54 protein-coding genes (1 of these 54 running past the window's edge) are annotated in these 55,366 nt (G+C 70.4%); 24 read left to right on the top strand and 30 right to left on the bottom strand.

Going from position 1 to position 55,366, the window contains the following annotated elements; all coding sequences use genetic code 11:
• Positions 1-87 precede the first annotated feature (87 nt).
• The 3 genes from IFR14_RS05660 to IFR14_RS05650 all read right to left on the bottom strand — a co-directional run bounded on the left by IFR14_RS05660 (position 88) and on the right by IFR14_RS05650 (position 2,521).
• Positions 88-702: a hypothetical protein gene (locus tag IFR14_RS05660; protein WP_191940523.1), complete on the bottom strand. Its 615-nt coding sequence runs from the start codon at positions 700-702 to the stop codon at positions 88-90.
• Between the two features lie 209 nt (positions 703-911).
• Positions 912-1,355: a DUF3592 domain-containing protein gene (locus tag IFR14_RS05655; RefSeq protein ID WP_159877764.1), complete on the bottom strand. Its 444-nt coding sequence runs from the start codon at positions 1,353-1,355 to the stop codon at positions 912-914.
• Positions 1,356-1,402: 47 nt separating this feature from the next.
• Entirely contained in the window at positions 1,403-2,521 is a 1,119-nt protein-coding gene (locus IFR14_RS05650) for an AI-2E family transporter (RefSeq protein ID WP_079705105.1), read from the bottom strand.
• 118 nt (positions 2,522-2,639) lie between these two features.
• On the opposite strand from IFR14_RS05650, the gene IFR14_RS05645 reads away from it, so the two are divergent.
• From IFR14_RS05645 to IFR14_RS05630, 4 genes are all read left to right on the top strand, one after another.
• Positions 2,640-3,590 carry a pirin family protein gene (locus IFR14_RS05645; RefSeq protein ID WP_191940522.1) on the top strand — a complete coding sequence of 317 codons (951 nt, stop codon included), beginning with the start codon at positions 2,640-2,642 and terminating at the stop codon, positions 3,588-3,590.
• A gap of 113 nt (positions 3,591-3,703) precedes the next feature.
• The gene (locus tag IFR14_RS05640; protein ID WP_191940521.1) at positions 3,704-4,285 is read left to right on the top strand and encodes an ECF transporter S component; all 582 of its coding nucleotides are present in this window, start codon (positions 3,704-3,706) and stop codon (positions 4,283-4,285) included.
• Positions 4,286-6,034: an ATP-binding cassette domain-containing protein gene (locus IFR14_RS05635; RefSeq protein ID WP_191940520.1), complete on the top strand. Its 1,749-nt coding sequence runs from the start codon at positions 4,286-4,288 to the stop codon at positions 6,032-6,034. It begins immediately after the preceding gene.
• The gene (locus IFR14_RS05630; protein ID WP_191940519.1) at positions 6,031-6,837 is read left to right on the top strand and encodes an energy-coupling factor transporter transmembrane component T; all 807 of its coding nucleotides are present in this window, start codon (positions 6,031-6,033) and stop codon (positions 6,835-6,837) included. The genes IFR14_RS05635 and IFR14_RS05630 overlap by 4 nt, the downstream gene beginning before the upstream one ends.
• A gap of 71 nt (positions 6,838-6,908) precedes the next feature.
• On the opposite strand, the gene IFR14_RS05625 is transcribed toward IFR14_RS05630, so the two are convergent.
• The gene (locus IFR14_RS05625) at positions 6,909-7,094 is read right to left on the bottom strand and encodes a hypothetical protein (RefSeq protein ID WP_064294237.1); all 186 of its coding nucleotides are present in this window, start codon (positions 7,092-7,094) and stop codon (positions 6,909-6,911) included.
• Entirely contained in the window at positions 7,091-7,543 is a 453-nt protein-coding gene (locus IFR14_RS05620; RefSeq protein WP_191940518.1) for a hypothetical protein, read from the bottom strand. Before IFR14_RS05620 ends, IFR14_RS05625 begins: the two co-directional genes overlap by 4 nt.
• Before the next feature lie 107 nt (positions 7,544-7,650).
• Between IFR14_RS05620 and IFR14_RS05615 the strand changes: the two genes are divergently transcribed.
• Positions 7,651-8,742, top strand: coding sequence for an Rv2578c family radical SAM protein (locus IFR14_RS05615; RefSeq protein WP_191940517.1), 1,092 nt, complete (start codon positions 7,651-7,653; stop codon positions 8,740-8,742).
• A gap of 68 nt (positions 8,743-8,810) precedes the next feature.
• Here IFR14_RS05615 and IFR14_RS05610 read toward each other — a convergent pair whose 3' ends face one another.
• Positions 8,811-9,233 carry a GNAT family acetyltransferase gene (locus tag IFR14_RS05610; protein WP_191940516.1) on the bottom strand — a complete coding sequence of 141 codons (423 nt, stop codon included), beginning with the start codon at positions 9,231-9,233 and terminating at the stop codon, positions 8,811-8,813.
• Between the two features lie 99 nt (positions 9,234-9,332).
• Here IFR14_RS05610 and IFR14_RS05605 point away from each other — a divergent pair, with 99 nt between their 5' ends.
• On the top strand, positions 9,333-10,850 hold the full coding sequence (locus IFR14_RS05605; RefSeq protein ID WP_191940515.1) for a carboxylesterase/lipase family protein: 1,518 nt from the start codon (positions 9,333-9,335) through the stop codon (positions 10,848-10,850).
• Between the two features lie 89 nt (positions 10,851-10,939).
• On the opposite strand, the gene IFR14_RS05600 is transcribed toward IFR14_RS05605, so the two are convergent.
• Entirely contained in the window at positions 10,940-13,288 is a 2,349-nt protein-coding gene (locus IFR14_RS05600; RefSeq protein ID WP_191940514.1) for a DEAD/DEAH box helicase, read from the bottom strand.
• A gap of 244 nt (positions 13,289-13,532) precedes the next feature.
• Between IFR14_RS05600 and IFR14_RS05595 the strand changes: the two genes are divergently transcribed.
• On the top strand, positions 13,533-15,395 hold the full coding sequence (locus IFR14_RS05595) for a glycoside hydrolase family 15 protein (protein ID WP_274598616.1): 1,863 nt from the start codon (positions 13,533-13,535) through the stop codon (positions 15,393-15,395).
• Positions 15,396-15,449: 54 nt separating this feature from the next.
• On the opposite strand, the gene IFR14_RS05590 is transcribed toward IFR14_RS05595, so the two are convergent.
• Positions 15,450-15,935: an NUDIX hydrolase gene (locus IFR14_RS05590; RefSeq protein ID WP_071262396.1), complete on the bottom strand. Its 486-nt coding sequence runs from the start codon at positions 15,933-15,935 to the stop codon at positions 15,450-15,452.
• Positions 15,936-16,000: 65 nt separating this feature from the next.
• On the opposite strand from IFR14_RS05590, the gene IFR14_RS05585 reads away from it, so the two are divergent.
• Positions 16,001-16,615: an antibiotic biosynthesis monooxygenase gene (locus IFR14_RS05585; protein WP_191940512.1), complete on the top strand. Its 615-nt coding sequence runs from the start codon at positions 16,001-16,003 to the stop codon at positions 16,613-16,615.
• 26 nt (positions 16,616-16,641) lie between these two features.
• On the opposite strand, the gene IFR14_RS05580 is transcribed toward IFR14_RS05585, so the two are convergent.
• Entirely contained in the window at positions 16,642-17,610 is a 969-nt protein-coding gene (locus tag IFR14_RS05580; protein WP_191940511.1) for an AraC family transcriptional regulator, read from the bottom strand.
• 99 nt (positions 17,611-17,709) lie between these two features.
• Here IFR14_RS05580 and IFR14_RS05575 point away from each other — a divergent pair, with 99 nt between their 5' ends.
• Positions 17,710-18,192: a hypothetical protein gene (locus IFR14_RS05575; RefSeq protein ID WP_064294230.1), complete on the top strand. Its 483-nt coding sequence runs from the start codon at positions 17,710-17,712 to the stop codon at positions 18,190-18,192.
• 50 nt (positions 18,193-18,242) lie between these two features.
• On the opposite strand, the gene IFR14_RS05570 is transcribed toward IFR14_RS05575, so the two are convergent.
• Positions 18,243-18,998 carry an IclR family transcriptional regulator gene (locus IFR14_RS05570; RefSeq protein ID WP_191940510.1) on the bottom strand — a complete coding sequence of 252 codons (756 nt, stop codon included), beginning with the start codon at positions 18,996-18,998 and terminating at the stop codon, positions 18,243-18,245.
• Positions 18,999-19,040: 42 nt separating this feature from the next.
• Here IFR14_RS05570 and hutH point away from each other — a divergent pair, with 42 nt between their 5' ends.
• Positions 19,041-20,729 (top strand): histidine ammonia-lyase, encoded by a 1,689-nt coding sequence (hutH, locus tag IFR14_RS05565; protein WP_249406894.1) that lies wholly within the window; start codon positions 19,041-19,043, stop codon positions 20,727-20,729.
• Between the two features lie 107 nt (positions 20,730-20,836).
• Here the strand turns inward: hutH and IFR14_RS05560 are convergent, their stop codons facing one another.
• Complete coding sequence (locus IFR14_RS05560) at positions 20,837-24,748, bottom strand: efflux RND transporter permease subunit (RefSeq protein WP_191940509.1); 3,912 nt, start codon at positions 24,746-24,748, stop codon at positions 20,837-20,839.
• A gap of 144 nt (positions 24,749-24,892) precedes the next feature.
• On the bottom strand, positions 24,893-26,335 hold the full coding sequence (gene yczR / locus IFR14_RS05555; protein ID WP_079705091.1) for a MocR-like transcription factor YczR: 1,443 nt from the start codon (positions 26,333-26,335) through the stop codon (positions 24,893-24,895).
• Positions 26,336-26,398: 63 nt separating this feature from the next.
• Between yczR and yczE the strand changes: the two genes are divergently transcribed.
• Positions 26,399-27,064 carry a membrane protein YczE gene (gene yczE, locus IFR14_RS05550; protein ID WP_064294226.1) on the top strand — a complete coding sequence of 222 codons (666 nt, stop codon included), beginning with the start codon at positions 26,399-26,401 and terminating at the stop codon, positions 27,062-27,064.
• 82 nt (positions 27,065-27,146) lie between these two features.
• Here yczE and IFR14_RS05545 read toward each other — a convergent pair whose 3' ends face one another.
• A complete protein-coding gene (locus IFR14_RS05545) occupies positions 27,147-28,475 on the bottom strand; it encodes a cation:dicarboxylate symporter family transporter (protein ID WP_191940508.1) in 1,329 nt (442 codons plus the stop codon).
• 199 nt (positions 28,476-28,674) lie between these two features.
• Here IFR14_RS05545 and IFR14_RS05540 point away from each other — a divergent pair, with 199 nt between their 5' ends.
• Complete coding sequence (locus IFR14_RS05540) at positions 28,675-30,333, top strand: ATP-binding protein (RefSeq protein ID WP_191940507.1); 1,659 nt, start codon at positions 28,675-28,677, stop codon at positions 30,331-30,333.
• Positions 30,330-31,037 (top strand): response regulator, encoded by a 708-nt coding sequence (locus tag IFR14_RS05535; RefSeq protein WP_191940506.1) that lies wholly within the window; start codon positions 30,330-30,332, stop codon positions 31,035-31,037. Before IFR14_RS05540 ends, IFR14_RS05535 begins: the two co-directional genes overlap by 4 nt.
• Positions 31,038-31,267: 230 nt before the next feature.
• On the opposite strand, the gene IFR14_RS05530 is transcribed toward IFR14_RS05535, so the two are convergent.
• From IFR14_RS05530 to IFR14_RS05520, 3 genes are read right to left on the bottom strand one after another with little or no spacing between them, the layout of a single operon-like run.
• Positions 31,268-32,920 carry a hypothetical protein gene (locus IFR14_RS05530; protein ID WP_191940505.1) on the bottom strand — a complete coding sequence of 551 codons (1,653 nt, stop codon included), beginning with the start codon at positions 32,918-32,920 and terminating at the stop codon, positions 31,268-31,270.
• Positions 32,917-33,312 (bottom strand): hypothetical protein, encoded by a 396-nt coding sequence (locus tag IFR14_RS05525; RefSeq protein ID WP_191940504.1) that lies wholly within the window; start codon positions 33,310-33,312, stop codon positions 32,917-32,919. The genes IFR14_RS05530 and IFR14_RS05525 overlap by 4 nt, the downstream gene beginning before the upstream one ends.
• Positions 33,309-33,584 carry a hypothetical protein gene (locus IFR14_RS05520; RefSeq protein WP_191940503.1) on the bottom strand — a complete coding sequence of 92 codons (276 nt, stop codon included), beginning with the start codon at positions 33,582-33,584 and terminating at the stop codon, positions 33,309-33,311. Before IFR14_RS05520 ends, IFR14_RS05525 begins: the two co-directional genes overlap by 4 nt.
• Before the next feature lie 205 nt (positions 33,585-33,789).
• Here IFR14_RS05520 and IFR14_RS05515 point away from each other — a divergent pair, with 205 nt between their 5' ends.
• The 3 genes from IFR14_RS05515 (at position 33,790) to IFR14_RS05505 (ending at position 36,061) form a co-directional block, all read left to right on the top strand.
• The gene (locus tag IFR14_RS05515; protein WP_191940502.1) at positions 33,790-34,404 is read left to right on the top strand and encodes a hypothetical protein; all 615 of its coding nucleotides are present in this window, start codon (positions 33,790-33,792) and stop codon (positions 34,402-34,404) included.
• A gap of 170 nt (positions 34,405-34,574) precedes the next feature.
• Positions 34,575-35,432 (top strand): DUF4097 family beta strand repeat-containing protein, encoded by an 858-nt coding sequence (locus tag IFR14_RS05510; protein ID WP_137242313.1) that lies wholly within the window; start codon positions 34,575-34,577, stop codon positions 35,430-35,432.
• A complete protein-coding gene (locus tag IFR14_RS05505) occupies positions 35,429-36,061 on the top strand; it encodes a PadR family transcriptional regulator (RefSeq protein WP_191940501.1) in 633 nt (210 codons plus the stop codon). Before IFR14_RS05510 ends, IFR14_RS05505 begins: the two co-directional genes overlap by 4 nt.
• Positions 36,062-36,120: 59 nt before the next feature.
• On the opposite strand, the gene IFR14_RS05500 is transcribed toward IFR14_RS05505, so the two are convergent.
• Both IFR14_RS05500 and IFR14_RS05495 read right to left on the bottom strand, forming a co-directional pair.
• Positions 36,121-36,630, bottom strand: a complete 510-nt coding sequence (locus tag IFR14_RS05500; protein ID WP_191940500.1) for a septum formation family protein — start codon at positions 36,628-36,630, stop codon at positions 36,121-36,123.
• A gap of 184 nt (positions 36,631-36,814) precedes the next feature.
• Entirely contained in the window at positions 36,815-37,321 is a 507-nt protein-coding gene (locus IFR14_RS05495; protein WP_229940073.1) for a septum formation family protein, read from the bottom strand.
• Positions 37,322-37,582: 261 nt separating this feature from the next.
• Between IFR14_RS05495 and IFR14_RS05490 the strand changes: the two genes are divergently transcribed.
• Complete coding sequence (locus IFR14_RS05490; protein WP_249406893.1) at positions 37,583-39,586, top strand: APC family permease; 2,004 nt, start codon at positions 37,583-37,585, stop codon at positions 39,584-39,586.
• 59 nt (positions 39,587-39,645) lie between these two features.
• Positions 39,646-39,936, top strand: coding sequence for a hypothetical protein (locus tag IFR14_RS05485; RefSeq protein WP_079001460.1), 291 nt, complete (start codon positions 39,646-39,648; stop codon positions 39,934-39,936).
• A gap of 69 nt (positions 39,937-40,005) precedes the next feature.
• Here the strand turns inward: IFR14_RS05485 and crcB are convergent, their stop codons facing one another.
• Genes crcB through IFR14_RS05465 form a run of 4 tightly spaced genes read right to left on the bottom strand, consistent with a single transcriptional unit; the run spans position 40,006 to position 41,927 of the window.
• A complete protein-coding gene (crcB, locus tag IFR14_RS05480; protein ID WP_137242314.1) occupies positions 40,006-40,386 on the bottom strand; it encodes a fluoride efflux transporter CrcB in 381 nt (126 codons plus the stop codon).
• The gene (locus IFR14_RS05475) at positions 40,383-40,817 is read right to left on the bottom strand and encodes a fluoride efflux transporter FluC (protein WP_342365649.1); all 435 of its coding nucleotides are present in this window, start codon (positions 40,815-40,817) and stop codon (positions 40,383-40,385) included. The genes crcB and IFR14_RS05475 overlap by 4 nt, the downstream gene beginning before the upstream one ends.
• Complete coding sequence (locus tag IFR14_RS05470) at positions 40,814-41,338, bottom strand: universal stress protein (protein ID WP_191940498.1); 525 nt, start codon at positions 41,336-41,338, stop codon at positions 40,814-40,816. Before IFR14_RS05470 ends, IFR14_RS05475 begins: the two co-directional genes overlap by 4 nt.
• A 4-nt stretch (positions 41,339-41,342) precedes the next feature.
• The gene (locus tag IFR14_RS05465) at positions 41,343-41,927 is read right to left on the bottom strand and encodes an HhH-GPD-type base excision DNA repair protein (protein WP_064294211.1); all 585 of its coding nucleotides are present in this window, start codon (positions 41,925-41,927) and stop codon (positions 41,343-41,345) included.
• Positions 41,928-42,134: 207 nt separating this feature from the next.
• Here IFR14_RS05465 and IFR14_RS05460 point away from each other — a divergent pair, with 207 nt between their 5' ends.
• A complete protein-coding gene (locus IFR14_RS05460) occupies positions 42,135-42,350 on the top strand; it encodes a DUF3073 domain-containing protein (RefSeq protein ID WP_064294210.1) in 216 nt (71 codons plus the stop codon).
• 134 nt (positions 42,351-42,484) lie between these two features.
• The gene (locus IFR14_RS05455; protein ID WP_137242317.1) at positions 42,485-43,654 is read left to right on the top strand and encodes a 2TM domain-containing protein; all 1,170 of its coding nucleotides are present in this window, start codon (positions 42,485-42,487) and stop codon (positions 43,652-43,654) included.
• A 69-nt stretch (positions 43,655-43,723) separates the two neighbouring features.
• Here IFR14_RS05455 and purF read toward each other — a convergent pair whose 3' ends face one another.
• From purF to IFR14_RS05440, 3 genes are all read right to left on the bottom strand, one after another.
• Complete coding sequence (gene purF, locus IFR14_RS05450; RefSeq protein ID WP_085511828.1) at positions 43,724-45,181, bottom strand: amidophosphoribosyltransferase; 1,458 nt, start codon at positions 45,179-45,181, stop codon at positions 43,724-43,726.
• A 70-nt stretch (positions 45,182-45,251) separates the two neighbouring features.
• A complete protein-coding gene (purM, locus tag IFR14_RS05445) occupies positions 45,252-46,364 on the bottom strand; it encodes a phosphoribosylformylglycinamidine cyclo-ligase (RefSeq protein WP_191940497.1) in 1,113 nt (370 codons plus the stop codon).
• Positions 46,361-46,846: a DUF2273 domain-containing protein gene (locus IFR14_RS05440; RefSeq protein WP_191940496.1), complete on the bottom strand. Its 486-nt coding sequence runs from the start codon at positions 46,844-46,846 to the stop codon at positions 46,361-46,363. The genes purM and IFR14_RS05440 overlap by 4 nt, the downstream gene beginning before the upstream one ends.
• 84 nt (positions 46,847-46,930) lie before the next feature.
• Between IFR14_RS05440 and zapE the strand changes: the two genes are divergently transcribed.
• Complete coding sequence (gene zapE / locus IFR14_RS05435; RefSeq protein ID WP_191940495.1) at positions 46,931-48,076, top strand: AFG1/ZapE family ATPase; 1,146 nt, start codon at positions 46,931-46,933, stop codon at positions 48,074-48,076.
• A gap of 6 nt (positions 48,077-48,082) precedes the next feature.
• Here the strand turns inward: zapE and IFR14_RS05430 are convergent, their stop codons facing one another.
• From IFR14_RS05430 to IFR14_RS05420, 3 genes are all read right to left on the bottom strand, one after another.
• Positions 48,083-49,087, bottom strand: a complete 1,005-nt coding sequence (locus tag IFR14_RS05430; RefSeq protein ID WP_191940494.1) for an NAD-dependent epimerase/dehydratase family protein — start codon at positions 49,085-49,087, stop codon at positions 48,083-48,085.
• 90 nt (positions 49,088-49,177) lie between these two features.
• On the bottom strand, positions 49,178-50,221 hold the full coding sequence (locus IFR14_RS05425) for a glycosyltransferase family 2 protein (RefSeq protein ID WP_274499387.1): 1,044 nt from the start codon (positions 50,219-50,221) through the stop codon (positions 49,178-49,180).
• Positions 50,222-50,282: 61 nt separating this feature from the next.
• Positions 50,283-50,648, bottom strand: coding sequence for a sterol carrier family protein (locus IFR14_RS05420; protein ID WP_064294203.1), 366 nt, complete (start codon positions 50,646-50,648; stop codon positions 50,283-50,285).
• Between the two features lie 38 nt (positions 50,649-50,686).
• Between IFR14_RS05420 and purD the strand changes: the two genes are divergently transcribed.
• The 3 genes from purD to IFR14_RS05405 are packed head-to-tail and all read left to right on the top strand — an operon-like array spanning position 50,687 to position 53,343.
• Positions 50,687-51,952, top strand: coding sequence for a phosphoribosylamine--glycine ligase (gene purD / locus IFR14_RS05415; protein ID WP_191940493.1), 1,266 nt, complete (start codon positions 50,687-50,689; stop codon positions 51,950-51,952).
• 11 nt (positions 51,953-51,963) lie between these two features.
• Positions 51,964-52,842 carry an alpha/beta fold hydrolase gene (locus tag IFR14_RS05410; protein ID WP_124768662.1) on the top strand — a complete coding sequence of 293 codons (879 nt, stop codon included), beginning with the start codon at positions 51,964-51,966 and terminating at the stop codon, positions 52,840-52,842.
• A gap of 3 nt (positions 52,843-52,845) precedes the next feature.
• Positions 52,846-53,343, top strand: a complete 498-nt coding sequence (locus IFR14_RS05405; protein WP_191940492.1) for a 2'-5' RNA ligase family protein — start codon at positions 52,846-52,848, stop codon at positions 53,341-53,343.
• A 30-nt stretch (positions 53,344-53,373) separates the two neighbouring features.
• Here IFR14_RS05405 and IFR14_RS05400 read toward each other — a convergent pair whose 3' ends face one another.
• Together IFR14_RS05400 and IFR14_RS05395 are read right to left on the bottom strand one after the other, a co-directional pair.
• Positions 53,374-54,954, bottom strand: coding sequence for an MFS transporter (locus tag IFR14_RS05400; RefSeq protein ID WP_191940491.1), 1,581 nt, complete (start codon positions 54,952-54,954; stop codon positions 53,374-53,376).
• A 90-nt stretch (positions 54,955-55,044) separates the two neighbouring features.
• On the bottom strand, positions 55,045-55,366 hold the 3' portion of the coding sequence (locus tag IFR14_RS05395; RefSeq protein ID WP_191940490.1) for a PadR family transcriptional regulator. 320 nt of this gene lie beyond the right edge of the window; 322 of the gene's 642 nt are visible here — the last part of the coding sequence; the start codon falls outside the window, past its right edge — the gene reads right to left on this strand; the stop codon is at positions 55,045-55,047.

Here is a 55,366-nt window from a genome sequence, read left to right as displayed (position 1 = left end):
GCCGGATGGCGCGCCGAAGGGTGCTGCTGCGTCGGGGCCGACCCGGCCACGCACGGCACCCGTCCCGGTCGGAGGGTGGTGCGTCGGTCAGGCGGCGGCGAGAGCCGGCGGACCGCGGTGTCGCAGGTGGAGCAGGACCACCCCGAGGTTGCGCGGACGGCGGTTGACCCGGACCCAGCGCACCCGACGGGGCGCGGGGACGAGGTGCGTCGGTGCCGCACGGCGGGCGAGGATCCGGACGGTCAGCGCGGCGAGCGCTGCGAGCGTCGCGCGTTCCGCGAACAGGATGGCTGCGATGGTCGCGACCGCCGCGACGAGGTGCGCCGCCCACATCGTGGTGTCGCCGTGGGTGTGCGCCGCGGTGACGCCGCCGGTCGCGAGTTCGACGACCCCGTGCCGGTGCCAGTCGGCGGGGCCGGTCGCACCGCCGGATGCGACCGTGGCGCTGACGGTGCTCGGGACGAGGGCGAAGAGCGCGTGGTAGCCGAGCTGACTCACGAGCACGGAGGCGACGACCCCGAGTGCGGTGATGCGGCGGCCGGCGAGGAGGACGCAGACCAGGACGGCGAAGGTGCCACCGACCAGGAGCACGAACGCGGACGGCGCGGCGGCCCCGCCGATCGTGTGCGAGAGGGCGGCGGCGAAGGTGGCGAACGCGGCTGCGGCGGTGCCGCGGGCGACACGGGCCCACCGTTCCGTCATGCGATGCCTCCGGGAGAGCGAGCGGACCAGGTGTCGACGCTCGTGCACACAGCCTACCCGAGCGTCGCCCTTCGACAGGCTCAGGGACCGGGGAGGGGGTGGCCAGGACGATCGGAGCCCGGACCAGGGGGTCACTCGGGGGCATTTCGACAGGCTCGATGACCGGGAGGATGGCCCTTCGACAGGCTCAGGGACCGAGGAGCGGGTGGTCAGGCCCCGGTGTCGGCGACGAACAGCAGCACGATCGAGGCGATGGAGCAGACGACGCCGATGCCGAAGGTCACGCCGAAGAGCAGGCGGAGTGCCCTCGTGTGATCGGCCGTCCGGCGGAAGCGTGCGCGCGACGGTTCCCGGCGGGCGTAGAAGACGTTCGGCTCCTCGGGGTCGCGCAGGGCGTCGAACTCCGCATCCGTGACGGGTCGTGAGTACAGCTCGGCCGCCTCGGTCATCCAGCGGACCTCGCGCCCCGGACCTCGATCGACGTCCCCGCCGCCCGCGTCCTCCGGCAGGTCCACGATGACCCCGTGCGTCTCCACCCAGCTGCCGTCCGCCGCTCGCGCGATGAGCATGACGAGCAGCACGACGACGGCGCTGCCGAAGCCGATCCAGGTGAAGACCTCGAAGACGAGGCCGAGGAGATCGTGGGGGTCCACGATCACATGCTATCCGGCGGGCGGACCCACGACCCTGACGGGCTCCCTCAGACGGACTCGGGTCGCTTCTGCCGCATGGGCTCGGCCGGCTGGTCCGGACCGTTCCAGACGCCGATGATGCCCCAGGCGACCGCCGCGATCGGGACGGCGAGGACCGCGCCGACGATGCCGCCGAGGATGGTGCCGGCAGTCAGGGCGAGGAGGACGACGAGGGCGTGCAGCTTGAGCGAGCGTGCCATGACGACGGGCTGGAGGAAGTTGCCCTCGAGCTGGTTCACGAGCACGACGATGCCGACGACGATGAGGGCGGCGACCGGACCGTTGGCGACGAGCGCGACGAGGGCCGCGAGGATGCCGGCGGCGGTCGCACCGACGATCGGGATGAAGGCGGTCAGGAACACGATGACGCTGAGCGGCAAGGCGAGCGGGACCCCGATGATCGCGAGGCCGATGCCGATGCCGATCGCGTCGACGGCCGCGATCGTCGCGGTGCCGCGCACGTACCCGCCGAGGGTGTCCACCGTCTTGCCGCCGATGCGCTTGGCACGGTCGTACGCGGTTCCGGTGAAGGGGCGGAGCAGGAACTCCCAGAGCCGCGGCCCGTCCTTGAGGAAGAAGAACAGGACGACGACCATGAGCACCAGGCCGGTGAGGAAGCTCGCCGTCGCGGAGACACCGGCGAGCGCCCCGCTGCCGAACTGGCTCGAGGTGAGGAAGTCGACCGCGGTCTGCTTGGCGTCCTCGATCTGCTTCTCGTCGATGTCGAACGGCAGGGTGCCGAGCCAGTCCTGCAGCTGCCCGAAGCCCTTCGAGGCGGAGTCGACGAGGTCGTCCCACTGGCTGCGGACGGCCCAGACGATGAGCCATCCGATGCCGCCGAGGACGACGAGGATCGAGACGAGGGCGATCCAGGTGGCGAGGATCGACGGGAGCCCCTTCGACCGCATCCACCGCATGAGCGGGTAGATCGCCGAGGCGAGGATGAGTGCGATGACGACGGGGATCATCACGAGGGAGAGCTGGGTCAGCGCGAAGACGATCAGCGCGGCGACCGCGACGATGGCCAGCGTCTGGATGCTCCGGGTCGCGAACGTGCCGATGCGGTCGTGCCAGAGTCCCCGGGCGAGCGGCTCCGGTGCGTCCTCATGCTTGTCGAACAGGCCCATGGGATCCCCAATCTCGGCAGCGGCGGAGCCGGACGGGCCCCGCGCCCAGTCAACCACGTCGGTGCGGGCCGAGGTCAGGCCGAGCGGGAGTAGCGTTGTCCGTGATAAGGAGGCGCTCATGACGAGACTCGACGCCGACCCGGTCCCCAGCGTCTGCCACGCACCTGACGGATCCGGGACGAGACTCCTCGAGGCCCGCGAGGTCCCCCTCGGCGGCGTCCGCGGCTTGAGCGTCCATCGCACCCTCCCGCAGCGCGAGCTGCCGATGATCGGCGCCTGGTGCTTCCTCGACCGCTTCGACGAGGACCGGTCGCTGATGCGCGTCCTGCCGCATCCGCACACCGGCTTGCAGACCGTGACCTGGCCGCTGGTCGGCGACATCCGCCACCGCGACAGCGTGGGCAGCGACGTGGTCGTCCGCCCGGGCGAGCTCAACCTCATGACGAGCGGTCGAGGCGTGTCGCACTCCGAGTTCTCGGTGGGCGAGGAGGCGGCCGCGATGCACGGCCTCCAGCTGTGGGTGGCGCTCCCGGAGACCGCCGCCTCGGTGCCGGCGGCGTTCGAGCAGCACACGGACCTGCCCGTCCACCGCGCTCCAGGCTTGGAGGCGACCGTCCTCGTCGGCACGCTGGGCGGCGTGACGTCGACCGCGACCGTCCACTCGCCCCTGCTCGGTGCCGATGTGACGCTCGAAGCCGACACCGTCGTCGAGGTGCCGGTGGATCCGTCCTTCGAGCACGGCGTCCTCGTGCTCGACGGGGCGCTCGAGGTCGGCGGCGTCGAACTCGGCTCCGGCCCGTTGCTCTACCTGGCGCCCGGGTGCGATCGACTCGAGCTCCGGAGCGCGACCGGTGCCCGCTTCGTACTCCTCGGAGGGACGCCGTTCCCGGAGGAGCTGGTCATGTGGTGGAACTTCGTCGGTCGCAGCCACGAGGACATCGAGTCCGCCCGGGAGGACTGGGAGGCGGGGTCGCCGCGCTTCGGGTCGGTCGCCGGCCACGGCACGGACCGCATCCCGGCGCCGCCCTTGCCGAACGTCCGTCTGACCCCGCGCCGACGCTCGATCTGATCGCCCGGACGAGGCGCTCGGGACCCCGTTCCGAGCGGTGTCCGTCGGCGTCTCGACGGGCTGATAAAGGATAGGCTGTCCTCAGGAGATCGGCTGCTCGTGAAGGTGGGCTCATGCAACGTCTGAGTACGCGACTGCTGCTGACCTGCGCCGCGATCGGCGTCGGGGGCGGCCTCGTCTTCGTCGTCTCCGGGTACGTCGGCGGCACGATCTCCGCGACCGCCCCCGTGCTCTACGGCCTCATCATCGGCGTCTACTTCCTGCCGGGCGTCGTCTCACAGGCGCTCCTCCGACGTGGTGGCGTGGCCCTCATGACCGGGCTCACCGCCGGGCTCGTCTCCGCGGCGTTCAGCCCGCAGTGGTTCTTCCGCTACTTCGGCACCGGACTCGCGATCGGGCTCCTGCAGGAGGTCCCCTTCGCCGTGTCGCGCTACCGCGTCTGGAAGGCCTGGGTGTTCTACCTGGCAGCCGGCATCGCGGGACTCGTCTTCGGCGGCTCCGTGCTCGTCGTCCTCGGGATCGAGCACTTCGCGCCCCTCGCCCAGACGGTTTACATCGCGCTCTTCGTCCTCAGCCCGATCGCCTTCACCGCGCTCGGAAGAGCGGTCGCAGCGGCGCTCGCGAGAGCCGGTGTGGGGCGGTCCATCGCGAAACCCCTGCAGCGCGACCGCGGCTCGGCCGGCACGCGGGCCTGAGTGGACCCCGTACCGCCGACGCAGCCCGCCACCGTCGTCCGGCGGGTGCGCATCCGTCACGACGAGCGCGAAGAGTGGACCCCGGACGACGTGTCGTTGCAGGTCACACCCGGTGAGGTGGTCCTCCTGCTCGGGCCGAGCGGCTCGGGGAAGTCGACGCTCGCCCTGGCCCTCAACGGCCTCGTCCCCCACGCCGTCCCGGCCGAGTTCGAGGGTGCTGTGATCACCGGCGGGCTCGACACGGCCACCTCCACGGTCGCGCAGTTGAGCGAGCACGTGGCGATGGTGTTCCAGGACCCCGACGCGCAGATCGTCACCGGAACGGTCCTCGACGAGGTGTGCTTCGGCCCGGAGAACCTCCTGCTCCCGGTCGAGGAGGTGCTGTCCCGCGCCGAACGCGCGCTCCGGCAGGTCGGGCTCTGGGAGCGCCGGGCCGAGAACCCCGACCGACTCTCAGGCGGAGGCCGACAGCGACTCGCGATCGCCTGCGCCCTGGCCATGGGGAGCGACCTCCTCGTCCTCGACGAGCCGACGGCGAACCTCGATCCGGCCGGGATCGAGGAGGTCTACGCAGCCCTCCGCTCACTCGTCTCCGGACCCGAGGGCACCGGGAAGCGGCACGCGATCCTGCTCGTCGAGCACAACCTCGACGCCGCCATCGACCTCGTCGACCGGGTCGTCGTGCTCGATCGCGACGGGCGGCTCGCCTTCGACGGCCCGACCCGCGACGTCCTGCTCGGCCACCTCGACGAGCTGCTCGCGATGGGCGTCTGGCTCCCGGTCGCGACGCTCGCGGCCCTGCGACTGCGGTCGGCCGGTGTCGCGTTGCCGGACCTCCCTCTGACACCTGCCGAGCTGACCGCCGCACTCGACGCGACCGCACTGCCGACGCTGCCGACAGCACCCGCCGCCCCGGCCACCGCCGAGTCGTCGGTGGCGGTCCGCGTCGACCGGCTCAGCGTCGAACGCGGTCGCGGCCGCCGGCGCACCCCGATCCTCCACGAGGTGAGCCTCGAGGTCGAGACAGGCGACTTCCTCGCGGTGATCGGGACGAACGGTGCCGGCAAGACGACCCTGCTCCAGGCGATCGCCGGGGTGGTCCGGCCTCCCCGCGGGCGCGTCGACGTCGGCGGAATCGACCCGGGGCGCAGCGACGTCCGGACGATCGCGGCGCACATCGGCTTCGTCTTCCAGAACCCCGAGCATCAGTTCATCACGCACACCGTCCACGACGAACTCGCGCACGGTCTGCGGATCCGGGGCGTCGACGACACCGAGATCGAGCGGCGCGTCGACGACCTGCTGCGGCGGTTCGGCCTGGCATCCGCCCGCGACGTGCATCCGTTCCTCCTCTCCGGCGGCCAGAAGCGCCGACTGTCCGTCGGGAGCGCCCTCATCGCCGGAGCTCCGGTGCTCGCGCTCGACGAACCGACCTTCGGTCAGGACCGGGCGCGGGCGAACGAGCTCCTGGACCTCCTCGCCGGACTCAACGCGCAGGGCACCACAGTCCTCGTCGTGACCCACGACCTCCAACTCGTCGCCGATCACGCGAGTCACGTCGCGGTGATGGCCGGCGGTCGCCTACTCGCCCACGACACGACCGCCGCGGTCCTCGGCGACGACGAGCTCCTGCACCGCGCGGGGCTCCGGCCACCACCGCTCGCCCAGGCGATGCGCTCGCTGGCGAACCACCCCGACTGGCGGCATCTGTCGAGACTCGACGACCTGCCCGGGGCGGCCGCCCGATGAGCGCCTCGACGATCGACCCGTACGCCTCGGGCACGGCACCGGCCGGTCGATTCCTGTACCGGTTGAACCCGCTCGCGAAGCTCGGTGCTCCGCTCCCGGTGATGATCCTGCTCGCGTTCACGAGAGATCCAGTGACGCCGGCGCTCTTCATCGCCCTCGCGGTCGTGGTCATCCTCGTCGGGGCCAGCCTCACGCGGACGGTCGCCCTCCTGCTCTTCGTGGCACTGCCGCTCATCGTCGCGATCATGTCGTTCAGCTTCGGCCTGTGGACCGACCCGAGCCGCGTCGACCAGTCCGTCCTGCTGTTCCAGGTCGGCGACTACCGATTCTTCCTCGGCGCGCTGCTCGTCGGCCTCGCAACGGCACTGCGACTCGCGGCCCTCCTCGTCCTCGCCTGCATCGGCGGCCTCACCTCGACCGGTCCGGAGTTCGTCCGCGCGATGATCCAGCAGCTGCACGTGCCCTACAGGATCGGGTACACGGCGCTCGCCGCCTACCGGTTCGTGCCGCGGTTCGGGCACGAACTGGAGGTGATCCGTTCCGCCCACCGGGTCCGCGGCATGGCCGAGGGTCGCGGACCGATCGCCGCCGTCCGCCGCGCCGGCGGCACCGTCGTGCCGCTGCTGGCCGGCGCCATCCGTCACGCGGAGCGGGTCGCGCTCGCCATGGACTCCCGCGCGTTCGGCGCCCATCCGCAGCGCACGGAGCGGACCCGCATCCCCTTCCGGACCCGCGACTGGTGCTTCATGGTCGCCTTCTGGCTCGTGAGCGCCGCCCTCCTGTGGCGGAGCCTCGCCGCCTGAGCCCATCGGACCGCTTGATGACGTCGCGCGACGGTGTGTGGCCCCAAACGCTGGGACCACACACCGAGAACCTACTTGGCTGAGTCTCCCGGCTTGGAAGGCAGACTGGCCGCGATGATCATGACGGCCATACTGAACGCGATCGCCAATTGACCGGATTGCAGGCCGAGGGGGTCGAGCAGGCCACCCACCACGACGTACGCAGCAAACAGCGCAGACACGAATGCGAGGAAGAAGCGCAGCTGACCGTTGGTCAAGAGGCCAATCCATAGAAGGTCGCTTCGAACGACGCCATAAAAACCGGCCCCATGATCACGCCGAGGGCGGCAACCGCCGTGGCCCTCGTCTGCCACTTCACTCCTTGGTACTGCGTGAGGGTTACGCCGGCGTAGTACACCCGTGCACCGGCGGTTCGACCTGCTTGATCGGCGGCCATTCCGGTCGCTAGGACGGCGCCCACGATCGCCAGTACAAGGGGCGCACCATGGGTTTCGATCGTGTCCGTGGAGAGATCGCTCGGCTCGGCTGCAGCGGCGGTCGAAACCGGACCTCCAGACGAAGACTCGCGTTCAGAGGCCGACGCTGGCCCCGTTTGCGCGAGAACGACGGACGCTGCTGTCAGCCCGACCAAGATGATCTTGAAAGCAGCTCGAGAGCGCACGGGTCGACGGTCGGTCTCGGACTGGATGGATGGATGAACAGCCATTGTTCACACCTCTCTCTATGTGTCTGGAATACTAAAACTTCAGACTCTGACAGTCAATGACGGATGCCAAATGACCGCCTCAATCGAATGTATGTTCTAATGGAGGCATGCGGTGGAGCGGACAGGAACTCGGGGTTGAGACGACGTCGGCGCTGCCGGGCCTCGCGAAGCTGAACAACCTCGTGCGCAGCGTCCAGACGCCCGAGTTCGCCGGGATCACCTTCCACGAGGTGCTCGCGAAGTCCGCACTCAACCGCGTGCCCGGCCAGTCCGTGATGCCGTTCGGATGGACCATCAACCCTTATCGGGGATGCTCGCATGCCTGCGTGTATTGCTTCGCCCGACCGACGCATTCGTACTTGGACCTCGATGCCGGGAAGGACTTCGACTCGCAGCTCATCGTCAAGGTGAACGTCGCCGAGGTCCTCGAGAAGGAGCTCGCGAAAGCGAGCTGGGGCAGGCACCCGGTGGCACTCGGCACGAACACCGACCCGTACCAGCGCGCCGAGGGCAAGTACCGGCTCATGCCGGGGATCATCAACGCCCTCGCCGACTCGGGGACCCCGTTCTCGATCCTGACGAAGGGCACGCTGCTCCGGCGCGACCTGCCGCTGCTCGCCGAGGTCGCTCAGCGGGTGCCGGTCGATCTCGCCATGTCGATCGCGATCTTCGACGACGAGCTGCAGCAGTCGATCGAGCCCGGCACCCCGACGGCGGCGGCCAGACTCGCGACCGTCCGCGCCGCTGCCGACCTCGGCTTCGATGTCGGGGTCTTCATGATGCCGATCCTCCCCTACCTGACCGACACCGTCGACCACCTCGACCTCGCACTGTCGCGCATCCGCGAGGCGGGCGCGAGCACCGTCCTCTTCTCGACCCTGTACGTGAAGGCCGGCGTGAAACCCTGGTTCATGCAGTGGCTGTCGCGGGAGCACCCCGAGCTCGTCGACCGCTACACCTCGATGTACGCCGACGGCGCCTACGCCCCGAAGGAGTACCGGAAGTGGCTGGCCGCGCGCATCCGCCCGATGATCCGCGAGCACGGGCTCGAGCGCGGCACCGAGGACCCCGCCACCGGGGGTGTCCGCTCGTCGGCGCTCGGCATGCTGCGCGACGGGTATGGCGAGCGGGCCGAACTGCGCAAACGCGTCCCCGAGTTCGTCACGACCGGCCTGCAGGTCCAGCCGACCCTGTTCTGACCCGTCCGTTCGCCCATTCTTGGGCGAACGAGACCTCCCTCGCCCAAGAATGGGCGAACGAACCGCGGTCAGGCGTCGGGGATGAGCCGCTTGCTGAGCAGCGCGACCTCGTCGGTGCCGTACCCGAGCGCCTCGTAGAACCCGATCACCCGGTCGTTGCCCGTCCGGACCATGAGGTTGATCTTCGGGCACCCGAGTCCGATGAGCAGGCGCTCGGCCTCGGCCATGAGCTCCCGACCGAGTCCACCGCCCTGCTGGGCCGGTGACACGGCCAGGTAGTGCACCCATCCGCGGTGGCCGTCGTACCCCACCATCGCCGTGCCGATGAGGGCGCCATCGGCATCCACCGCGACGAGGAACAGCTCGGGCTGCGTCGTCGACTTGCGCTCGATGTCCTTCGCCGGGTCGTTCCATGGTCGAGTGAGACCGACGATGCTCCACAGGGCGATGACGGCGTCGGTGTCGGCTGGGGTGAACGGACGGATCTGCATCGCTCCAGTCTTCCGCACCGGTCTCTCGTCCGATGCACAGGCTCGCGCGCGAACGCCGTCGATACAGTTGGTCACCCGAGCATCGACGAACGGACCCGAATGAGCATCGACCCTGGGCTGGAACCGGCCGACGACGAGACCCTGCCGAGCGGCGGGCCCTCGCCGGTCACCATCGAGACCGGCAGCGGCCCCGTCACCGGACTCCGCGCGGGCGGGGTCTCCCGGTTCCTCGGCATTCCGTACGCGGCGGCGCCGTTCGGCGACGACCGGTTCCGGCTCCCCCAGCCCGTCGAACCGTGGGACGAGCCACGCGACGCGACCCGGCCTGGAGCCACCGCACCGCAGGCCCCGTACGCCGGGGCGGTCGGCGAGCTCCTCTCCACCGTCACGGTGCCGGGGAACGAGATCCTCAACGTCAACGTCTGGGCACCGGCCGAGCCGTCGGCCGGACCGCACCCGGTGATGGTCTGGATCCACGGCGGCTCGTTCGTCCACGGCTCCAACGCGCTCGACGCCTACGACGGCACCGCCTTCGCCCGCGACGGCGTCGTGCTGGTGTCCGTCAACTACCGGCTCGGCTCGGAAGGCTTCTCGGTGCTCGACGACGTCCCACTGAACCTCGGCATCGCCGACCAGCTGGCAGCGTTGACCTGGGTCCAGGACGAGATCGAGCACTTCGGCGGCGACCCCGACAACGTCACCGTGTTCGGCGAGTCGGCCGGCGGCAGTTCCGTCGCCACCCTCCTCGCCCATCCGGACGCGGCCTCGGTCATGGCGCGCGCGATCGTCCAGAGCGGCCCGCTCGAATCGCAGACCGCCGAGCGCGCCGGTCGGATCTCGAAGCTCATGGCGAAGGACCTCGGTGTGCCTGCCACGAGGGCGGGGTTCCGACGCATTCCGCCCGAAGGGCTCGTCGCGTCGCAGGAGCGCGTCATGGCCGGCGGCAACCCGCTGAGCGGCGGGCCCGGGTTCGCCGTCGCCACGGACGCGAAGCTCGTTCCGCAGAGCCCGCTCGATGCGCTCCTCGCCGGCCGATCGGCGGACATCCCCCTCCTCATCGGCAGCACCACGGAGGAGTACCGGCTGTGGTTCGTGCCGACCGGTCTGCTCCCGACCATCAAGCGCGTCCACCTCCTGGCCGCCCGGTTGAAGCTCGGCATCCCGGCGGCGAGCGTCAGGACCTTCCGCCGGAACCGGCCCAAGGCCTCTCCCGGGGAGATCCTCGGCGCGATGGCCACCGACGTCCTGCTCCGGGTGCCGCTGAACCGACTCGCCGACGCGCGGAGCTCGACGGGCGCGGACACCTGGGTCTACGAGTTCGCGTGGCGGAGCCAGGTCGGGGCGGACGGCCACGGCGCCCTCGGTGCTGCCCACGCCCTCGAGATCGGATTCGTGTTCGACCACCCCGGTTCGCCGGAGGGTCTGCGGATGGCCGGACCGGATGCACCCCAGTCGCTGGCCACGGCGATGCACGACGCCTGGGTGGCGTTCGCCACCACCGGCGACCCCGGCTGGCAGCGCTGGGACGCCACGCGGCCCGTGCGGATGTTCGACGGCGTCGACGACGCGGTCGTGCTCGCACCACGTGACGACGAACGGGCCGCGCTCACCCCCTGACCCCCGGCACGTGCCCCGGCGTGCGGGCACGTGCCGCGCNGAACCCCCGCCGAGCGTGAGCTCGGCGGGCGTTCCTGATGCGGTGGGGACTACGCGGTGGCGATGTCCTCGACGAGCTGGTCGCCGGGGGCTGCGTCGTCGAACGCGGCCTCGATCTCAGCGCGGTCGAGCAGTTCGGTCATCCGGCGGCGACGGGCCTTGGGGATGATCGTGACGACGCGACCGATCTTGCCGGCACGACCGGTGCGGCCGGCACGGTGCAGGTACGTCTTGTACTCGTCCGGGGCGTCGGCCTGCACGACGAGCGTGATGTCGTCGACGTGGATGCCGCGGGCGGCGACGTCGGTGGCGACGAGCACGTTGACCCGACCCGAGGTGAGCTTCTCCAGGTTGCGCGTGCGGCGCGCCTGGTTGAGGTCGCCGTGGAGCGAGACGGCGGGGATGCCCGCCATGCCGAGCTGCTCCGCGAGACGCTCGGCGTAGGCCCGGGTGCGAGCGAACACGAGGGTCTTCTCGGTGCGGTTGACGAGCTCCTCGATGAGGCGGTCCTTGCCCTTGTGCTCCACCACCAGCACGCGGTGATCGATCGTGGAGGACGCCTGGTCCTCACCGGCGACCTCGTGCACCGACGGGTTCGGGAGGAACTCGTTGACGAGGGCTGCGACACCCTTGTCGAGGGTGGCGGAGAAGAGGAGCTTCTGGCCATCGGGCGCGGTGCGACGCAGGATGCGCTGCACGGGCTCGAGGAAGCCGAGGTCGCACATGTGGTCGGCCTCGTCGAGGACGGTCACCGTGACCTGCGAGAGGTCGAGGCGACCCTGCTCGATGAGGTCCTCGATGCGACCGGGCGTGCCGACGATGATGTCGACGCCGCGCTGCAGTGCGCCGACCTGGCGACCCTGCGGGACACCGCCGTAGATCTGGGTGGTGAAGAGGCCGACGGCGCGCGCGATGGGCTGCACGGTGCGGTCGATCTGCAGGGCGAGCTCACGCGTCGGGGCGAGGATGAGGGCGCGGGGCTTGCGACCCGGCTTGCGGTTCTTGCCGCCGCCGTTCTCCATGAGCTTCTCGACGAGCGGGGCACCGAAGGCGATGGTCTTGCCGGAGCCGGTGCGGCCACGGCCGAGCACGTCGCGGCCCGCGATGACATCCGGAATGGTCGCCGCCTGGATCGGGAACGGGCTGTCGGCGCCGAGCTCGGCCAGTGCACGGACGATGTTGCCGCCGAGGCCGAGGCTCTCGAAGGTCACACCCTCGACGTCGCCGGCCTGGATCGCGTCGGCCTCGAGGCGCTCGAGCACCACATCGTCCTGGGGCGTGTAGGAGCCGGCATCGCGCTTCGGGTAGTAGTCGCTGCCACGGCCGGCGTCGGACGCGCCGCGGTCGTCGAACGAGCGCTTCGGGCGGTCGTCGAAGGACCGCTTGGGGCGGTCGTCGTACGAACGCGCCGGGCGCTCCTCGAAGGAACGCTTCGGACGGTCGTCGTAGGAACGCGCGGGGCGGTCGGTGCGGTTCGCCTGACGCGGGTCACCCTGACGGGCCGGGCGGTCACCGTAGGAGGGACGCTCGGACCGCTCGCCACGGTTGTACGCGGGACGCTCGGTGCGGTCACCGTACGAGGGACGCTCCGCGCGCTCACCCCGGTTGTAGGCCGGGCGCTCGTTGCGGTCGCCACCACGGTTGTACGCGGGACGGTCGTTCCGGTCGCCGTAGGAGGGACGCTCGGACCGCTCGCCACGGTTGTACGCCGGACGCTCGGTGCGGTCGCCACCACGGTTCGAGGCCGGGCGGTCGTTCCGGTCGCCGTACGAGGGACGCTCGGACCGCTCACCACGGTTGTACGCAGGACGCTCGTTCCGGTCACCGTAGGACGGACGCTCGGACCGCTCGCCACGGTTGTACGCAGGACGCTCGTTCCGGTCACCGTAGGACGGACGCTCGGACCGCTCGCCACGGTTGTAGGACGGGCGCTCGTTCCGGTCGCCACCGCGGTTGTACGCAGGACGCTCGTTCCGGTCACCGTAGGACGGACGCTCAGTCCGCTCGCCACGGTTGTAGGCGGGGCGCTCGTTGCGGTCGCCACCACGGTTGTACGCAGGACGCTCGTTGCGGTCGCCACCACGGTTGTACGCGGGACGCTGGTTCCGGTCGCCACCACGGTTGTACGCAGGACGCTCATTGCGGTCGCCGCGGGGTGCGCGGTCGCCGCGCTCCTCCGACTCGAAGCGGGCGGCGCGCTCGGCACGCTCGTCTGCGTTCCAGCGTGACTTCTGCGGCGCTCCACCGGCGTCGGGACGGTAGCCGCGGTGGCCTTCGCTCTTGCTGCCGGACTTCGCGCCTGGGCGTGAGCCGAAAGGCCGCTTGTTCTCGCCGTACTTGGACTTGGGGTCGAAGTTCTTGGCCGGGCGTTTGCCGGCGGGGGTGTTGTTCTTGGGCATGGAGAAATGCTTTCCGGGTTATAACTCGTTCGCATGAACAACCTGCATGACTCACACAGCGCCATCCGAAACCTCGGCTGCGCTGCGGCATGCTCATACCCGGGCGATCACTGGCCGGGGCCGTCCACATCATGTGTGTGTTCGCGGAGTTCTCTCCGACGAAACCGGCCCACCAGACTGACATAACCCTCCGCGGTACAAACGCGGTGTCTAGAGCCGACTCACCTACGTTACCCGATCCACCCTGAGAAGTCACGGAGCATGGCTCCCAGGCAGGCCCGCGGCGGCGTGGCAGCATGGGTGCATGCCCAGCCCCATCGAGGATTACGCCCTCATCGGTGATTGCCACACCGCCGCGCTCGTGTCGTCGGAAGGCAGCATCGACTGGCTGTGCCTCCCCCGGTTCGACTCGCCCTCGATGTTCGGCGCACTGCTCGGCACCGAGGACCACGGCTGCTGGACGGTCCGGCCCGCCGACGCGCGGGCGACGGCGAGCCGCGCCTACCTCGACGACACCTTCGTCCTCGAGACCGTCTGGACGACCCCCGACGGGCAGGTGCGCGTGACCGACCTCATGCCCCACGGCGACCGCCGGGCGGATGTGGTCCGCCGGGTCGAGGGGCTCAGCGGCACCGTCGCGGTCGACGTCGAGGTGCGCCTCCGCTTCGGGTACGCCGACGCGATCCCGTGGGTGCGGCAGCTCCCGGACGGCTCCGGGATCGTCGCGGTCGCCGGCCCCGACGCCGTCGTGGTCCGCGGTGTGCACCTGACGGCGTCCGATCACGCCCACTCGGCGACCGTCGAGGTCTCCGCGGGCGACACCGTCGACCTCACCCTCACCTGGTACCCCTCGCACCGCGAGGTACCGGACCCGGTCGACGTCGGCCCGCGCATCGACCACACGATCGCCTGGTGGCGCGACTGGGCGTCCCGCTGCGATCCCGCCGACGAGTACGAGGAGGCGGTCGTGCGGTCGCTACTCGTCCTCCGTGCCCTCACGCATGAGGACACCGGGGGCATCGTCGCCGCCGCGACCACGAGCCTGCCGGAGTCGTTCGGGGGCGTCCGCAACTGGGACTACCGCTACGTCTGGCTGCGCGACGCCTCGCTGACCCTCGAAGCCCTCATGCAGCACGGCTTCACCGAGGAGGCGCACGACTGGCGCAGGTGGCTCCTCCGGGCGATCGCCGGTGATCCGAACGACCTGCAGATCATGTACGGCCTCGCCGGCGAACGCCACCTCGTGGAGGAGGAGCTCGACAGCCTCCCCGGCTACCTCGGCGCCGCCCCCGTGCGCGTCGGCAACGGCGCCTACACGCAGTACCAGGGCGACGTCTTCGGGTCCGTGATGATCGCCCTCGACGAGGCGCGCTCGGTCGGTCTCCCGGACGACGACTTCTCGTGGAGTCTCCAGCGCGCGCTGCTCGGCGTCCTCGAGGAGCACTGGAACCGTCCCGACCGCGGCATCTGGGAGGTTCGGGGCGACGAGCAGCACTTCACCCACTCGCGCGCCATGATCTGGGCGGCGCTCGACCGCGGTGTCCGCGCGGTCCGCGAGCACGGCCTGGACGGGCCCGTCGAACGCTGGGAGGCCCTCCGCGAGACCCTCCGCGAGACGATCGAGCGCGAGAACGTCGACCATGCACGCGGGTGCTACGTCCAGCACGCCGGGACGACCGAGGTCGACGCGTCGCTGCTCGTCCTCGCGCAGATCGGCTACGTGGCGCCCGACGACCCGCGCATGCTCGCGACGGTGGCCGCCATCGAGGAGGACCTCCTCCAGGACGGTCTGCTCCTGCGCTACCGCACCACGAGCGGGGTCGACGGTCTGCCGGGCGACGAGCACCCGTTCCTCGCGTGCTCGTTCTGGCTCGTGCAGCAGTACGCGGCCTCGGGCCGACTCGACGACGCCCGCGAGCTGATGGACCGGCTGCTGTCCTTCCGCAACGACCTGGGCCTGCTGTCCGAGGAGTACGACGTGCAGCAGGCGCGGCAGGTCGGCAACACCCCGCAGGCGCTCTCGCACCTCACCCTCGTCCGAGCCGCCGACGCCATCGCCGCAGCCACCGCCACCCCCTCCAGCCCGCGAACTGTCACCAAACGCTAGTCACAGGCCCCGGAACGAGCCTCACGTGACAGTTCGCGGGCAGGTGGAGGGACGTCAGCGGGTGAAGCGGGCCTCGCGCTCGTCGGAGGCGGCGAGCGCGATGCGCGTACGGAAGTTCTGCGAGACCTGCTCGGGCAGGGCGTCGAGCGGGAACCACCGCGCCTCGGAGTTCTCGCCGTCCGCCGGATAGGGCTCGCCCGACTCGTAGCGGCATCGGAACACGAGGTCGATGTACTGCGTGATGTCGCCGTTGTCGTAGACGTTCTGCGGGAGCACCTGCACCTGGGCGAGACGCTCGGCGACCGCGACCACGGCAGCCTCCTCGAGGACCTCGCGCTCCGCCGCCACCGCGGGCTCCTCACCCGGGTCGATGATGCCCGTGACCGGCGTCCACGCCCCGTTGTCCTGGCGCCGGACGAGCAGGACCTCGGCCTCGGGTGTCCCGAGACCGCGCAGGACCACCGCGGTCACCCCCGTCAACCAGAGGGGCGCGTGCCCGATCCGCTCGCGGAGGGCCAGTACGAAGTCAGGAGTCGCCATGCCTCGACTCTACGGGGGCGGCACCGGGACACGAGATCGAAACACGAGTGCGGTCTACTGGGCGTATGGAACACGATCCCATCACCGTCTCGATCGAGCGACGCGTCAACCCGGCGTCGATCTCCGAGGCCACCATCTGGGTCCAGGCGGGCATCAACCTGGCGAACCGGTACCCCGGCTTCCTCGGCTCCGGCTGGGTGCGCGCGGGTGCCGAGAGCGACGTCTGGTACATGCTGTACCGCTTCGCGGACGAACAGACGCTGACCGACTGGGAGGAGTCGAAGGAACGCGCCTGGTGGCTGTCGAGCGGCCGCGAGTTCATGGAGCAGTCCCGCGTCGAGCGGCGCAGCGGGATCGAAGGGTGGTTCGACGCACCGGACGGCATCCTCCGCGTCGAGGAGGCCGAGCTCTCCGGCGACCCGGATCCGATCCCGCCCGCGCCGCCGCGCTGGAAGCAGGCGGTGAGCATCTGGTTGGGCTTCTTCCCGCTCAACCTCGTCTTCACCCTCCTCGTCACGGCGCTCGTGCCCGGTTGGGAGCCGCTCGGTGTGTTCCTCCATGTGCTCATCTCGACGCTCGTCCTGACGCCGATCATGACCTACTGGCTCCTGCCGCTCGTCACGAGGCTGCTGCGGCCCTGGTTGACGGCTCCGCGACGAAGCGGGCGCACCGCAGGCTGATCCGGCGGCCTGACGACGCTGCGACGTCAGGCGTCCTCCGCCTTCGTCTGCTCCCGGAACTGGCTCGGGCTGAGACCGGTGTGCGCGACGACCGCTCGACGGAGGTGCGCCTGCGAGTGGTAGCCGCATCGGGTCGCGACCTCGGCGATCGACAGGCCCCGGTGATCGGGGTCCGAGAGGAGGGCGAGCGCGAGCTGCACCCGCCGCTCGGCGATCTCGCCCGCGGCGCTCGTGCCCGAGCCCTCGAACACCCGTTGCAGAGACCTCGTCGACATGTTGAAGCGACGCGCCAGCGTCTCCGGTCGCAACTCCCGCTCGGCGAAGGACGCGGCGATGTGCTCGATGATCCGGAGCCGGAGTGGAACGCGTCCGGCTTCACCCTCGGCCCGGAACAGGTCGTTCTCCGCGTAGAGGGTCGCGAGCATCGTGTCGATCACCCGGCAGAGCCTGAGCTGCGCGGCGCCGCCGATCGGTTCGAACGCGGAGATGACCTCCACGAGGAATGCGGCGCTCCCCCGCAGCAGCGGCGACGGCGCCAGCGGGCCGAGGGCACTCGTCGGGGTGATGCCGAGGCGGCGGAGCGCACGCATCGGAACGAACACGTACAGATAGGTCGCGTGGTCGTGGATCGTCGTCCGGTACGTCTCGGCACCCTCCGTGAGCGTCCCGGTCCCGGGGAGCAGGTCGAGTTGCTGTCGGCCGTGGACCAGGCTGGCGGCGCCCTCGATGAGCATCACGATCGTCGCGACCGGCTCATCGAGCCCGTAGGCGTCGGCGACAAGGTCGAACGTCCCGGGGCCGACGGTGTTGCGATGGACGACGTACTCGCCGAGCATGACCGAGTCGACGGTCATCGAGAACCGATCGGGGTCCACGTCCACGAATCGGAGCGCGCCCGACACCTCGTGCATCCCGGTCGCACCCTCGAACCGTCGTGTGGTGACGCGGCCGCGCGCAGGGAAGCGACCGGAGAGGCCATCACCAGGTGCGGGCATCATCGGACCCTTCGAAGAGATCCTCCACCCTCGCACAGGGTTCCGCCCGAATCGAGGGGTTGCCAGCCGCATCGCACAGTGGTCGGCGATACTGGACTGATGATCTCCGCTGACCTCGCCCGAGCGCTCCGCACCGCCGGCCTGCGCTGGACTCCCGAACCCGGCGACCGCTTCACCATCGACGGCGGTGAGCTCGCCGGCGACGTGTTCACGGTGAGCGAGATGACCGTCGAGGTGCACGAGCACCCGGGTGGCCGCAGTTTCGGCTTCAACGGCACGACCGAGTGGGCGTTGGACTCCGTCGATCAGGAGGAGACGCTCTGGCTGCCGTCGGAACACCAGCTGCGTGCCCTGCTGCGCGGCTCGTTCCGGTCGCTCGAACGCGCGGTGTCCCCGGCTGCGCCGACCGACGGCGAGCCGACACTCGACGACGAACTCGACGTCCTCCTGTCGTTGGGCGACGCCGAGGCGTACACCGTCGTGGTCGAGCTCGGCGGCGAACTGCGACGGTTCAGCGCCGCGACGGCGCCCGACGCTTACGCGACCGCCCTGCTCGAGCTCATCCTGCGCTCGGTCGCCTGACCACGGTTCCGGAGCCGCCGCACCGCCCGCCCGCCCGCTCCGCCGAGCGCTCAGCGACCCCGGATCCGCCGCGACAGCTCGGCCGCCGCCGGGTGGATCTCGCGGGCCAACCACGCCGGATCGAGCCCGGCATCGGCGTCGTAGGTGACCGCGATCGCCGCCGCCGGCCACCCCGTGTGGTCGCGGACGACCACCCCGACACTCGCGAGACCGAGCGTCACCCCGCCGGCCTCGCGCGCATAGCCGTCCTGGGTCGTCTGGGCCAGGACCTGACGGAGCTCCCGGTACCGCTTCGGCCCGTGGCCGGTGCGGTCGACGAACGCCGCCTGGTCAGGGAACAGGGCGCGTAGCTGGCCGGCCGGGAGCGCGGCGAGGATCGCGCAGCCGCTGGCGGTCAGGTGAGCAGGGAGGCGCACGCCGACATCGGTGACGAGGTGCGGCCGACGCGGGGCGCGCTCATCCACGATGTAGAGCACGTCCCGGCCGTGCAGCACGGCGAGATGCGCGCTCTCACCCACCCGGTCGACCAGCTCGGCGAGCAACGGGCGCCCGAGCATGCTGAGCGGCTCCTGGCGCGCGTATCCACCGGAGAGTTCGAAGGCGGCGACGCCGAGCCCGTAGCGACGGGCTTCGGGCAGGTGGACCACGAAGCCGTGCTCCTGCAGCACGCTGAGGAGGTGGTAGACCGTCGATCTCGGCAGGTCGAGTGCCGAGGCGATCGCCGCGGCCGGAAGCGGGCCGCGGGCGCCGGCGAGATGGCTCAGCACGCGCAGGGTGGCGTCGGCTGCCGGGACCTGACTCACCATTGACCTCGTCTCCGCGGCTCGAACACGGCCGCCTGGTCGTCCATGTCTGTCATCCCAGACACGGACGACTCTACGCGCACCGCCGCGGTGGGCGCCCGGGTGTTCCATCGGAATATGGACATCCAGCCCGGCGCGACCCCGACCACTAGCGACCCGACGACCTCCGGTCGCCCGCATCCCGAGCCCGCCGGCCCGACCTCGGTCTCCCTCGGCGCCGGGCCGCTGTCGATCGACGAGGTCGTCGCCGTCGCCCGGCACGGTGCACGGATCGACCTCGACGGCGCGGCCCTCGACGGTGTCGCCGCATCCCGTCGGATCATCGAGGCGCTCGCCTCCGACCCCGAGCCCCACTACGGGATCTCAACCGGGTTCGGTGCGCTCGCGACCACGTTCATCGAGCCGGCGCGCCGCGCGCAGTTGCAGGCGAGTCTCGTCCGCTCGCACGCCGCCGGCAGCGGCGAGGTCGTCGAGCGGGAGGTCGTGCGTTCTCTCATGACGCTGCGCCTCTCGACGCTCATGACGGGCCGCACCGGGGTGCGGGTGGAGACGGTCCGCGCCTACGCGGCGATGCTGAACGCCGACATCACCCCGGTCGTGCGCGAGTACGGGTCGCTCGGCTGCTCCGGCGACCTCGCGCCCCTCGCACACTGCGCGCTGGCGGTGATGGGCGAGGGCGAGGTGACCGACGTGTCCGGTCGCGTGCGCCCCGCGACGGACGCGCTTGCGGACGCCGGCCTCCAGCCGGTACAGCTCGCCGAGAAGGAGGGGCTCGCGCTCATCAACGGCACCGACGGCATGCTGGGGATGCTCGCGCTCGCCGTGGACGACCTGCGCATGCTCCTGCGCACCGCCGACGTCGCCGCGGCAATGAGCGTCGAGGGTCTGCTCGGCACGGACGCCGTGTTCGCCGCAGACCTGCAGGCCCTGCGCCCGCAGTCGGGTCAGGCCGAGAGCGCCGCGAACCTGCGGTTGCTGCTCGACGGCTCCCCGATCGTCGCGAGCCACCGGGGTCCCGAGTGCACCCGGGTGCAGGACGCCTACTCACTGCGCTGCGCCCCGCAGGTGCACGGTGCCGCCAGGGACACCGTCGACCATGCCGCGATGGTCGCCGAGCGGGAGCTCGCGAGTGCCGTCGACAACCCGGTGCTCACGCCGGACGGGCGGGTCGAGTCGAACGGGAACTTCCACGGTGCCCCGGTCGCCTACGTGCTCGACTTCCTCGCGATCGCCGTCGCCGATGTCGCGTCCATGTCCGAGCGACGTACTGACCGCTTCCTGGATCGGAGCCGGAGCAACGGCCTCCCGCCGTTCCTCGCGCACGAGGTGGGTGTCGACTCGGGCCTCATGATCGCCCAGTACACGGCGGCCGGCATCGTGAGCGACCTGAAACGCCTGGCGCACCCGGCGTCCGTCGACTCGATCCCGTCCTCCGCGATGCAGGAGGACCACGTCTCGATGGGCTGGGCGGCGGCGCGGAAGCTCCGTCGGGCGATCGACGGTCTCAGCCGGGTGCTGGCGATCGAGGTCATGACGGCAGCCCGTGGCCTCGACCTGCGCAACCCGCTCGAGCCGGCCGTCGGCACCGGGGCGGTGCTCCGCCGGGTGCGCGAGCAGGTCACGGGTCCCGGTCCCGACCGGTTCCTCTCCCCCGAGATCGAGGCGGTCACCGCGCTGGTGCAGTCGGGCGAGGTCCTGCGGGCGGTCACCGGCGCGGTCGGCGATCTCCGCTGAGTCGAGCGTCACACGACGAAGCCCTCGGGCGCCGGTGACGGCGTTCCCGAGGGCTTCGTATCGAACGGCTCGAGCCTCAGCTCAGCGACCGAGCGGCAGGTGGTCGATCACGGCCACTGCGCGCGACGACGCTTCGGTCGTTCGGTGCCCGAAGACGGCTCGGTCCCGGGTGCCGTGTCGGCATCGAGCTTCGGCTCAGCGTCAGGCGTCGGCGCAGTGTCGCTCGTCGGGCTGGAGTCAGCAGAGAGCTCGGACTCCGCTGCCGGCTCAGCCTGTCCGACCGGCTCCGTCTCCAGGACCGGCTCGGGCTCGGCGACCGGCTCAGCCTTCGCTTCCGGCTCAGGCTGCACCGCCGGGGCGGCGTGCTCGCCGGAATGCACGACCTCGTCCGCAGGCGCTTCGGAGACCGCGTCGGGAAGGGTGATGGCCTCGGTGTGCGGCAGCTCGTCACCCGTCGCCACATGCGCCCCGTGCACCTCGTGGGCTTCGTGCACCTCGTGCGCGGCCGACCGCGTCATCGGTCGATCCACCGCCGGCTCACTCGGCGCAGCGACCTGCGGCTCGGGTGCCGCATCCGAGTCCGTGGGGGCCGCGTCGGCAGGATCGGCGTCTGCAGCAACCGAATCGATCGGGGCCGCCTCCGCCGGTTCCGCGTCAGCGGGAGCGGCGCCGTCTGGAGCCGCGTCCACCGGAGCCACGTCCGCCGTGGCCGACGGAACGGATGCGTCAGGCGCGCTCGGCGCGGTTGCAGCGCTTCCGCCACCGGCGCCGACGAGGACCGGCTCCTCAGTGGGGACCGTCGCGGCCCGCGGCCCCTCGATCGCGGCGACCGCGCGCGCCGTCGGCTTCGGCTCGGCCGCGGCCCGCCGCTGCTCGCGACGTTCCCGGAACCCCTCGACGAGGTTGTAGAGGGTGGGGAGCACGACGAGCGTCAGGATGGTCGAGGAGACGAGCCCGCCGATGACGACGATCGCGAGCGGCTGCGAGATGAAGCCACCGTGGCCGGTGATGCCAAGCGCCATCGGAGTGAGGGCGAAGATTGTCGCGAGCGCCGTCATGAGGATCGGGCGGAGCCTGCGTGCGGCACCGTGCTCGACGGCCTCGATGACCGTCATGCCGCGTCGCCGGTACTGGTTCACGAGGTCGACCAGCACGATCGCGTTCGTCACGACGATACCGATGAGCATCAGCACGCCGATGAGCGACGGGACGCCGAGCGGCACACCGGTGATGATCTGAAGCCCGATCGCGCCGGTCGCGGCGAACGGCACCGACACGAGCAGCAGGAGCGGCTGCCGCAGCGAACGGAACGTCGCGACCATGATGACGTACACGATGAGGATCGCCGCGAGGAGCGCGAGGCCCAGCTGTCCGAACGCGTCGCTCTGCGATGCCGTGACACCTCCGAGGGTCGCCGTGGTGCCGGCGGGCAGCTTGACGTCGTCGATCGCCGTCTGCACCTCGGCGCTGGCGGTACCGAGGTTGTCGCTGCCCGGCGTCGCGCTGATCGTGGCCGAGCGCAGCCCCTTGACGGTCGAGATCGTCGCGGGTCCGTCGACCTGCGAGACCGTCGCGAGGGCGTCGAGGCGTCGCGGACCGGTGGCGGTCGGGACCTCCGTCGCAGCGAGGGCGTCGACGGTGGTCGGCGGGTCCTGGGCGTCGACGTAGATGGTGAGCGTGGTGTCGTCGATGACGATGGAGCCCACCGTCGTCGGCTGCATGAGCTGCGAGACGTACGCCCCGAGCGCGACCTCGGTGAACCCTGCAGCGGCAGCGGCGTCGCGGTCGACGGCCACCTGGACGTAGGGTCGCGATTCGCTGAGGTTGCTCGTGACCTGGTCGATGCCGTCGAGGCCGGTGACGGCCTGCTGGATGGCGTCGGCGGCCGTCGCGAGATCGCTCTGCCGGGCTGAGGTGATGTCGATCTCGATGTCGCTCGACCCGCCGAAGCCCGCGGACGCGGCGACCTCGATCTCGCCGACGTCGTCGAGCCCGGACAGGTCCTTGCGGACCGTCTTCTGGAGTCCCGTCTGGTCGGCGTCTTCGCTCGTCGTGATCGAGTAGGTGATGGCTCCGCCACCGCCGCCCGAGAACGCGTCGCGCAAGGAGCTTCCGCTCGACCCGATCGAGAGCTGGACGGTGTCGATGCCGTCGATGTCGCGCAGCTTCGTCTCGACCTGCTTCGCCGCCGCGTCCTGAGCGTCGAGGCTCGTGCCGACCGGCAGGGTCTGCGTGACCGTGAGGGTGTTCTGGCCGGAGTCACCGAGGAAGTTGGTCTTCATGAACGGCGTGAGCGCAAAGGTGCCGACGAACACGAGCACCGACAGCAGCAGCGTGGTGACCGAATGCTTGAGAGTCCAGTGGATGATCGGGAGGTACGCCTTCTGGAGCCGTGACGGCTTCTCGAGGTCGTCTTCGTCCTGCACGCTGACCCGGCGCTCGCGGCGGCTCCGGACCGGTCCGGTCGTCGCGTCGGACGGCGCTTCCTCCGCTGCGGCTGCAGCTGCGAGCCGCTGGGCCTTCGGGGCGCGGAGGAACCAGTAGGCGAGCACGGGGACGATGGTGAGCGCGACGAGGAGCGACGCGAGCAGCGCGATCGTGACGGTGAGGGCGAAGGGGCGGAACAGCTCGCCGGTGACGTCGCCGACGAAGGCGATGGGCAGGAACACGGCCACGGTCGTGACGGTCGACGCGGTGATGGCTCCGGCGACCTCCTGGACGGCGCTCAGGATCGATCCGGCGCGCTGCGCGCCCGTGCGGTTGTCGCCGAACGAGAGGTGTCGCTTGATGTTCTCGATCACGACGATGGAGTCGTCGACCACGCGCCCGATGGCGATCGTCAGCGCGCCTAGCGTGAGGATGTTGAGCGAATACTCGGCGACCTGGAGGCCGATGAAGGTGATGAGTACGGACGTCGGGATGGAGATGGCGGTCACGATCGTCGCGCGGACGTCGAGCAGGAAGATGAGGATGATGAGGACCGCGAAGACGAGGCCGAGTAGCCCCTCCGTCGTCAGCGACTCGATCGACTGCTCGATGTAGGGCGCCTGATCGAACACGACGGTGAGCTTGGCGTCGGAGCCGATCGTGCGCTCGAGCTCGGGCAGGAGGTCGCGCACGCCCTGCGAGACCTCGACGGTGTTCGCCGCGGGCAGCTTCGTGACGGCGATGGTGAGCGCCGGCTCGCCGTCGACGCGCGAGATCGACGTGATCGGGTCGTCGCTCAGGGCGACTGTCGCGACGTCGCCGATGGTCAGGACGGAGCCGTCGGCGGCGAAGGCGCCCGTGATCGGCAGGGCGGCGATGTCGGCGACCGAGGTGAGCTTCGTGCCCGTCTGCACGGAGAACGTCTTGTCGCCTTCGGTGATGTCGCCCGCGGGCTGCAGGGAGCCGTTCTGCTGCAGTGTCGTACCGATGACCCGGCTGGTCTGCCCCGCGAGGGCCAGTTTGGCGTCGTCGGGGGTGATCGTGACCCGCTTGCCCACCTCGCCGACGATCGCCGCGTCGCGGACGCCGTCGACGTCCTTGATGTCGGGGACCACGGAGCTCGAGAGCACCTCGGCCAGGGAGTCCTGGTCGGCCGCGCCGGACACGGCGATCTGGATGACCGGGAGGTCGTCGATGCTGCCGCTGACCACCTGCGGGTCGACGGTGTCGGGCAGGGTCGACTTGATGCGGTTGATCGCCTGGGTGATCTTCTGCTCGGCGGTGGCGAGGTCCGTGCCGTAGGTGAAGGTCGCGCTGATGAGGCTCGAGTTCGTGCTCGACGTCGCCGAGGTGGACTCGATACCGGGCACGCCCTGGATCGCGGTCTCGATCGGGGTCGAGACGTCGTCGTTGACGACCTCGGGTGCCGCACCCGGGTAGCTCGTGATGATCGCGAGCTGCGGGAACTGGACCGACGGGATGAGCTCCTGCTTGAGGCCGCCCACCGCCAGGACACCGAACACGGCGGCCACGATGGTGACGAGCGCGATCAACGCGCGGTTCTTCATGCTGAGGACGGAGAGCAGGTGCACGGAGCCGCTTTCGGTTGTTGCGAGAGGTGCGGACGCTGTAATTATGTCACCGCACACCCCTCCGACGGCGGTCTCGCGCGGAGGCTGGACACGGCACGCACGAGCACTGCGTGTGGAGCGGTGTCACGCTCGTCGGCGGCGACCTCAGACGACGTCTTCGAGGTAGTCCAGCGCCGGGACATGTCCGAACATCGCGGAGTGCCACGTCTGCGTCAGCAGCTCGACCGCCTGCTCGGTCTGGGCCCACGGATAGCTGATCGGGATGCGCAGGTAGCGCTCGAACGCACCGTCGATCCCGAACCGCGGCCCGGCGACGATCACGAGCCCGTGACTCCGAGCCGCGAGCGAAAGCTGCGAGGAGGCTGCCTCGCCGAGGTTCACCCAGGTGGCGATCCCGCCGTCGACCCGCGGCACGGTCCACTCGGGGAGGCGGTCGGCCAGCAGGTCGACGAGCCGGTCGCGGGTCTCGCCGAGCGCGACACCGCGCCGGGCGACGATGCCGTCCATCGCCGGCATCAACTGCTGGACGGTCAGCTGGTCGAGGATCGGGGTGCCGAGATCGCCCAGTGAGCGCGCCGAGACGAGCTTCCTGATCGTGCCTCGCTCGGCGCGGATCCACCCGATGCGGAGGCCGCCCCAGATCGTCTTGCCCACCGAACCGATCGTGATGATCGACGCCGGCGCGCCCTGGAGTGCGGCGAACGGGGTGCCGTCGAGGCCCTGATCCGTCGGCCGGTCGATGTCGAGTTCGGCCGTGGTCTCGTCGATCACGAGCACCGTCCCGTGCCGCTCGGCGGCTGCAGCGACCCGTCGGCGGGTCTCGAGCGGCATCGACGCCCCGGTGGGGTTGTGGAAGTCCGGCATGAGGTACGCCATCGCGGGGCTCGTGCGTTCGAACCACTGTTCGAGCTCGCGGACGTCCCAGCCGGTCTCCGAGGAGACGGTCGCCGCGCCGAGCCTGGCTCCGGCCGCGCGGAGCGCCTCATAGGCGTGGGGATAGCTCGGCATCTCGACGAGGACGCGGTCACCTCGACTGAGCAGGGTGCGCGCGATGAGGGCGATCGCGTGCTGAGCCCCGACGGTCACCATGATCTCGTCGGGGTCGGTGGGCAGGCCGCGCGCGGTGTAGCGGTCGGCGATGGCCTGCCGGAGCTCGGGCATGCCGACGAGGTCGTAGTCGAAGTCGTGCATGTACCGCGGCAGCTCGGCGGCGGCAGTGGCCACGGCGTCGATGATCTCGGGGCACGGCGGGACGGCCGCCTTGCTGAAGTCGAGGAACCCGCCCTGTGGCACGGGAGCCAGCGCAGTGGGTGCCGACGGCAGGAGGGTGACGCTGCCAGAACCGCGGATGCTGCGGAGGTAACCGGCCTCGCGCAGTTCGCGGTACGCCGCGGTGACCGTGGTGCGGCTCAGCGCGAGCCGATCGGCCAGTTCCCGCTCGGCCGGCAGACGGGTGCCGACCGGGATGCGTCCGTCGAGGACGAGGAGTCGGATGCGGTCGGCGAGACCGCGGTACGCGGGCGCAGCGGTCTTCCACTGCCCGAGCAGGGCGGCGAGCGATCGGGCACTCAGGGTGATGGAAGCCATTGAACCACGATACCCGGATTGGCCTCTAGCGCCAAAGCCAATCCTGCAATTGGATTGTCCACCATGACCCGTCGTGTGCTCCAACTCCTCATCGGCCTCTTCCTGTACGGCATCGCCATCGCGATGATCGTGCGCGGTGCGGTCGGCGTCGCCCCGTGGGACGTCCTGACCCAGGGGCTCAACCTGCGAACCGGCCTGAGCTTCGGACTCATCACGATCATCGTCGGCGGGCTCGTGCTCCTCGCCTGGATCCCGCTCAAGCAGCGGCCGGGTGTCGGCACCGTCCTGAACGTCCTCCTCGTGGGGCCATCGGCCGACATCGGGCTGGCGTTCATCCCCGCGGACCTCGACCTGTGGGCGCGCATCCTGCTGTTCGCCGGCGGACTGCTCCTCCTCGGCGTCGCATCCGGCCTCTACATCGGCGGCAACTTCGGCCCCGGCCCGCGGGACGGCCTCATGACCGGCATCCACCGCGTCACCGGCTGGCCGATCTGGGTCGGGCGCACGGGCGTGGAGCTCGTCGTCCTCGGCATCGGGTGGCTGCTCGGCGGGAACGTCGGCATCGGAACGGTGGTCTTCGCCGTGCTCATCGGCCCGATCTGCGGCTACACGATCCCGTTGTTCCGGATCGCTCCGCGGACGGAACACTCGACCACCGCCGTGGACGAGGCGGTGCTCGAGGGCGACACCCCGCCGTCGAAGCCGATCGTCGACTCCCCGGCCAACTAAAGCACCGGGCCTCCGGTCCCTGAGCTTGTCGAAGGGCAGGGACCGGATGTCCGGTCCCTGCGTCTGTCGAGGAGCCAGCCGGTCAGGGCTTCGCCGCAGCCACCGCCACCGCGCCCGTGTGGTCGTCGACGCTCATCGTCGCCTCGTCGAACCGCGAGCGACCGGAGAGGACCTCGCCGACCTGCACCCGGTCGACCTCCTTCACCCACGTGCCGATGATGATCGTGGCGACCGCGTTGCCGGTGAAGTTCGTGAGCGCACGCGCCTCCGACATGAAGCGGTCGATGCCGACGATGAGGCCGACCCCGTCGACGAGGTCGGGTCGGTTGGCCTGCAGCCCACCGGCGAGGGTCGCGAGACCGGCACCGGTGACGCCCGCGGCGCCCTTCGACGCGATGATCATGAACACGAGGAGCGAGATCTGCTCACCGAGGTTCATCGGGACGCCCATGACGTCGGCGATGAAGATCGACGCCATGGTGAGGTAGATCGCGGTGCCGTCGAGGTTGAAGGAGTACCCCGTCGGGACGGTGATGCCGACGACCGGCTTGGAGACACCGAGGTGCTCCATCTTCGCGATGAGTCGCGGCAGCGCCGCCTCGGAGGAGGAGGTGCCGACGATGAGGAGGTACTCACGGCCGAGGTACTTCATGAGCTTGAAGATGTTGAAGCCCGTCGCGAGGCGCAGGACGCCACCGAGCACGACGACGATGAACAACGCACAGGTGATGTAGAACGCGATCATGAGCGTGGCGAGCCCGACGAGCGCGCTCGCGCCGGCGGACCCGGTCACGGCGGCGATCGCGCCGAAGGCACCGACGGGCGCGATCCACATGATCATCGCGAGCACCCGGAACACGAGCGCCTGGATGAGCTTGATGCCGCGCAGGATCGGTTCTCCCGTCGCGCCCATCTTCTGCAGCCCGAAGCCGACGAGCAGGGCGACGAAGAGGACCTGCAGGATGTTGCCGCCGGTCAGCGAGGACACGAGCGTCGTGGGGATGATGCCGAGGATGAACTCGGTCGTGCTCTTGGCCTCCCCCTCCACCTGGTAGCTCGTCTCGGCGAGGTTCAAGCCGGCGCCCGGCTGGATGAGGTTGCCGACGACGAGGCCGATCGCGAGGGCGAAGGTCGACATCACGATGAAGTACAGCAGCGCGAGCCCGCCGACCTTGCCGACGGTCGCGGCCTTCGCGATCGACCCGACGCCGATCACGATGGTGCAGAAGATGACCGGGGCGATCATCATCTTGATCAGCGCCACGAAGGCGTCGCCGATGGGCTTGAGTCCCTTCGCGAACTCCGGGGCGGCGAGGCCGACGATGACGCCGGCGAGCACCGCGACGATTACCGCGAGGTAGAGGTAGTGGGTCTTGTCCAGCCGTTTCAGGGAGGAGAGCGTCATTGCCATTCCGGATCCGTTTCGTCGGCCGCGTCAGTGCGGCAGCGGGTGGTCGATCGACCCATGCTGCGACCGCCCCGCCGGATCGAGCGGGTTGTGGTCGTAGTGACCGCTTGTGGTCGTACTGGTCGCGGTCGGCGACGCCTGAGGCCGTCGTCACCCCCGATACTTGAGGGGTCGACGCGACGGAGCAGACGGAGGTGACGCGATGGCCGGTCGGTCCAGGAGCATCGCCTCGCGGCTCTTCCTCGTGCAGCTCGTCGCGGTCGTCGCGATGACCCTCGTCGCCGGCGTCCTGCTCTGGTTCCAGGCCCGCACCGAGACCGAGGACCGCGCGGTCGCGAAGTGCCTCGACGTCGCGAACGGCGTCGCGGACAACCCCTACGTCGTCGCGCAGCTCGGCTCGGATCATCCGTCGGACGCGCTCCAGCCCTACGCCGAGGCACTCATGCGCGACACCGGTGTCGACTTCGTGACGATCATGGCTCCGGATCGCACGCGGTACACGCACCGCGAACGCGACCAGATCGGCAAGCCGTTCATCGGTACGATCGGACCGGCGCTCGAGGGACGGACCTTCACCGAGACGTACACGGGCACGCTCGGCCCCTCCGTCCGCGCCGTCGCACCCATCCGTGACGACGCCGGCGAGGTCGTCGCCCTCGTCGCCGCGGGCGTCACGGTCAGCAACGTGTCCGAGACCTTCGAGACCCGGGTGCCGTGGTTGCTCGGAACGGCCCTGCTCGTGCTCGTCATCGGCGCGATCGGCTCCTGGACGCTCCGTCGCTACCTCGCACGGGTCACCGGGTCGCGCGGCCCGGAGGACCTCGCCAGGATGTTCGACTACTACGAGTCGGTGCTCCACTCGGTGCGGGAGGGGCTCGTCCTCGTGGACCGCCACCGCCGTCTCGTGCTCGTCAACGACCAGGCGGCCGAACTGCTCGGGCTGCCCCTCGGTGAGCGTTCCCCTGGTGCGGTGCCGGTCGACGAGCTGCCGATCGACGCCGGCCTGCGCGAGCTCCTCGCGAGCGGACGCCAGGCCGTGGACGAGATCCACCTGACACGCGACCACGTGCTCGTCGTGAACCAGGAGTCGGCGGTCGGTCCGGGCGAGACGGCAGGCCCGCACCCGCGTGGGTGGGTGATGACGCTGCGCGACCACACCGAGATCGAACACCTGAGCGGCGAGCTGGCCTCGATGCGGACGATGAGCGACGCCCTGCGCTCGCAGACCCACGAGTTCGCGAACCGGCTGCACACGATCGTCTCGCTCATCGAACTCGACCGGCGGGAGGAGGCGCTCGACCTCGCGGCGCAGGGCCTCGGAGCGAGTCAGCGGTTGACCGACCGCGTGCTCGCGGCGGAGCAGGAGCCGGTGATCTCGGCATTGCTGCTCGGCAAGACGGCGCAGGCGGCCGAGCAGGGGGTCGAGCTGCACCTCGAGAGCGACCCCGCGCTCGGACGCGTGCGCGTCGACCCGGCGGTGATCGTCACCATCCTCGGCAACCTCATCGACAACGCGATCGACGCGGCGTCCGGCCAGCGCCCGTGGGTGGAGGTCTACCTCGGACAGGGACTACCGGACGAGCTCGGTACCGAGCGGTCCGCCGACGCCGAGACGACGGAGCTCGTGATCCAGGTGACCGACAGCGGACCGGGCCTGCCCCCGGAGACCCTCGACCTCGCGTTCACGCGCGGCTGGTCGACGAAGGAGCCCGGCCGCTACGGTCGGGGGTTCGGTCTCGCGCTGGTCCAGCAGGCCGTGACGCGGCTCGGCGGCACGATCGAGGTCGTCCGCGAGCCGTCCTCGGCGTTCGTCGTGACGCTGCCGGCCGCAGTCGGCGTCCGGGACGAGGCAGGCACATGAGCGAGCGCATCCGGGTCCTGGTCGTCGAGGACGAACCGATCACCCAGCAGGCCCATGCGTCCTACCTGCGCCGCGTCGAGGGCTTCGAACTCGCCGCCGTGGCGGGCGATGCGGCCACCGCGATGCAGGCGCTGCGGGCAGCTGCGGCCCACCGCTCCCCCGACGACCGGATCGACCTCGTCCTGCTCGACCTCAACCTGCCGGACGCGCACGGCCTCGAGTTGTGCCGACGCATCCGGACGGCGGGTATCGACGTCGACGTCATCGCCATCACCGCGGCCCGTGATCTCCGGATCGTCCGGGCGGCGGTCTCGGCGGGCATCGTCCAGTACCTCATCAAACCGTTCGCGTTCCCCGCGTTCGCCGACAAGCTGGAGGCGTATCGCTCCTTCCGGCACACGATGTCGGCCGAGGGCTCGGTCGCGAGCCAGCACGAGGTGGACCTCACGCTCGCCACGCTGCGAGCGCCGTCCTCCCGCCCGCAGTTGGCGAAGGGCCTCTCGGAGGACACCCTGCGTCTGGTCTCGGACCTCCTCCGGCAGGCGGCCGGACCACTCTCCGCGAGCGAAGCGGCAGCCGCGGGGTCCCTGTCGCGGGTGACGGCCAGGCGCTACCTCGAGTACCTCGCCGAGACGGGCGCCGTCGAGCGGTCGCCGCGCTACGGCACCCCGGGGCGCCCGGAGCTCGAGTACCGCTGGCGCTGAGCGGACGTCGCTCTCCACCGCCCCGGCCCCTGAGCCGCCCCCTGCCTCCAGTCCCCGAGCAACCCCACGCGGTCCCCGAGCCACCCCTCCGGTCCCCGAGCCGCCCCGGGCCTCCGATCCCTGAGCCACCCCACCCGGTCCCCGAGCCACCCCGAAGCCCCTGGTCCCCGAGCCACCCCCTGCTTCCGATCCCCGAGCAACCCCACGCGGTCCCTGAGCTTGTCGAAGGGTCAGCTCGGGTTCACGACGGCGTAGATCTGGTTCCAGTTCGCGAAGCCGGTGACCGGGTCGTCCGAGCCGTTCAGCATGATGTCCTCGTCCACGGAGTTCGTCTCGCCGGTCGACGGATCGTAGATCTCGTAGTCGCCGTCGTGGAAGCCGATGATGAGCACGTAGTGCTGCGGGATGGTGTTGTCGCTCGGGCCGACGAGAAGCGGGACGGGCGTCCCGTCGTTCGCCGCCGCCGCGGCCTCGGTGAGTGCCGCGCCTCGGCCCGAGTCACCACCCAGGGCGTTGGTCCAGTCGATGTGGTAGTCGGTACCGGTGCGGTCGGATTCGGTGACCGCGCCACCGGGCGCCGTGCCCGCGACGTTCGGGTAGTCGATCGGGCCGGGGAACAGGTCGTTCGCACGGTCCTGGACGGCCTGCTGCAGGAACGTCATCCGATCCTCGGTGTCCAGACCGGCCGCGTCGGCGAGGTCGAGTCCCCGGAGGTAGTCGGGCACGTGGCCGTCGAGGAACTCGCCGGTCTGCAGCCAGTAGGCGAGGAACGGGTCCGACTGGGCGGCGAGGGTGATGAGCGTCGTCGATCCGCAGGTCTTGTTGTTGTACTGGTCGAAGGTCTCGCCGTTCACCGTGGCGTCCCCGTTGTCGCCGACGCCGAGGTTCGTGAGCTCGTCGATCATGCGCTGGCGTTCGCCGGGCGGAGCGTTCTTGATCGCGTCGGCGAGGGCGAGCACGGAGGAACTGCCGGCGCCGGTGGCGATCGCACTCATGAGGAGGGCGCTGACGGCAGGGTCGCCGGACTCCTCCATCGCCGCGAGGATGCGTTCGCGTTCGTCGTCGCTCATCGCGTTCCAGTTCTGGACGTAGTTCGCCCATTCCGTCTCGGAGAGGACCGAACTGTCGGGGTCACCGTTCGGGAACTGCGTCCGCGAGACGAGGACGTCCAGCCGCGTCTGGCCCACGGGCACCTCGACGCCGGCGAGCACGGCGTAGCCTTCGGCGTCCGACAGTGCCCGCTGCAGCGCCTCACCGGCCGCCCATGCGTCGTCGTAGGCGTCGTGGCAGACGGACACGCCGTCGAGGATCTGGCCGGCCCCGCGGATGAGGTCCGAGAGCACACCGGCGACCTCTCCGGCTCCGGTGATCGGGTTGGTCATCGCCCATGGGTTCACGGAGATGTTCCCGATGGTCCGCTGACCGTCGCGGATGGTGTCCGCACCCGGATGGTGGGCGGCGCGGGCCGCGGTGATGGCGTCCGCGTAGTCGCGGAGACCGCTGGCACCGGTCCGGAGACCCTCGATCTCGCTGCCGACGAGGGTGTTGACGGACGCCAGGACCTGCGTCGCGCTCGCGCCGGTCACCCCGACGAGTGCGTCGGGCAGGCTCGACGCGGTGACGGTGGAGAGCGTGGTCTGGATCGCCTCCGCGGCGAGCACCGCGTTCTCGTACTGCTCCGCGAGCCCGTCAATGGTGGCCGGGTCACCCGGCGGTGGGGTGTCCGCGAACGTGGAGGATCTGGGGATGAGCCCGACTGCGCGATCGACGAACGAACCGATCGAGGTGATGAAGCTCAACGGGTCGCCGGTCAGCGAGCCGATGAAGGTGGCGAGCACGTCGATCTCGGCTGAGCTCTTGGTGCGGAGGTCGGAGAGGTTCATGGTCGGTCCCCGGTCCCGGCGGCGCGCGTGGTCGTGGCGAGTCCGGAGAGGAGCTGCAGCACGACGGTCTGCAGCCTGGCGACCGCGCGCAATTCGGCGGCGGTCTCCGCACTGTCGGATCCTCGGCGACGCGCGTCGATGAGGGCGTCGAGCAGCACGGCCCCCGCCTGCTCGTCCGTCAGCATGCCGGCGCCGAGGCCGATGACGGCGTCGAGACCGGCCGTGCGGACCACACTCGCGACCTGCTCGGTGACGCCGGCGGGGACGCCGGCTCCTCGGAGTTCCGCGGCCAGGGACGCGACCCGCGCGCCGGTCGCGGCCCGCTCGGCCGCGTCACGACGATCGGACGGGACCGCCGTGGGTGGCGGAGCCTGCGGCGGCGGCGCGGTCATGAGGCGTCCTCGGCGAGCGCCGCGTCCGTGCCGGCCATCGTGTCCGCGACGTTCTGCATCCACCGTGCGAAGTCGTCGAGTGTCTTGCCCGCCTCCGTCATCTCGGTCCGCCACGTCAGTTCGAAGGCGGCGGCGTTCGCAGCCACCTGCTCGTCGAGGAACGACGTGTCGAGGCAGGTCGAGAAGACCCCCGTCGCGCTCGTGGCCGCCCCACCCACCGCTTGGACGACCGCCGCCAGGCCCGCGCCGTCCACCTGCATCGTGCCACTCATGGGTCCCCGCTCTCCGGTGCTGTTCGCGCTGCCCGGTCGATCCCGGTGAGGCGCCTGATCCGATGGTTCCACCTTGTCCCCGCCGGCTCCGGAAGACGATGGGCAGCACTCCCCATCACCCGTCGGGCGTCGGACGTGGCGCACGCCGGGGTGTCGGTTACGGTGAGGGTGACGCGTCCGCTCGGGCGCCGCGGAGGGAACCGTCATGCAGCAGATCCATCGTCGCCTCGCGACCGTGTCGCTGACGATCCTCGTCGCCGCGCTCGCTTGTACGGGATGCGGCCTGTCGGCGACACCCGTCGTGGCCGACGAGACCGACCACGCCCGGCTCACCGCGTTGGCCGATGATCCGCTCTTCACGGACGGCAGCGTCACCGGGCCACGGGTTCCGGACACCTCTGCCAACGTCAGCGTGCAACGCGGGGCGATCACGGTCGAGGACCTCTGGCCGTCGGACGTGACCGCGGAACCAGGAGCGAGCGGACCCGCCTGGCCTGCCGCCACCGCCATGTTGGCCCAGCTGCGCGACGCAGGGTGGCGACCGGTAGCCGTCTCCTGCGAGCTGGATCCGTCGTCGGGGTTGGAGGGCGCGACGGTGTACGCCACGAAGGAGTTCGACGACTTCACCGCTGCGCTCGAGGCCGAGGTGAGGCCTCCATCCTCGAAGCTCGTCGGGTACGTGCCCTTCCATGCGGAGGCCGACGACCCGTGGTCGGCGCACTCGGAGGTACCGGCGGGATCCAGTTGCCTCGACGGCAGTGGGCCGCCGAGCGACGAGGGGTCCGTCCCCGACGACCTGGCCATCGCTCCCTGGTACTGAGCCTCCGCCGCTGCAGACCGACGTGCGCCGCGACGACCGTCCGGCCGCCGATCCCAGGGTCGACTCAGGGTGATCCCGGAGGTTCCGGGGGTTGCCACGCACCGAGACGCGATATATCGTGAATTCCAGTTCAACGCGATATATCGCGATCACTCGGAAGGAACCGCACCATGGCACAGGAGAAGTGGATCATCGCTCCCGGCGAGAGCCGCATCATCGACCTCGAACTCGTGAGACGACTCAAGGTCGGCCTCATCGGCGGCCAGGTCGACATCATCGGACACGACGAACCCGGCGCCCGCATCGAGGTGGGGGCCGTCACCGGCAAGGACCTCAAGATCACCATCGACGGCGACGTCGCCGAGATCGACCACCCGCAGCTGCGCTGGGACAACTTCCTCGAAGTGTTCTCGAACTTCGGCGCCAATCGCGCCACGGCCCAGGTCAGCGTCCTCGTCCCCCGCGACATCGCCCTGACGTTCGGCGTGGTCAGCGCCAGCGGACTGGTCGCAGGCCTCACCGCAGACGCCAAGCTCAACACGGTGTCCGGCGACCTCGTGGCCGACCGGATGACCGGACGGCTCGACCTCAACTCCGTGAGCGGCGAGCTCACGGTCCAGAACCACACGGGTCGCATCCAGGCGCACACGGTCTCGGGCGACGTCACCGTCTCCGGCGACATCACGCGCGCCTCGATCGACGGCGTCTCCTCCGACCTGCTCCTCGACATCCACGGTGCATGCGAACAGCTCGACCTGAACACCGTGAGCGGCGCGATCACGGTCCGTCTCGACGAGGAACTCGCCGCCCGCTACACGGCGAACTCGGTCGGCGGCCGCCTGGCGATCGACGGCGTCGTCCTGAAGGGGCTGCGCGGTGGCGGGTACAACTCGCACACCGGCGCCCTGTCCGGACAGTTCGCCGAGGTGCGCATGAACACCGTCGGCGGCGCGGTGACCGTCCTCCGCCGCCCGGCTGCCGAGCCGGCGGGCGCGGCCACCACCGCAGGGAGCGAGGCAGGCGCATGAGCCCCGTCTTCGCCCACGGCAGCCTGCGACTGTACCTCCTGAGCCTGCTCGACGAGTCGCCGAAGCACGGCTACGAACTCATCCAGGCACTCACCGACCGGAGCGGTGGCACCTACATCCCGAGCGCCGGCACCATCTACCCGCGCCTCGCGAAGCTGGAAGAGGAGGGACTCGTCACGAAGACGAGTGACGGCCGGAAGACCGTCTACGAGATCACCGAGGCGGGCCGGGCGGAGCTCGCAGCACGGGCGGGCGAGCTCGACGGCATCGAGGACCAGCTCACCGATTCCGTCCGTCGTATCGCCGACGAGGTCCGTAGCGGGGTCACGGCGGCCATGAAGAGCCTCCGGGCCGATCTCGCCTCAGCCGCGCGCGAGGCGAAGCAGTCCGCGAAGCCCGGTCCGAGCTGGACGTCGACCGCCGAGGAGAGCGCCGACCAGAAGGTGCAGGGACGCCTGGCGCTCCACGAGACCGGCGTGTCGATCAACGAGTTCCGCCAGGCGGTCCGAGCCGAACTCCGCGAGCACGTCGCCCGTGGAGGCGCGCTCGACGACGACACCGTGTCGGCCCTGCGTGCCGACCTCGTCGCCGTCCGCGACCGCCTGCGGGAGCGGCTCAGCGGCTCCTGACGATCGACGACGACGTGCCCGCCTTCCCGTCTGGAGGCGGGCACGTCGTCGTCGCCGCGTCAGCGGGCGGCGCCGGAGAGCGACCCGGCCGTCGGCGCGGTGTCGAAGATCAGACAGCTGACGAGCCGATCATCCAGCTGGTCCCAGCTCTCCTCGGTCGGCCAGTAGAAGCTGTAGTCGAGTGCCGACTCCTCGAACGGGATACCGACGAAGCGCTCGAACTGCGCCAGGCACCCGGCGTCCGCCTCCGAGGTGACGGCCTCGTCGCCCGGCCATTCGTCGCCCTCCAGCTCGAAGTCGGCGTAGACCTCGAGGTCGTGATCCGCGGAGCACGGCACGGTCGGTACTTCGGTGAGTTCGTCGGCGGTCGACGAGTCGTCCAGGCAGTCGCCGACCGCGATGGTGAACACGTCGGTCGCGCCGCCCTCGAGGATCTCTCCGGACTGCGGGTCGCGCGTCTCCGCCGGCTTGGGGAGGATGCCCTCTATAGCACTGCAGCCGGAGAGGGTCAGTACTGCGGCGACCGCCATGGAGACGGTGATGGCAGGGAGGAAGCGATGGGAGGTCATGGGAGGTCCTTGTCCGGAGGGAACGTGAATGGCGCTCGGCAGCGCTCAGGCCGAAGCAATCCAGTATATGACATATGAGTTGTCATGAATTGTGCGTAGCCCCCGGATTCAGGGCCGAGAAACGGGACCACCCGACCCCACTCTGGAGTCGGGCGGTCCCGTCGGTGCTGCGCGCGCGGTCGACCTACCGTGCCGCGCCGGCCAGCGAGCCCGTGGTCGCCGCGGAGTCGTAGATCACGCAGGTGACGAGCCGGTCGTCCACCCCGTTCCAGCTGGCCTCGGTCGGCGTGTAGTAGTTGAACTCGAGGCTGGAGTCCTCGTAGACGATCCCGACGAACGCCTGGAACTGCGCGTAGCAACCGTCGTCGGCCTGCTGCGTGACGGCTTCCTCGCCGGGCCACTCGTCGCCGGTCAGCGTGACCTCGCCGTACACCTCGTACTGGTGCGGCTCGGAACAGGGCACGGTCGGCACCTCCGTGACCTCGTCGGACGACGACTCGTCGTTCAGGCAGTCGCCGACCGAGAGGGTGAAGACGTCCGTCGTGCCTCCACCGACGATCTCACCGGACTGCGCGTCCCGGGTCTCGGCTGGCTTCGGGAGGATGCCCTCCACGACACTGCAACCGGAGAGCGTCAGGGCCGCGGCGAGGGCGGCGAGGGCGAGCGGGAGGAGACGACGGCGAGCGGTCACGATGAGGGTCCTTGAGGTGGGTGGTCGATCACGAGCGACTGTCCGGGCTCACAGCCAAGCAACAGCCGTCGATCAGGATATTGGTCGACCATCCTGGTCCGCCACTCCCCCGCTCGATGAACACTGCGTCACGGTCGGGTGACGATGCCTGTCCATCCAGCTCATCCCCGCTTGACTCCGGTTCCCGAAGGAGTAATATCGCCGCTCGTGACAACTGAGGGTCGAGAGCCCGGGACAGAACCACGATCGGCAAAACGCTGGTTGATCGGGGACCCGCTGCCGACCGAGAACCTGGAGGGCCAGCTCCTCCCCAAACGGCTCGCGCTGCCGATCTTCGCGAGCGACGCACTGTCGAGTGTGGCGTACGCGCCGCAGGAACTCCTCATGATCCTCACGCTCGGCGGGCTCGCCTTCCTGAGCTTCGCGCCGTGGGTCGCGGCGTGCGTCGTGATCCTGCTCGTCGTGGTCGTCGCGAGCTACCGGCAGCTCATCAAGGCGTACCCGTCGGGTGGTGGCGACTACGAGGTCGCCCACCGGAACCTCGGCGAGAAGGCCGGCCTCGTGGTCGCCTCCGCTCTCCTGGTGGACTACGTCCTCACGGTCGCCGTGTCGGTGGCCTCGGGCGTCGACAACATCATCTCCGCGATCCCCGGGCTGAACCCGTGGCGCGTCGAGCTGGCCGTCGGATTCGTCCTCGTCCTCATGGCCGTGAACCTCCGTGGCGTGCGGGAGTCGAGCAAGGCCTTCGCGATCCCCACCTACTTCTTCATCGCGAGCGTGCTCGTCATGATCGTCGCCGGACTCGCCCGCACGTTCATGGGCGACGCCCCGGTCGCGTCGAGCGCCGAGTTCACCGTGCAGGGCGAGAGCCTCACCCAGGCGGCGTTCATCCTGCTCCTCCTCCGCGCCTTCTCCTCCGGTTGTTCAGCACTCACCGGTGTCGAAGCCGTCTCGAACGGCGTCCCGGCGTTCCGCCGCCCGCAGATCAAGAACGCCCAGAAGACGCTGGTCCTCATGGGCGGCACCGCGATCGTGCTGTTCGTCGGCCTCACCGCGCTCGCCCTCATCTCACGCGTGCACTACGCCGAGAACGCCTGTCACCTCGAAGGGTTCGCGGACTGCGCGACGACGCCGCAGCCGAGCCTCATGGCCCAGGTCGCGACCGCGGTCTTCGGCGCGAACAGCATCCCGTTCTTCCTCATCCAGGCGGCGACCGCGTGCGTCCTGCTCCTCGCGGCCAACACCGCGTTCAACGGCTTCCCGCTGCTCGGCGCCGTCCTCGCGCGCGACTCCTACGCCCCCAAGTCGCTCAACACCCGTGGCGACCGCCTCGTGTTCTCGAACGGCATGATCATCCTGGGCCTCGCCGCGTGCGCGATCCTCGTCGTCTACCAGGCGAACCTCACCCAGCTCATCCAGCTGTACATCATCGGGGTGTTCGTGTCGTTCACGCTGGGCCAGACAGGCATGGTGAAGCACTGGCTGCGGATGCTGCGGGAGGGCTGCGACAACCGCGGCTCCGTCTACCGCGGCCTCGCGATCAACGCGTTCGGCGCCCTGCTCACCGCGAGCGTCCTCATCGTCGTGACGATCACGAAGTTCACCCACGGCGCCTGGCTCGTCTTCGTGCTCATGCCGATCCTCTTCGTCCTCATGCTCGGCGTGAACCGCTACTACCGCGACGTCGAGAAGGAGGTCGAAGTCGACCCGACCACGACCTTCGGCGCGACCGGCGACCACGCGATCGTCCTCGTCGGCAAGATGCAGAAGCCGATCCTCAAGGCGCTGGACTACGCGATCGCCGCCAAGCACGACAGCCTCGAAGCGGTCCACATGTCGATCGATCCGGAGGCCACGAAACTGCTCGAGCAGCAGTGGATCGAACAGAACATCCACGTGCCGCTCGTCATCCTCGAGTCGCCGTACCGCGAGTTCGCGATGCCGCTCGCGAAGTACATCAAGGCGCACCGTGCTGAGCACGGCGCCGAGGTCGTAACGGTCTACATGCCGCAGTACATCGTCGGGCACTGGTGGGAGAGCCTCCTCCACAACCGGCGGGCATCGCGGATCCGCAACCAGATCATGCTCGTCCACGGCGTGACCGTCGCCCTCGTGCCCTGGCTGCTCGACTCCTCGGAGCTCATCTACGGACGTCGGTCACGGCCGCTGCCCGGCCAGGAACGACGTGGCGAGATCGTCCGCGTCAAGAAGCCGGTCGAGCGGAAGCCGCACATCGACCGCAACACGGGGCAGCCCCGCTCCTGATCGGCCACGCGCTCCGGCGACGGCGTGAGGGAGTTGTCGCAGACTGACAGACTGGGGACATGTTCACCTGGGGTCTCTCGCTGCTGTTCCTCGCGGCCGTCTTCGGGACGCTGTCGATGGTCCGTCTCATCGCCGCGAACCCCGACTCGCCGCTGCCGATGTGGCAGGGCCGCCCGCAGCGACTCCCGCAGTTCACGATCATCCTGCGCGGGCTGTCGGGCGGACTCGGCGTCTTCGGCGTCTTCCTGCTGTGGTCGGAGATCGGCTTCTGGAGCATCCTGCTGCTCGTCGTCGCCCTCGGGATCCCGATCGTGCTGAACCTCCGGCACAACCGCCGCTTCGAGGCATAGCCGCCGTGTTCGTTCGCCCATCTTCGGGCGAACGAACGCTCATTCGCCCGTATTTGGGCGAACGGGCGGTCAGGCGAGGAGCGAACCGAGCCCGTAGCCGACCAGGGCTGCGACGACCGACGCGACGAGCATGCCCAACGCGTTCGTCAATCCGGCCCGGGAACGTCCGTCGTGGAGCAGCCGGACGGTCTCGATGCTCGCGGTGCTGAACGTCGTGTACCCACCGAGCAGGCCACCCCCGAGGACGAGCCGCCACGCCTCGTCGACGACCCCGCCGAGGGCCAGCGACGTGACGAGGCCGAGCAGGAGCGACCCGCTGACGTTGATGACGGTCGTCCCCCAGGGGTACGCACCACCCACGCGGGAGCGGACCAGGCCGTCGACGACGAAGCGGGCCGCGGCACCGACACCGCCGGCCGCCGCGATCGCGAGGAAGAGCCACGGCGTCACGAGTGGCCACCGCCGATCCGTCGGGCGAGGACGATGCCGCTCCAGCTCGCCAGGACGCCCAGCACGACGCTCCCCACCGCGTACAGCACTCCCACGAGCGCGCTCCCCTCGATGAGGAGGACACTGCTGTCGGCCGCGAGCGCGCTGTACGTCGTGAAGCCGCCGAGGACGCCGGTGCCGAAGAACAGGCGGAGATCGCGTCGACCGCCTACGTCGGGCCCGCGTCGGAGCAGCGACTCGAGGAGGAGACCGAGCAGGAAGGCGCCGACGACGTTGATGCCGAGGATGGCCACCGGGACACCACCGATCGGCGGGACCGCGAGGGAGATCGCCTCGCGGGCGCCCGTCCCGATCGCGCCGCCGAGCGCGACCATCGCGATCGTGGCGGGTTGGAGGTGCGGAGCCCGTGTCCCCGTCGGAGCGGCCGTCACCGCAGGTCGCCGGCGGAGGCGTCCCAGAGTGGTTCGTCGGTGGCGCTCGGCGCGAGTGGGACCACGATCACCGGACGCGCCTGCCGATGGGCCAGCGTCGCGGCGACGGAACCGTTGAAGAACTCGAGGATGCCCTTCCGGAGGCCCCGCTCCCGGGTCCCGACGATGATCGCCCGGGCGGACACCGAATCGGCGAGTCGACCGAGGGCACGAGCCGGGTCACCGGCGAGCTGGGTCAGCTCCCACACGACGCCGGTGTCGTCGAGGAGACGGTGCGCCGTCGCCTCCAGGCCGGGATCGGCGGGCTCCGGGTCGAAGTCGTGCAGATCTGCGTCGAACGGCAACGACGTGACGGTGCCGTCGACGTTCTCGACCACGACGAACCGGCTCGCGTCGACGTGAGCGAGGACGAGCCGGCAGGCGAAGGCCTGCGCGAACGACGCCGCCTCGACGAGCACGGTGTCGGGCTGCCCCGGCGTGACACCGACCACGATCGCTGTACCCCGCTGCGCTTCGCTCATGTCGTCACTCCCCCTTCGCGCGCTTCGCGGCAGCCTTGGCAGCCTGCTTCGCCGCCCGCACCTGCGCGAGCGACTCCGGGTCGACGATGTCGGCGACGGACCGGAGGCTGCCGTCCTCGCCGTAGGGCGCCGACGCTTCCCGCCAGTCGGCCGCGTCGAGCCCGTACTGCTTGCCGAGGAGCGCGAGGAAGATCTTCGCCTTCTGCTCACCGAACCCCGGCAGGGCGAGCAGGCGCTTCAGGATCTCCGGGCCGTCGGGCGCGTCGCGCGTCCAGATCGCCTCCGCGTCGCCGTCCCAGTCGTCGACGATCGCGGCGCAGAGCCCCTGCACCCGGCCGGCCATGGAACCCGGGAACCGGTGCACGGCGGGACTCGTCTTGAAGAGGGAGGCGAACGCCTCGGGTTCTTCCCGCGCGATCGTGGCCGCGTCGAAGGAACCGAGGCGGTCGCTGATCTTCAGCGGGCCGGCGAACGCGGTCTCCATCGGCACCTGCTGATCGAGCAGCATGCCGACGAGCAGGGCGAGCGGGTCGGTCGACAACAGGCGGTCGGCGTCCGCATCTCCGGTGATGTGCAGGGTTCCGGTCATGGGTCCATCGTCCCACCACTCGACGTCCTGGCCCAGCCCCGTTCCGTCGCGGTGTCGGCATCGGTGCCCGGCAGACCGTCTCCGTACGAGCGCCCCGTCCACGGGCGGCATGGTAAGCTCAACGCTAGTCTTTATCGTTCCCTGGTAGGCGAAAGCCCCGGACGCCCCGCAAGCGCGGCCGGTCAGAAAATCATGAGGGGGTCTCGCATGGGTCGTGGCCGTCAAAAGGCAAAGCACACGAAGATCGCTCGTGAGCTCAAGTCGTTCAGCCCGGACGTGAACTACAACGCGCTCGAGCGCGAGCTCACGGGGCACTCCGTCGACCACCCGGGCACGGGCGTCGACGAGAGCTACGACGACGAGATCGCCAAGTGGGCTGAATACGCCGAGAAGTACGCCGACGGTGAGGCGAAGGGCGCGTAGGCGCGCCCTTCCCACCGTTCCGGCGCGCGCCTGCATCGGCGGTTCGCCGTCGCTCCAGCACCTCACGGCTGGGTGATCTCTCAGACGAGTGTCGGCAAATGGAGTTCTCGCTGGGCGGAGACTAGCCTGGACGGATGAACACCGACGAACTCCGCGTTGCCGCCAAGAAGCGCCTGAAGGCGCAGCACGATTTCAAGCAGTTTCTCGCCGTCTGGGGTGCGGTCTCCGTCCTCCTGATCGTCATCTGGCTCCTCACCGGCGCCTGGGGATACTTCTGGCCGATCTGGCCGATCTTCGTGATGGGCATCGCCCTGGTCTTCGTCGGACTCGACGCCTACGGTCCGTCCAAGCACATCACCGAGGACGCCATCGACGCCGAGGTCGCGCGCCTCGTGAACCAGCAGCAGCAGCGCGCTGCCGCTCGCGAGGCCGCCTCGCAGCCGAACCCCGCGCAGGCACCGTACGCCGGTCAGAGCGGTTACGAGCAGCACCCGTACCAGGCGGGTCAGACCGGCCAGGCGCCGGTGTACGACCCCGCACAGTACGGACAGACGGCCGCCTACGACACCTCGCAGTACGCGGGTGGCCAGACCGGCGGCTACGGCACGCAGCCGACCCAGGGCGCCCAGGCGACGCAGCAGTACGGCGCCTACCAGGCCCCGTCGGCCGAGGCTCCGGCCTCCGAGGCTCCGGCGCCGGAACCCACCTCGGACTGGGTGCGCGCCGCCGAGCCCACCCCGACCGAGCAGTTCGCCGCGGTCTTCTCCGGCACCGACCGCGCGCCCGAGGCCGCAGCCGCGCCGAACACGTCCGCCGAACCGGCCGAGTCGATCGTCCTGGAGTCGACGTCCACCGGCGACGCCGAGACCGTCGCAGCCGCCGCCGACGAGACCGAGGCGCGCCTCGCGAGCGACGAGACCGGACGCGACGAGACCGTGTCGGCCGCCGCACCGGCCGCGGCCGTGAGCGCGCCCCGCACCTCGACCAGCCGGTCGACGACGACGCGTTCGACGACGGCCCGGAAGCCCGCCGCCAAGACGACCACGGCGGCGACGGCCGCGGGCACCACCGTCCGCAAGACGAGTTCGACGCGCGCCACCACCGGTTCGACGACGCCGAAGGCCGCAGCAGCCAAGACCACGACGCCGAAGGCCGCAGCCACGAAGGCACCGGCGACGAAGACGACGGGCGCCGCAGCGAAGCCGGCCACCGCGAAGGCACCGGCGAAGCCGCGCACGACGAAGCCGAAGGCGGCCCCCGCGGCCGCGCCGGCGCCGCTCGAGCAGCCCGGTACGCCGGAGTAGCAGTCGGTTCCTGAACGACGAAGCGCGCGAGCCCCTCGGGGCTCGCGCGCTTCGTCGTTCAGGCGGGACTCAGGAGAGCTGTGAGCGCTCCACCCACTCGAGGTACTCCTCGGAGACGGTACCGGTGACGTACTCGCCGGTGAAGCAGCTCATCTCGAGGTCGCTGATGCCCGAGCCCTCGAGGATGGCGGCCTTCATGTCGGCGACCTCCTGGTAGATGAGGTTGTCGGCACCCAGCTCGCGGGCGATGTCGGGGATCTTCTTGCCGTGTGCGACGAGCTCCTGGCGGGACGGCATGTTGATGCCGTACACGTGGGGGTAGCGGACCGGCGGTGCGGCGGAGGTGAAGGTCACCTTGTTGGCACCGGCGAGACGCGCCATGTCGACGATCTCCTTCGACGTCGTCCCGCGGACGATCGAGTCGTCGACGATGAGGATGTTCTTGCCCTTGAACTCCGAGCCCATCGCGTTGAGCTTCTGGCGGACGCTCTTCTTGCGCTGCGCCTGGCCCGGCATGATGAAGGTGCGCCCCACGTAGCGGTTCTTGTAGAAGCCCTCGCGGTACTCGATGCCGAGCTTCTGGGCGACCTGCATGGCCGCCGGGCGGGAGGAGTCCGGGATCGGCATGACGACGTCGATGTCGCCCATCGGCGTGTACTCGGCGATGGTGTCGGCGAGCCGGTTGCCGAGACGCAGTCGTGCCTCGTAGACCGAGATGCCGTTCATGACGGAGTCGGGGCGAGCGAGGTACACGTACTCGAAGGAGCACGGAACGAGCCGCGGGTTCTTCGCGCACTGCCGCGAGTACAGCTCACCTGACGCGGTGATGAAGACGGCCTCGCCCGGGGCGATCTCACGGACGATCTCGTAGCCGCCGGCCTCGAGGACGAGCGACTCCGAGGCGACCACCCAGTCGTTGCCGACCAGGCCCGTCTGGCGCTTGCCGAGGATGAGCGGACGGATACCGAACGGGTCGCGGAAGGCGAGCAGGCCGTGACCGGCGATGAGGGCGATCGTCGCGTAGGAGCCTTCGACCCGCTCGTGCACGTTCTCGACGGCGTTGAACACCTGGTCGGGATCGAGGTCGAGACCGCTGATCTGTCCCTGCAGCTCCGTCGCGAGGACGTTGAGCAGCAGCTCAGTGTCGCTCGTGGAGTTCACGTGGCGACGGTCGACGTGGAACAGGTCCTTGCTGAGCTCGCGGGTGTTCGTCAGGTTGCCGTTGTGGATGAGGGTGATGCCGTAGGGCGCGTTCACGTAGAACGGCTGCGCCTCGCTCTCGTTGGCGGCGTCGCCCTTCGTCGCGTAGCGCACGTGGCCGAGGCCCATGTTGCCGAGGAGGGAGCGCATGTCGCGGGTGCGGAAGGCTTCGCGCACCTGGCCCTTGGCCTTGACCATGTGGAAGGTGCTGCCGTCGGCGGTGGCGATGCCGGTGGAGTCCTGACCGCGGTGCTGGAGGAGCAGGAGGCTGTCGTAGACCTGCTGGTTGGCAGGCTCGGTTGAGACGATGCCGACGATGCCGCACATGCGTGGGGACTCCTTGGGGTTCGTGCTGGGCGAGTGGCGGAACGGAGGAAGGTGGGCCGGAGCGGTGCGACTAGTCGCGGTAGGCGCCCACGAGGCGGACGGCACCGCCGTCGACCCCCTTGGCACCCTGTTCGAACGCGCTGAGGTCTGCGGCGTCGTCGCCGAGGTGCACGGTGCCGACCTGCCAGGTCGCGATCCCGTCGGCCTCGAGCGCCGCCATGACACCGGCGGCGACCGCCGGCGAGACCACGGCGAAGAACCCGACGCCCAGGTTCCAGGTGCCCTCGCTCGACTCGAGCGAGGATCCGGCCAGCGCGCTCAGCGTCCGGAACACCGGCGACGGGCTCCAGGTGGAGCGGTCGACCTCGGCCCAGGACCCCTTGGGCAGGACGCGCGCGAGGTTGGCGGCGATCCCACCTCCGGTGACGTGGCTGAGCGAGTGGACGCCACCCGCGAAGGCCGGGGCGTCGAGCAGCCGCAGGAGGGGCAGGGTGTAGAGCCGCGTCGGCTCGAGGAGCGCCTCGCCGAACGTCGTGCCGAGGTCGTCGCTGTGGTCGGCGTAGCCGACGCCCGCCTGGGCGAGGATGTGTCGCACGAGGGAGAAGCCGTTCGAGTGCAGGCCCGAGGACGCGAGTGCGAGGACGACGTCGCCGTCCTCGACACGGTGCTCGCCGAGGATGGCGTCCGCCTCGACCGCGCCGGTGCAGGCCCCGGCGACGTCGTAGTCGTCGACCCCGAGGAGTCCGGGGTGCTCCGCGGTCTCGCCGCCGATGAGGGCCGTGCCGGTGTCGGAGCAGGCCTGGGCGATGCCCGAGACGATCGAGGCGATGCGCTCCGGGTGGACCTTGCCGCAGGCGATGTAGTCGGTCATGAAGAGCGGCTTCGCCCCGACCACGACGATGTCGTCGACGACCATGCCGACGAGGTCCTGGCCGATGGTGTCGTGCTTGTCGATGGCCTGCGCGATCGCGACCTTCGTGCCGACGCCGTCCGTCGACGTCGCGAGGAGGGGCCGACGGAAGGCGGTGAGTGCCGAGGCGTCGAACAGGCCGGCGAACCCGCCGAAGCCGCCGAAGACCTCCGGACCGTGCGTCTTCGCGACGGCGGCCTTCATGAGCTCGACGGCGCGGTCACCGGCTGCCGTGTCGACACCGGCCTCCCGGTAGCTGGTGGATGAGGTCATGACCGTCCTGAACCTTCTGCGATGGGTGGATTCGGGGGGCCGGACTCACCTGGCTCGGCACTGACGGAACCGTTCGGTTCCGCGTCGGCCGCGGGGGTCCCGGCTGGATGCACGTCAACTCTATCCGCTGCGACGATCCGCGTCCGTCGCGCCATGGAGCGGTCGATGAGGAGACCGACGACGAGGGCGATCGCACCGAAGACCACGACGCACACGAGTAGGAGGAAGCCGAACACCTGGGTGAGCGAGTAGTCGGCGCTCCCCGGGAACGTGAAGGTGAGGATGAGGGCGGCGATGACACCGACGAAGGCGCCGATGACGAGGAACCGCCAGTAGCGGGGCGACCGGCGCACCGAGACCGAACCGGAGGAGTACACGGTCGCGACCTCGGTGTCGGTGTCGGGCTCGGTCGAGGGCGTCGGACCGGTCGGTTCGGATGGGTGCTGAGCTTCCGGTGCTGGCTGCCCGGTGGCGTCTGTCATGCCTCCATTCTCCCCCACGATCCTGGGCATCGTGAACCGATGGTGAACGGCCGCGGTCGACGTGCCGACGGGTACGATCGAGCGGTGGACACGACGGGGACCGAGACGACCGATCCCGCTCCGATCCCTCCCGACGACACCCTGCTCGCGGCGGTCGAATCCGCGGCGGCCGACGCCGGGTTCACGCTCGAGCCGCAGCAGCTGGAGGTGGCGAGGCGTCTGGCGTCACTCCGGATCGGCGAGGATCGACCCGCACACCTGTACCTGTGGGGTGCGGCCGGGCGGGGCAAGACCTGGCTCCTCGACGCGTTCTTCGCAGCGCTCCCGACGCATCGGAAGCGTCGCGTCCACTTCCACTCCTTCTTCCGCGGCCTGCACGCCGCGATCCACCGGGTCCGCACGGAGGCCGCCGACGCTGCTCGGGCGACGGGTGAGCCGGGCGCCGGGTCCCGCGCGGCGGCCGGAGCGGTGACGAACGCGGTCGAGCAAGCGGTCGACGAACTGCTGGACGAGGTGGACGTCGTGCTCTTCGACGAGTTCCAGGTGCACGATCCCGGCGACGGCGCGCTCATGGTCCGGCTGCTCGAAGCGCTCTTCGCCCGACCGGTGACCCTGTTGACGAGCTCGAACTCCGCGCCGCAGGACCTGCTGCCGGACCCGGGGTACCACCACATCTTCGAACCCGGCATCGCCCTGATCGAAGCGAACATGCAGGTGCTCGAACTCGCCGGCTCGACCGACCACCGTCGCAGCTCCCCGGTCAGGCACGGCGACGGCTTCGCCCGCGGCAGCTGGTCCATCGCCGGCGAGTCCGCGGACGCCCACCTCGCGGCACTCGGCCTCCACCGTCCGGGGCCAGGCGAGGCGACGACGCTGACGATCAGTGGCCACACGTTCCAGGCCGCCGCCGCGCGCGACGGCGTCCTCTGGTTCGCCAGCGCCGAACTCATCGAGCGTCCGACCTCGGTCGGCGACTACCTCGCCTGGGCGGCGGACGACGGCCGGTGGGTCCTCGACGCCCTGCCCGAGTCCCACGCCCTCACCCGGGAGGCGCGCGCCCGATTCGTCCACCTCGTCGACGCCCTGTGCGATCTCGGCGTCGAACTCCACGTCGTGGCCGCCACCGACCAGGAGACCTTCATGACCGATCCCGCCCTCGGACCGGAGGGGTTCGCCCGCGACGCGGTCAGGACGCGCAGTCGGCTCGCCCTCCTCCGCGAGATCCACTGACAGCAGTCAGTTCCCGGCGAGCACGGCCCGCTCGATGGCACGGTCCAGTCCGACGACGGGCCGGTCCGGGCGCTGCGGCGCCACGCCGCCGAGTGCCTGCAGCCACACCCAGGTGTCGGCGACGGTCTCGGTGACCGGACGACGACGGAGACCCGCCGCAACCGCACGCGAGACGTCACCGTGATGCATCGCGTCGGCGTCCGGTCCGGTGGGGAGCCAGACGGGCAGTTGGGTCCAGGGCTGGATCCCGGCCGCGAGCACCCGCTCCTGATCCACCCAGCGGAGGGTCGCGCCTGACCCGGTCGCGGCGACGCAGGCGTCGAGCAGCTCCCCCAGCGTCGTCGCCCGCGGCTCGCTGACGACGTTGAACGCACCACTCGCGCCCGTCGAACCGGCGGCGAGGAGGAAGGCCGCGAGATCCCGCGCATCGATGTACTGGATGGGGTCGGAAGCGGCACCAGGGGCGAGCACCTCACCGCCCTCGGCGATCCGCGCCAGCCACCAGGGCAGTCGTCCGATGTTCTCGTGCGGGCCGAGGATGAGGCCGGCTCGCGCCAGGACCGCTCGGTCGCCGAACGCCTGCACGGCGGCCAGCTCACCGCCGCGCTTGGCACGGGCGTAGTCCGCGAAGCCGTCGTCGTGCGCCGACCCATCGACGACCGGCGCGTCCTCGTCGGCACCGGCGGGAAGCGGATCGGCGTAGACCGAACGACTGGAGACGTACACATAGGTCCCGACCCGGTCCGCCAGCAGCGCGGCCGCGTCGCGGACGGCGACCGGAGCCCACGACCAGGTGTCCACCGCGACGTCCCACGACCCGACCCTGAGCGCGTCGAGTCCGCCGGGCAGGGTCCGGTCGCCGTGCAGCACGGTGACCGCGTCCGACGGCGAGGACCGGTTCGTACCGCGATGGAAGACGGTGACCTCCCAGCCGGCGGCGATGGCCTCGTCGACGACCGCTCGCCCGACGAACTCCGTCCCGCCCAGGACCAACAGTCGATTCGTGCTCATGCCTCCATCACAGCGCACGAGGTGGTGATGCACCACCCCGGTTCGCTGGGAGCAGCGAGCAGCGCGTCTGAGCGGAACGCTGTCCGGCGACTACTTGCGGCTGTGCTCCAGCGATCCGGCTCGCATGGCGGCCTCGTCGTTCAGGTCGACGCGGGAGGCCACGTAGTAGCTGCTCCACTTCGCCGCGTGGTACACGGGGTTCATGACGAACCAGTACGCCCGGCGCTTCCAGCCGTACTCCTTGTCGCGGACGATCCGCTTCGCGTCGCGGATCGCGCCGACGACGGTGTAGCCGATCTGCCGGGACCGTCGGAGCCGCGCGACGGGCTTGCCGATCCGTCGGAGAGCAGTCGTCTCGTCGAAGATGCGTTTGCGGTACTCGTCGAGGGTGAGGTCGTTGGAGTGGATGACCCAGCCCCGCGGCGCGTAGGCCTTCCGCAGGCCGGCCGCGATGATGTCGGCACCGAACGCCATGTCCTCGGAGTACGGGAGGTCGCGGTACGGGATGTCGCCGAGCAGGAGCTCGCGGCGCGTGGCCGAGTTGACGTCGGAGTAGAACGCGAGGGCGTCGAGCAGCCCGCCGTTCCCGTCGGCGAAGCCGTCGTTCGCGAACACCGTCGTCCCGAAGTCCGGTCCGAAGTTGCGGAAGACGTCGTGGATCTCGTACTTCAGCAACGGGAAGCAGGTCGGCCGCGCGATCTGCTTGCCCATGACCGCGACGACGTCCATGCCGTCCGGGTCCAAGGGCGTGGTCAGCTCGTGCAACCAGCGGGAGTCGCCCGGGATCGCATCGTGCGTGAGGTACGCGACGTACTTGCCGCGGGCGAGCCGGGCGGCGAGCTGGCGGGTCCGGCCGTGGCCGAACTCGCTGTTCGGGATGACGTGCAGCCGGACGTCCGGGTGGGCGGCGACGATGTCGAGCGTGCGGTCGGTGGAGCCGGAATCGATGACGAGGGTCTCGTACGTGCCGTCGTAGTCCTGCCCCTCGATCGCGGAGAGGATCTGTTCGAGGTACATCTCACCGTTGTAGGTGGGGATGACGATCGTCGCATCGAGCGTCGTCTCCGCCGGAGCGTCGAGCGGCTGTGCGTCGTCGGGACCGGCGTTCGCCGAGGGATCGATGTTGGAGGTCACCGCACCAATGTACCCGGACCGCGCCTGAAGCCGCCTCGGAGCGGAGGTGGTGGAGCGCCGGTCAGCGCGGCAGCAGCAGTGGCACGAGGCCCGTGAGATCCGCCCGCTGGCCGGACGCGTGCACCGTGCCGCCGGCCATCGCCGTGGTCCAGTCGATGCGGCCGGAGGCGAGCGCGAGCCAGGTCGGTGCGTCCATCTCGATGACGTTCGGCGGCGTGCCTCGGGTGTGGCGGGGGCCCTCGATGCACTGCACCGCACCGAACGGCGGCACCCGCACCTCGACGGTGTTGCCGGGCGCCCGCTCGACGAGGAGCTCCAACAGGTAGCGGACCGCGGTCGCCGTGTCCGTGCGCGACGCCGGTGCGTCCCCGAGCGCCTGCTCCAGGGCTGCTCGACCGACGGCGTCCGTGATCCTGGGTCTGGCCATGCATTCGAGGCTAGGCCATTGCGCCTTAAGCTAGACGGGTGAAGATCCTCGTCCTCGGTTCCGGTGCTCGCGAGCACGCCATCATCAAGGCTCTCCTCTCCGAAGAGGCCGGGCACCACATCATCGCCGCCCCCGGCAACGCGGGCATCGCGGGCGACGTGACCGTGGTCGGCATCGACCAGGAGAACCCCTCGATCGTGCGCGACTTCGCCCGGGACGAAGCCGTCGACCTCGTCGTCATCGGGCCCGAGGCCCCGCTCGTCGCCGGCGTGGCCGACAAGCTGCGCGCCGCCGGCATCCCGGTCTTCGGCCCCAACCGCTCGGCGGCCGCACTCGAGGGCTCGAAGTCCTTCGCGAAGCGGATCATGGACGAAGCCGGCGTACCCACCGGTCGCGCGGTCCGCGCCGAGGACCTCGACGCAGTGATCGCCGCGCTCGACGACTTCGGAGCCCCCTACGTCGTCAAGGCCGACGGCCTCGCGGCGGGCAAGGGCGTCCTCGTCACCCACGACCGCGATGCGGCCATCCAGCACGCCACCAACTGGCTCGGCTACGGCGGTGTCCTCGTCGAGGAGTTCCTCGACGGCCAGGAGGTCTCCCTCTTCTTCATCACCGACGGCGAGACGGTGCTCCCGCTCTCCCCCGCGCAGGACTACAAGCGGCTGCTCGACGGCGACGCCGGTCCGAACACCGGCGGAATGGGCGCCTACTCCCCGTTGCCCTGGCTCGACAACCGCTTCGGGAGCGAGACGGCCTTCGTCGACGAGGTCCTGGAGACCGTCGCGATCCCCGTCGTGCGGCAGCTGGCGTCGGAGGGCAACCCGTTCCAGGGCCTCCTCTACGCCGGCCTCATCCTCACGGAACACGGGATCCGCGTGATCGAGTTCAACGCGCGCTTCGGCGACCCGGAGACGCAGGTCGTCCTCCCCCGACTTGTCACGCCGCTGTCGGCGCTCCTGCTCGGCTCGGCCACCGGCACGCTCGGCGAGCAGCCGCGACCCGCGTTCGCCGAGGCGAGCGCGGTGACCGTGGTGCTCGCGAGCCAGAACTACCCCGAGACGCCCGTCACCGGCCGGAGCATCACCGGCCTCGACGCCGCCGTCGCCGTCGAGGGGGTCCACCTCGTCCACGCGGCGACGGCCGACGTCGACGGTGGCCTGGTCGCCACCGGCGGCCGCGTCCTCAACGTCGTGGCCCTCGGATCCACCTTTCCGGAGGCACGCGGACGTGCGTACGAGGCGCTGTCGCGCATCGAACTCGAGGGCGGTCAGTACCGCACCGACATCGCCGCACGCGTCTCCTGATCGCGGCCCGGATGAGCGCCGCAGCGGGAACGGGGTCGTCGGCCGTCGTCGAGAGTCACGACGGCACCAGACTGCACGTGGACGTGATCGGCGACGACACCCTGCCGCCCCTCGTCGTCCTCGCCGGCGGTCCGGCGCGCCACCCGGTCTACCTCGGAGATCTCGGCGGCCTGAGCACCAGACGTCGCCTCATCGTGCTGCACCAGCGCGGGGTCGGACGGTCCGAGAGCGGATCGTCGACCGCTGCGGCGAGCTGGCCGGAACTCGCCGAGGACGTCGAGGCCGTGCGTCGCTGGCTGGACGTCGACCGCCTCGAACTCCTCGGGCACTCCGCCGGCACCCGCGTCGCCGTGAGCTACGCCGCGCGCTACCCGCACCGGCTTGACCGCCTGTGCCTCATCACGCCGCCCGCCACCTGGCTCGTCGACACGGACGACGACAGCGCGGAGATCATCGCCCGGCACGCGGCGGAGGACTGGTACCCCGGCTTCCTCGAGGCGCTGCCCGCGCTGCTCGCGGCGCCGGACTCCGCGTCGGGGAACCGGCTGTTCCCGGCGGTGGCGCCCATCGCCTGGGGCGAGTGGGACGACACCGCCCGCGAACACGAGCGGCTGGGCGCCTGGCATCCGGCCGCGCAGGACGCGTTCGTGCACACCCCGACGATCGACGAGGTCGAGGACATCCGCGACGCCCTGCGCACCGTGACGGCTCCCGTGCTCGTGGTCGCGGGCTCCGAGGACGGCCTGACGGGACTCGCGCCCGTCGTCGACCTCGCGAAGCGGTTCCCGCTCGGCCAGGCCATCGTGCTCGACGGGTGCGGACACTACCCCTGGGTGGAGCAGCCGCGATCCTTCGCCGCCGCCGTCCACGGCTTCTTCCCGATCGGCTGACCGGTGCGCAGCGTCGATCTGACGTTCGACGAGGCCCTCGAGGCCGCCGTCCGCGACCGCTGGCACGCGCTCCTCGACCTCGGCATCTGCAGTCTGGCCACGCATCGCGGTGCGAGCAACCGTCCGCACGTCACGCTGTCGGCCGGCGAGGACCTCGAGCTCACCGGGAGGCCGGCCTTCGCGCCGTTCGCCGTCCGGCTCGGGGCTCCGCTGCTGTTCCCGCGTCGCTCGGGCGCCGTCCTCGCGCTCACGGTGATCCCCACGCACGAGCTGCTGGAGCTGCACGGACGTGTGGCCGGAGACGTCACCGGTGCGTTCGAGCACACCCGGCCTGGCGCCTGGACACCCCACGTCACGCTCTCCCGACGCGTCGCCGGAGAGCAGACCGCGGCGGCACTCGCCGTGCTCCGGTCGCTCGGCGACCTCCCGTCCGGGCTCGTCACCGGGCTCCGGTTCTGGAACGGCGACACCAGGACGGTCACGGACCTCCTCGGCCCGTGACCGTCCGGTGTCGCCGTGTCGGCGGAGCCGCTACTCGGCTTCGGACCGGGCGGTCGCGGCAGCCGCGGCGACAGCAGCGGCCTGTCCGTGCTGGGTCTCCGGGGTCGACCAGGCGGCCGCCTTCGGCTTCTGGAAGAACAGGACCACGACCGCGCCCACGAGCGCGAGGCCTGCCGGGAGGAGCAACGACTGGGCCATGGCGGTGGTGAACCCGGCATGCAGGAACTCGGGCAGCTCGCCACCCGTCACCTCGCTCACCCCACCGGCCGCCCCACCGGGTGCAGCGGGCAGCTCGGCCGCGAGGCGTCCCTGGATGAGCGCGGCGATGGCCGCACTGCCGAGGACGGCTCCGATCTGACGCGTCGTGTTGAACACGCCCGAGCCGGCACCGGCCTGGTGCTGTGGGAGCCCCCGGGTGGTGAGGTTGGAGACCGGGCCCCACATGAAGCCGTTGGCGAGGCCGAGGACGGCACTCGGGAGGAGCAGCATGAGGATCGGCTGCTCGGGCGTGAGGAGGATCGAGTACCAGCCGAGCGCGAGGGCCAGCAGGAGGAGCCCCGCGAGGGCGAACCACTTCGGGTTCACGCGGTCGATCGCCCGCCCGACCACGGGCGCGAGCCCGGCGGAGAGCACCGCCATCGGGACGAGCATGAGCGCGGACTGCGTCGGGGTCAGGCCGCGGACGGTCTGGTAGAAGAAGACGAGCGGCAGCGACATGCTGGTGATCGTGAACCCGATCGTCGAGATCGCGAGGTTGCCGACCGAGAAGTTGCGGTCGCGGAACAACGCCAGCGGGAGCAGCGGCTCGCCCTTCATGACGGCCTGCCACACGACGAACAGGCCGAGGACGACGACACCGGCGATGATGAGGCTCCACACGGTGATCGGACCGGTGATCGTGCCCCAGTCATAGCTCTGGCCCTCCTGGATGCCGAACACGAGGAGGAACATCCCGAGCCCGCTCAGGACGACCCCGAGCACGTCGAACTTGTGCGGGTGCGTGGCGAGCGCGGGGACGTTCCGCCAGACCATGATGAAGCCGATGACACCGACGGGCACGTTGATGAAGAAGATCCACTCCCACCCGAAACCGTCGACGAGCACGCCGCCCAGGATCGGGCCGACGAGCGTCGCGACACCAGCGGTCGCTCCCCAGAGGCCCATGGCCGCACCACGGCGGTCCGGCGGGAAGATGCGCGTGATGACGGCCATCGTCTGCGGGGTCATGAGCGCCGCGCCGAGGCCCTGCACGACGCGGGCGACGATGAGCATCTCGATCGAGCCCGACAGGCCGCACCAGAGTGACGCGAGCGTGAAGACGACGAGGCCGATGAGGTAGAGGTTCTTCGGGCCGAAGCGGTCGCCGAGTCGGCCCGTGATGAGCAACGGCACCGCATAGGCGAGCAGGTAGGCGCTCGTCACCCAGATGACGTTGTTGATGTCGGTGTCGAGGCCGCGCATGATCGCGGGGTTCGCCACGGACACGATGGTCGTGTCGATGAGGATCATGAAGAAGCCGATGACCAGGGACCAGAGCGCGGGCCAGGGGCGCACGGCCCCGGGTGTCGGACCGGAGACGCCCTGAGGAGGCGTGGTGGGGGTGGTGGACATGATGTCCCTTTCTGCACGGAGGACGGGTTCGCGTTCGGAACGCGAGGATGAGCGGGACCGCCGGCCGGACTGGTCGGTCATCCCGGAGGTTCAGGTGGAGGGTGTCGGCTGAGCGGACACGGGCGGGGTCGCCGCCTGCTCGTGGAGTGGCGCACGGGACCCCGGCACGTGCCAGGCGAGTGCGCCGTCGGCGATCTCGGCGAGGAGCGATTCGAGGTGGGCGATCTCGGCGCGCAGCATGGCGGCCGAGTAGGGGACGTTGATCCAGTACACGCGCGGGATCCCTCGCTCGCGCGCCCACGTCATGCGGCGATCGAGGTCGGCGAGCTCGGCCTGTTGCCGGAGGATGCGGGTCTCGAGCAGCATCCGCACCTCCTCGGCGCCCAGTTCGTGCGCCTCGGACAGCGCGAGC

Source organism: Plantibacter sp. CFBP 8775, from assembly GCF_014839505.1.
In the GTDB taxonomy this organism is placed as follows: domain Bacteria; phylum Actinomycetota; class Actinomycetes; order Actinomycetales; family Microbacteriaceae; genus Plantibacter; species Plantibacter auratus.
This window is presented reverse-complemented; position numbering and strand designations above follow the sequence as displayed.

Bases quoted from the DNA above. Each gene is read 5' to 3' on its own strand.
- IFR14_RS05530 (WP_191940505.1), bottom strand. From the start codon at position 32,920: ATGAACCTCTCCGACCTCCGCACCAAGAGCTCAGCCGAGATCGACGTG.
- IFR14_RS05520 (WP_191940503.1), bottom strand. From the start codon at position 33,584: ATGAGTGGCACGATGCAGGTGGACGGCGCGGGCCTGGCGGCGGTCGTC.
- IFR14_RS05580 (WP_191940511.1), bottom strand. From the start codon at position 17,610: ATGCCCGCACCTGGTGATGGCCTCTCCGGTCGCTTCCCTGCGCGCGGC.
- IFR14_RS05515 (WP_191940502.1), top strand. From the start codon at position 33,790: ATGCAGCAGATCCATCGTCGCCTCGCGACCGTGTCGCTGACGATCCTC.
- IFR14_RS05460 (WP_064294210.1), top strand. From the start codon at position 42,135: ATGGGTCGTGGCCGTCAAAAGGCAAAGCACACGAAGATCGCTCGTGAG.
- IFR14_RS05470 (WP_191940498.1), bottom strand. From the start codon at position 41,338: ATGAGCGAAGCGCAGCGGGGTACAGCGATCGTGGTCGGTGTCACGCCG.
- IFR14_RS05600 (WP_191940514.1), bottom strand. From the start codon at position 13,288: ATGCCCAAGAACAACACCCCCGCCGGCAAACGCCCGGCCAAGAACTTC.
- IFR14_RS05540 (WP_191940507.1), top strand. From the start codon at position 28,675: ATGGCCGGTCGGTCCAGGAGCATCGCCTCGCGGCTCTTCCTCGTGCAG.
- yczR (WP_079705091.1), bottom strand. From the start codon at position 26,335: ATGGCTTCCATCACCCTGAGTGCCCGATCGCTCGCCGCCCTGCTCGGG.
- IFR14_RS05420 (WP_064294203.1), bottom strand. From the start codon at position 50,648: ATGGCCAGACCCAGGATCACGGACGCCGTCGGTCGAGCAGCCCTGGAG.
- IFR14_RS05575 (WP_064294230.1), top strand. From the start codon at position 17,710: ATGATCTCCGCTGACCTCGCCCGAGCGCTCCGCACCGCCGGCCTGCGC.
- IFR14_RS05545 (WP_191940508.1), bottom strand. From the start codon at position 28,475: ATGGCAATGACGCTCTCCTCCCTGAAACGGCTGGACAAGACCCACTAC.
- IFR14_RS05510 (WP_137242313.1), top strand. From the start codon at position 34,575: ATGGCACAGGAGAAGTGGATCATCGCTCCCGGCGAGAGCCGCATCATC.
- purF (WP_085511828.1), bottom strand. From the start codon at position 45,181: ATGTGCGGCATCGTCGGCATCGTCTCAACCGAGCCTGCCAACCAGCAG.
- IFR14_RS05605 (WP_191940515.1), top strand. From the start codon at position 9,333: ATGAGCATCGACCCTGGGCTGGAACCGGCCGACGACGAGACCCTGCCG.
- IFR14_RS05440 (WP_191940496.1), bottom strand. From the start codon at position 46,846: ATGACAGACGCCACCGGGCAGCCAGCACCGGAAGCTCAGCACCCATCC.
- IFR14_RS05620 (WP_191940518.1), bottom strand. From the start codon at position 7,543: ATGGCTGTTCATCCATCCATCCAGTCCGAGACCGACCGTCGACCCGTG.
- IFR14_RS05485 (WP_079001460.1), top strand. From the start codon at position 39,646: ATGTTCACCTGGGGTCTCTCGCTGCTGTTCCTCGCGGCCGTCTTCGGG.
- hutH (WP_249406894.1), top strand. From the start codon at position 19,041: ATGTCTGTCATCCCAGACACGGACGACTCTACGCGCACCGCCGCGGTG.
- IFR14_RS05465 (WP_064294211.1), bottom strand. From the start codon at position 41,927: ATGACCGGAACCCTGCACATCACCGGAGATGCGGACGCCGACCGCCTG.
- IFR14_RS05585 (WP_191940512.1), top strand. From the start codon at position 16,001: ATGGAACACGATCCCATCACCGTCTCGATCGAGCGACGCGTCAACCCG.
- IFR14_RS05610 (WP_191940516.1), bottom strand. From the start codon at position 9,233: ATGCAGATCCGTCCGTTCACCCCAGCCGACACCGACGCCGTCATCGCC.
- purM (WP_191940497.1), bottom strand. From the start codon at position 46,364: ATGACCTCATCCACCAGCTACCGGGAGGCCGGTGTCGACACGGCAGCC.
- IFR14_RS05615 (WP_191940517.1), top strand. From the start codon at position 7,651: ATGCGGTGGAGCGGACAGGAACTCGGGGTTGAGACGACGTCGGCGCTG.
- IFR14_RS05410 (WP_124768662.1), top strand. From the start codon at position 51,964: ATGAGCGCCGCAGCGGGAACGGGGTCGTCGGCCGTCGTCGAGAGTCAC.
- IFR14_RS05400 (WP_191940491.1), bottom strand. From the start codon at position 54,954: ATGTCCACCACCCCCACCACGCCTCCTCAGGGCGTCTCCGGTCCGACA.
- IFR14_RS05505 (WP_191940501.1), top strand. From the start codon at position 35,429: ATGAGCCCCGTCTTCGCCCACGGCAGCCTGCGACTGTACCTCCTGAGC.
- IFR14_RS05660 (WP_191940523.1), bottom strand. From the start codon at position 702: ATGACGGAACGGTGGGCCCGTGTCGCCCGCGGCACCGCCGCAGCCGCG.
- IFR14_RS05630 (WP_191940519.1), top strand. From the start codon at position 6,031: ATGAGCGCCTCGACGATCGACCCGTACGCCTCGGGCACGGCACCGGCC.
- IFR14_RS05430 (WP_191940494.1), bottom strand. From the start codon at position 49,087: ATGAGCACGAATCGACTGTTGGTCCTGGGCGGGACGGAGTTCGTCGGG.
- IFR14_RS05645 (WP_191940522.1), top strand. From the start codon at position 2,640: ATGACGAGACTCGACGCCGACCCGGTCCCCAGCGTCTGCCACGCACCT.
- IFR14_RS05570 (WP_191940510.1), bottom strand. From the start codon at position 18,998: ATGGTGAGTCAGGTCCCGGCAGCCGACGCCACCCTGCGCGTGCTGAGC.
- IFR14_RS05525 (WP_191940504.1), bottom strand. From the start codon at position 33,312: ATGACCGCGCCGCCGCCGCAGGCTCCGCCACCCACGGCGGTCCCGTCC.
- IFR14_RS05650 (WP_079705105.1), bottom strand. From the start codon at position 2,521: ATGGGCCTGTTCGACAAGCATGAGGACGCACCGGAGCCGCTCGCCCGG.
- IFR14_RS05535 (WP_191940506.1), top strand. From the start codon at position 30,330: ATGAGCGAGCGCATCCGGGTCCTGGTCGTCGAGGACGAACCGATCACC.
- IFR14_RS05455 (WP_137242317.1), top strand. From the start codon at position 42,485: ATGAACACCGACGAACTCCGCGTTGCCGCCAAGAAGCGCCTGAAGGCG.
- yczE (WP_064294226.1), top strand. From the start codon at position 26,399: ATGACCCGTCGTGTGCTCCAACTCCTCATCGGCCTCTTCCTGTACGGC.
- IFR14_RS05640 (WP_191940521.1), top strand. From the start codon at position 3,704: ATGCAACGTCTGAGTACGCGACTGCTGCTGACCTGCGCCGCGATCGGC.
- IFR14_RS05500 (WP_191940500.1), bottom strand. From the start codon at position 36,630: ATGACCTCCCATCGCTTCCTCCCTGCCATCACCGTCTCCATGGCGGTC.
- IFR14_RS05590 (WP_071262396.1), bottom strand. From the start codon at position 15,935: ATGGCGACTCCTGACTTCGTACTGGCCCTCCGCGAGCGGATCGGGCAC.